The sequence below is a fragment of the Egicoccus sp. AB-alg2 genome (assembly GCF_041821065.1).
GTDB lineage: Bacteria > Actinomycetota > Nitriliruptoria > Nitriliruptorales > Nitriliruptoraceae > Egicoccus.
In genome coordinates this window covers 282,159-339,829 of sequence record NZ_JBGUAX010000005.1, presented here as the reverse complement: position 1 = coordinate 339,829, position 57,671 = coordinate 282,159, and the positions used below count along the sequence as shown (strand labels likewise).

The window sequence follows — 57,671 nt, the reverse complement described above, 5'->3', positions numbered from 1 at the left end:
ACACGGCGCCGGTTGCGCACGAGGCGCCGGGCACGGCCAAGGCGGCCGAGCAGCCGCCAGAGGGCAACCGCGACACGGGCGCCGACGAGACCGGCGCCGACGAGACGACGCCGGGGACGGAGACGCGTGGGCGGGACACCAACGTGCCGGGATGGCTGCGGGTGGTGCTCGCCGGTGTGGTCGTGGCCGCGGTCGTCGGCGTGACCGCGACCATCGGCCGCGACTGAACCTCGACGACGCGGCACGGCGGAGCGTGCAGGAAAGCGGCGGCGAAACGCGCAGGCGCCACGGACCGGGCCGGCCAGGCGATAGCGTCTGCAGGGGCGCGGAGGGCGAGGCATGGAACGCGTGCGGTACTACTGGGACTACCTCGGGTTGGACGACCTGCTGGGGGCGCAACGACTGGCCTCGGCGGAGGACGGCGCCACGCCGGCGCACGACGAGATGCTGTTCATCGTCACCCACCAGGCCTTCGAGCTGTGGTTCAAGCAGATCCTGTGGGAGCTCGAGTCGGTCGTCGACACGCTCGCGGCGGTCCCGGTCGACGAGCGCGACATGGGCCAGGTGCTGCACCGGCTGGAGCGCATCAAGGAGATCCAGCCGCTGCTGGTCCAGCAGTTCGCCGTGCTGGAGACGATGACGCCGCTGGACTTCCTCGACTTCCGCGACCAGCTCATCCCCGCCAGCGGCTTCCAGTCGGTGCAGTTCCGGCTGATCGAGAACCGGCTCGGGCTCGACCCGGCGAAGCGGATGAAGATCCAGGGGGCGCCCTACACCTCGCGGCTGTCGCAGGAACACGCCCAGCGGCTGCTCGCGTCCGAGTCGCAGCCGACCCTCCTCGGCGTCCTGGATGCCTGGTTGGCCCGCACCCCGTTCCTGCACTTCGGCGACTTCGACTTCTGGTCCGCCTACCGGGACGCCGTGACGGCGATGATCGAGCGCGACCGCAAGCTCATCGCCACCAACGCGAGCCTCGACGAGGTGAGTCGGCAGCAGCAGCTCGACGCGTTCGAGACCACGGTGGAGACGTTCGCGACGCTGTTCGAGCGGGAACGGTGGGAGGATCTGCGGGCCCGGGGAAAGCGGCGCCTGTCGCACGAGGCGTTCCTCGCCGCCCTGCTGATCAGCCTGTACCGCGACGAGCCGGCGTTCCACACCCCGCACCGACTGCTGCGGACGCTGGTGGACCTCGACATCGGCTTCAACGCGTTCCGCAACGCCCACGCCCAGCTCGTGCACCGCACCATCGGCGGGCGCATCGGGACCGGCGGCACGTCGGGCCACGAATACCTCGAGGCAGCCGCCCGCCGCCATCGCGTGTTCACGGATCTGTTCGACCTCGCCACGTACTCGGTGCCGCGTGACGAGCTGCCGCGTCTCCCCGCGGAAGTGCGCCAGCAGATGGCGTTCCGCTTCCAGTCGGGTTGAGCGTGGGACGTCACGTCGGCCTGCTGGGAGGCACGTTCGACCCGCCGCACGTGGGGCACCTCGTGGTGGCCGAGTCCGCGCGTGTCGACCTCGGACTCGACCAGGTACGGCTGCTGGTCGCCGGCGACCCGTGGATGAAGCGCACCGTGGGAGAGGCGCACCACCGGGTCGCCATGGCGCAGGCGGCGGTCGTCGACGACGCGCACCTGCACGTCGACGCGCGCGAGACCGAACGCGACGGCCCGACCTACACCGTGGAGACGCTCGAGGCGCTGCACCACGAGGAACCGGACGTCACCTGGCACTTCCTGCTCGGCGCCGACACGACGGCCCGGCTGGACGAGTGGCAACGCATCGAGGACGCCTACCGACTGGCCCGGTTCGTGGCGGTCACCCGTCCGGGTCACGAGGTGCGGCTCGACCCAGTGGCGGCCCAGCACGTGGACGAACTGGAGGTCCCGCGCCTGGAGATCTCGTCGACCGAACTGCGGGCGAGATACGCCGAAGGTCGGGCAACCCGTTACCTCGTGCCCGAAGCAGTCGACCGGTACGTGAGACGACATCAACTGTACGACGCCGTGGGGTGACGAGGTGGGTTGGGGGCAGGGGCAGCGTCCGTCGACGCGGAGGCAGCGGCGTCGGCTGCGGCGGCGGCACGACCGGACGTGGCGCCGCCGGTCGCCGGCGGACCGGGTGCGCGCCGGGCTCGTGGGCCTGACCGTGCTGGTGGCGGCCGCAGTGGCTGTCGGTGCGCTCACCGGTGCGCTCTCGCTGCGGCGACCGTCGTCGCCGGCGACGTCGAAGACCGCGGGCACGCTGTCGGCGGCCGCGACCGACGCCGCCCCGGTGGTGCGGGTCGTCGACGGCAGCGGCCGCCCGCACCTGGCCCGTGACGTGGCCGACCTCGCCCGCCCGGCGGGGTTCGTGGTGGCGGTGGTGGACGAGCCGGCCGATCAGCACCACGAGCGGACCCGCATCCTCGTCCACCTCGACGACCCCGCGTCGCTGGCCGTGGCGGCCGACCTGCGTGACCTCCTCGGCGTCGGCGTGATCGAGAAGGCCACCGCCGGCGCGCCGGACGGACTGGACATCAGCGTCGTGGTCGGCGCCGACCTGTCGGAGGACTGAGCGCGGTCTCGCGTGCGGCTGGCGGCTGTGGTTCCCTGCCGACTGACCCGTCCGTCGACGATACGAGCCTGCCCGTGCCCGCCACCGACGAAGCCGTCGCACTCGCCGTCGCGGCCGCCGACGCGGCCGACGACAAGAAGGCATCCGATCTCACCATCCTCGAGGTCGCCGACCTGCTCGCGCTGGTCGACGTCTTCCTGTTGGTCAGCACCTCCAGCGACCGCCAGCTGAAGGCGGTCGCCGAATCGGTCGAGGAGCGGCTGCGGGTCGAGCACGAACGCAAGCCGCTGCGCCGCGAGGGCACGGCCGAGGGCGGCTGGCTGGTCATCGACTACGGCGACCTGGTCTGCCACCTGTTCTCCACCGAGGAGCGCGAGTTCTACGCGCTGGACAAGCTCTGGGCCGACGTCCCGCGGCGCGACCCGGGCACCGGCGAACGACTCGACGGTGCACCGGCACGGATCAGTGCCGGCAGCCACCTCGGGGACGAGGCGTGAGGCGGCTGGTCCTGGTTCGCCACGGCGAGTCGGTCTGGAACGCCACCGGACGCATCCAGGGACAGCAGTGCGCCGGCCTGTCCGACGATGGCCACGCCCAGTCGCAACACGTCGGTGAGGCGCTCGCCGCCGCACACCCCGATGCGCGGGTGGTGGTGTCCGACCTGCTGCGCTGCCAGCAGACGGCGGCGCCGCTGCTGGAGGTGCTCGCGGTCGACCCGGAGACCGACGCCCGGCTGCGCGAGCGCAGCTTCGGCGCGTGGGAGGGTCTGACCCGCACCGAGGCCGAGGAACGCGACCCGGAGCGGTGGCAGCGGTGGCGCGCCCACGACGACGCCGTGGTGGCGGAGATCGGCGGTGAGACCAACGCGGTGTTCGTCGAGCGGATCGTCCCGGTCCTGCGCGAGCTGATGGACGAGACGCCCGAGGACGGCGTCACGATCGCGGTCACCCACGGCGGGCCGGTCTGGCACGGCACGCACGCGCTGTTGGAGCTGCCGCCGGGGACGTTCGGGACGGTTCACAACGCGTCGGTGACGGAGCTGGTGTCCTGGGACGGCCAGCGGGTGGTCCTCGACCGCTGGAACGAGATCGCCCACCTCCCGCTCGACCTGCGGATCGGGTGGCGACCGGTCGTCAGGGCCTGAGCAGACGCGGCCGCCTGCGCCGACGCCGATGTCGGCGCCGGGTCGCTGTCAGACGCGCCCGCTGGGTGAGCCGCCCGGCACCGGGGCCGGGTGCACGGCATTGTCGATCGCCGCGAACGAGGCCTCGTCCACCGCCCGCGCGATCGCGAGGACTCGGTCCGCATCACGCCGCCGCACCGTCGACAGGACCATGTCGACGTCGCCCTTGTAGCCCTGGCCGCGGAAGACCGTGGCACCGAACCCGGCGGCGTGGACGGCTCGCGCGATGGCATGCCCGCGCTCGAGCGGACGTCCGTCGTCGTCGGTCCGGGTGGCGTCGGCGTAGACCCGCACGGTCGCCATGCCCAGACGCAGCTTGCCGGTCAGCCCGACCCCGATGGCGGTCCCGGCCGCGACGCCGACCACGAAGCCGGCGGCCCGGGCGGGCGTCACGTCGGCGAACACGATGCCGGCGGCGGCCAACCAGGTGCCCGCTTCCAGACCGGCGGTCGCCGCCGCCAGCCAGCGGCGCTGCTGGACGACGAACACGACCTTGAAGACGTTGAGGGACACGTCGGCGACGCGCAGCAGCGCGATGGCCACAGCGGGCCACAGCAGCTGCCACACGCCGGCGACGTCGAGGGAGAAGACGTCGGGCACGGCCAGTTACTCGAGCGAGATGAGGGGAAGACAGGAGGGGCGAGGCGAGGAACGTGCCACGCTAGCTGCTCCCGTCGGCGGTCGTGGGCGACCCTGAAGCGGGCCGACTGCGCGATGTCTGCCCCGACGGATGCAACGGCGTGATTGCCCGCCCGGCTGATCTGGACGAAGACGGTTCCCGCCCGACCACTGCCCACGTCGGGGGCGGAAACCACCGGAATGCGCCGTTCATCAGCCGGATGGGTCGCTGCACCTGTCCCACCGGCCACCGCTGCGACGGCGCCTCGGCGCTCCCCAGTCCGGCGAATACGGCTCGTCACCTACCGAGGACCACCTCGGCCCTGTCCGTTTCGCGTGCATCGGCCCGTTTGCTGTCTCCCCGGCCGCCACGACCGCTGACGGCCGATTCGACACGGAGGGAAACGACGTGGCACAGCAGCCACCGACGTACGGGGCCCGCCCGGGCACCGACGACACGGACACCGTCGACTTGACGCGCCAGGAAGGCCGTCAGGTCGCCGAGGACGCCAAGCAGCAGGCCGGCGAGGTCGCCGGCACGGCCAAGGAGCAAGCGGCGGGCGTCGCCAGCGAAGCCATGGGCCACGCCCGTGACCTGACCCAGGACGCCAAGGACCAGCTGCACCAGCAGGCGCGGCAGCAGACCGAAGCCCTCGGTGGCGCGATGCACTCCCTCGGCGGTCGGTTCGAGGCCCTGGCCCGCGGTGACGTGGAGGAGGCCGGTCCGGTCGGCGACTACGCCCAGCGTCTGGCCGGCCAGGTCGACCAGATCGCGAACCGGGTCGACCAGCTCGGATTCGACGGCGTCGTCGACGAGGTGCAGCGCTATGCGCGCCGCAAGCCGGGCGCCTTCCTGCTGGGGGCTGCGGTCGCGGGCTTCGCCGTGTCCCGCCTGGCCCGCGGCGCCCAGGCCGCACAGAACGGCGGTGACGGTGCCCAGAGCAGCATCGGCGCAGGCTCCGGCGGAGCGGGCGTGTCGAGCATCCCGCCGTCCGGCACGACCTCGACGAGCGACGCGCGCTTCGAGCGCGACGGACTGACGCCGGCGCCGGGCCTCGGGACCCCGCCGGTGACCTCGCCGGCGACCGGCGCACCGCCCGCGCCGCCGCTGCCGCCGACGGGCAGCCCGACCGGCGGTGTCGTGCCGCCGCCAGCCGAGCAGGACGACCCGTTCTCACCGGGAGGGAACGGCCGATGAGCGTCGACCCCCACGGTTCCGAGGCCGTCGACGACCTTCGCGTCGATGCCACGTCGGCACCGCCACCCGGCCCCGACGCCTCCCTCAGCGATCTGATCAGCCGCCTCGGCGACGACGTCACGCTGCTGTTCCGGCAGGAGGTCGAGCTGGCCAAGGTCGAGATCAAACGCGAGGCCAGCTCGGCGGCGAAGGCGGGCGGGATGCTCGGCGCGGCCGGGATCCTCGCCTTCGTGACCCTGCTGCTGCTGGCCTGGGCCGCCGCCTGGGGCCTGGCCGAGGTCATGCCCACCGGCCTGGCCTTCCTCGTCGTCGGGATCGTGTTCGGCGTCGTCGCCGCGGTCCTGTTCGCCACGGGCAAGAAGCGCTTCCAGCAGGTCGACTTCACGCCCCACGCGACCATCGAGAACGTGCAGAAGGACAAGCAGGTCGTCACCGATCGGATGAGCTCATGAGCCAGTACGCCACCACGCCCACCTCGCAGGACCCAGAACAGCTACGGAGCGAGATCGCCCGCACCCGGGCCGACATGGACCGCACGCTCGCGGAGCTCGAGGACCGGGTCAGCCCGTCGCGCATCAAGGAACGGCAGACGGAGAAGGTGCGCGGCCGGTTCCAGCGCGCCAAGGACGCCGTCATGGGTGCGACGCCGGATGCCGAGCAGGTACAGGGCACGGCTTCGGACGTCGCCGGTCGCGCGAGCGGGACGCTCCAGGACGCCGGCGAGGCGATCCAGCAGGCACCGCAGCGCGTCGAGCAGGTGACGCGCGGCAACCCGTTGGCCGCCGGACTCGTCGCCTTCGGGGTCGGCGCCCTGGTCGGCTCGTTGCTACCGCCGAGCCGGGCGGAGCAGGAGCTCGCGAGCGAGCTGCGTGACAACTTCGAGGACCCGGTCCGCCAGCAGGTGCAGGAGGCCGGCCAGGAGATGAAGACGCAGCTGCAAGAGCACGCGCAGCACGCGATGGAGGACACCAAGCAGTCCGCGCAGCAGGCCGTCGAGGAGACGCGCTCGCAGGCGCAGGACGCGGCCCAGCAGGTCCAGGGCCACGCGCAGGAGTCGGCCCAGACCGTGCGCGAGCAGCGCTGACACGAACGATCGAAGGGTCGGGTCCGCCGCTCGAGTGCGGACCCGACCCGTCACCGAGACAGCAGACAGGAGACCGCCGTGGGACTCGCCGACCGCGACACCGGGACGGCAGGACGGGGGCGTACCGACGCCCCGGACCGTGATCGCGTCATCGACGTGCGCGACGCCGACGAGCGCGCCGCGTCGTCGCACGCTGCCGATGCCCGCCGCGACACGGGCGGACGTGACCAGCCTGACGGACGTGACGCCGGCTCGCCGACCGACATCCCGGGGTCCGGGTGGAAGAGCATCGGCAAGCGCGTGGTCACGGAGCTGAAGAACGACCACGTGTCGCTGCTGGCGGCGGGTGTGGCGTTCAAGGGCCTGCTGGCGCTGTTCCCGGCGATCATCGCCGCGATCAGCATCTGGGGGCTGGTGGCCGACCCGGCGCAGATCCAGCAGCAGATGGCGAACCTGACCGGCGCCCTGCCCGCCGACGCCGCCGGCCTCATCGAAGGCCAGATGACCCAGGTGGCAGAGACCGGTTCGGGCGCGTTGTCGTTCGCGCTGGTGGTGTCCATCCTGATCGCGCTGTGGAGCGCGTCCGGAGGTATGGCCGGGCTGATCGAGGGCTGCAACGCCGCCTACGACGAGGTGGACCAACGCAAGTTCCCGATCAAGCGCGGACTGGCGCTGGCGCTCACGCTGGGCGGCATCGTGTTCCTGCTGATCGCCCTGGGCCTCATCGCGGTGCTGCCGGGGGTCGTCGACCAGCTCGGGCTCGGCCAGGCCGGCGAGCTGGCGATCCGTGTCGCGCAGTGGCCCCTGCTGGCGGTGCTGGTGATCGGCGCGCTTGGCGTCATCTACAAGGTCGGTCCCGACCGCGACTCGCCGCAGTTCAAGTGGGCCAGCACCGGCGCGATCGTGGCGACCGTGCTGTGGCTGATCGGGTCGGCGCTGTTCACCCTCTACGTGGAGAACTTCGGCAACTTCGGTGAGACCTACGGCGCCTTCGCCGGCATCATCGTGCTGATGCTGTGGCTGTTCCTGACCGCGTTCGTGGTGCTGCTCGGTGCGGAGATCAACGCCGAGCAGGAGCGCCAGACGCTGCGCGACACCACCGTCGGCGCCGAGGAGCCGATCGGACGTCGCGGCGCCCACGCGGCCGACACGACGCCCGAGGAGTTCGAGGGACGCACCTCGTAGTCGCTGCCGCAAGCAGAACGCCCCGCCGGCGATGCCTGGCGGGGCGTTCTGTGCGAAACCGTCACGGTGGACCGGATGGGATTTGAACCCACGACCCCCTCCATGCCATGGAGGTGCGCTGCCGGACTGCGCTACCGGCCCGTGCGGTGCCCGTCACGCGACTGCGTGGCGTGCGGCGGGGCAATGTACACGGTGTCGCCGGGCCGGTCGAACCGGCGCCCGCGCACGCCGAATCGGTCCACCTCGGGGTCTCGGAAGGCGGGCTGGCGCCGGCGGCTACGCTCGTGGGAGCCCCGGCCACGGGGCTTTTCCGGATGCAACGACCCAGCGAACACAGCAAGGAGACGTCCGTGAGCGACGGGCAGGCGATCCCGACCGGCACCGAGGTCGAGCGCTACGACCCGCTCGCCTTCGAGCCGGCGATCGCACGGCGCTGGCACGACGAGCGCGTCTACTCGCTGCCGCTCGACGCGACCGCGGACGGCGAAGGTTTCTACGCCCTGACGATGTTCCCGTACCCCAGCGGTGACCTGCACATGGGGCACGCGGAGATCTTCTCGATCCACGACGCGCTCGTGCGGCACCTGCGCATGACGGGCCGCACCGTGCTGAACCCGATCGGCTGGGACGCCTTCGGGCTGCCGGCGGAGAACGCCGCCCGCAACCGCGGCGCCGACCCCGCCAAGTGGACCTACGACAACATCGCCGAGCAGCGGGCCACGATCGCGCGTCTGGGCTACTCGTTCGACTGGGACCGGGTGCTGCACACCTGCGACGCGGAGTACTACCGCTGGACCCAGTGGCTGTTCCTGCAGCTGTTCGACGCCGGGCTGGCCTACCGCCGTGCCGCCGCGGTCAACTGGTGCGAGGGCTGCCAGACCGTGCTCGCCAACGAGCAGGTCGTCGACGGTGCCTGCGAGCGTTGCGGCACCGTCGTCGTCCGCAAGCCGCTGACCCAGTGGTTCTTCCGCATCACCGACTACGCGGACGAACTGCTGGACGCGCTGCCGACGCTGGACTGGCCGGAGCGGGTCAAGACCCTGCAGCGCAACTGGATCGGTCGCTCCGAGGGCGCCGAGGTCACCTTCCGCACCGCCGACGCCGACGGCCCGGGGGAGGAGGTCGTCGTCTACACGACCCGGCCCGACACCCTGTACGGCGCCACCTACTTCGTCTTCTCGCCCGAGCACCCGCTGGTCGAGGCGCGCATGGGCGACGACCCCGACTACCGCGCCTTCATGGACGAGGTCTCACGCAAGTCCGAGATCGAGCGCATGGCCTCGTTCGAGGGGACCGCGGAGAAGGGCACCGGACGCCAGAAGCGCGGCCTGCGCCTGAACTTCGACATGGTCAATCCGGCCACGGGCGAGAACGTTCCCGCCTACGCCGCCGACTACGTGCTGATGGACTACGGCACCGGCGCGATCATGGCCGTGCCCGCCCACGACCAGCGCGACTTCGACTTCGCCCGCCAGGAAGACCTCGAGGTGCGTGTCGTCGTCGCGCCCGAGGACGGCACCGACCTCGACGGTGCGCACATGACCGAGGCGTACGCCGGCGACGGCGTGACCGTCAACTCCGGCCCGTACGACGGGCTGGACTGGCGCGAGACCAAGCAGCGCATCACCGCCGACCTCGAGCAGCGCGGCATCGCCAAGGCGACCGTCAACTACCGGCTGCGCGACTGGCTGATCTCCCGGCAGCGCTCCTGGGGCGCACCGATCCCGATCATCCACTGCCCGTCCTGCGGCGAGGTGGCCGTCCCCGACGACCAGCTGCCCGTCCGGCTGCCCGACGACCTCGACTTCCAGGTGGCCGGCTCACCACTGGCGCTGCACCCGACGTGGAAGCACGACGTCACCTGCCCGCAGTGCGGCTCCGAGGAAGCGGTCCGCGACACGGACACGATGGACACGTTCGTGGACTCGTCGTGGTACTTCCTGCGCTACCTCGACCCGCGCAGCGACGACCTCGCCTGGCCCGTGCAGCCGGCCGGCCGGTGGCTGCCGATCGACCAGTACACCGGCGGGGTCGAGCACGCCGTGCTGCACCTGCTCTACGCCCGCTTCGTCGTGAAGGCCATGCGCGACCGTGGGCTGGTCGCCGCCGACGAGCCGTTCCAGGCGCTGCTCAGCCAGGGCCAGGTCATCCTCGGCGGCGCGGCCATGTCCAAGTCGAAGGGCAACCTCGTCGTGCCGGGCGAGGTCTACGAGACCTACGGCGCCGACACGCTGCGCGGCACGATGCTGTTCGCCTCGCCGCCCGAGGACGACATCGACTGGGCCGACGTCTCGCCCGGCGGCATGCACAAGTGGCTCTCGCGCGTGTGGCGCCTCACCCTGGAGCACGTCGCCCGTGAGGAGTCGGGGCTGGCCGAACCCGGCCCGGACGACGCCGTCGCCGCGCTACGCAAGGCGACCGCCGAGGCCATCGTCGGTGCCAGCGAGGACTACGCGGCGCGCAAGTACAACACCGCCATCGCCAAGCTGATGACGCTGACCAACGCCGTGCTCGACGCCACCCGCAACGGCGTGCACGGGCCCGCGACCCGCGACGCGCTCGAGGTGCTGCAGAAGCTGCTGGCGCCGATCTGCCCGTTCATCACCGAGGAGCTGTGGCGGCGGCTCGGCCACGGCGACTCCGTCCACGACCAGTCGTGGCCGCAGGCGGACACCTCGCTGCTCGTCGAGGACGAGGTCACGATCGTCGTCCAGGTCAACGGCAAGGTCCGCGCCCGCGTCACCGTGCCGGCCGACGCCGACCAGTCCGCGACGGAGACCGCCGCCCGCGACGCCGTCGCCGACCAGCTGACCGGCGAGGTGCGCAAGGTGATCGTCGTTCCCGGCAAGCTCGTCAACCTCGTCGTCGCCTAGCCACTCGGGTGGCGGCGGTGTCCCCGCTGCGGGTCGGGTGGTCGCCTGCGCAGGGGGCGTTCCGCCCCTGACACTCGGCTCCACTCGTGAGCATCGCTTCGCTCGCTCACAGCCCCTGCTACGGCGACCACCCGCCCCTCCGCTCCCTCGGCGCTCGCCGCGGGGCGGTGCGGCGCACGGCGGTCGGCCGCCGGGGCTAGGCGGCGGAGGTCGGCGCCGGGCGGATGCGTGCATCCCGACCCGCTATCGCTGCGCGTCAGGATGCACGCATGCGGATCGCGTACCCCCGGCTGCGTACTCCACGCGGTTACGGCACTCGGCAACGGTCGCGCCTGGCTGCCATGCCGAGGCAGCCGCGCGCGACCGTTGCCGGCAGACGCGACCGGACGGATCCGGCAACCAGCCGGCCGCCGCGCCGTCGGGCGGGACGGCGCGCAGGGCCCGACCCCGGAGCGGAGGGTGGGGTGGTCGCCGTAGCAGGGGCTATCTCGGGAGCGCCCCAGGCGCGAACCGAGAGCGAGCGAAGCGCCCCCTGCGGAGGCGACCACCGCACCCGCAGCGGGCGTCACGTCGCAGCCGTAGCAGGCGACCACCGCATGCGCAGCGGGCGTCAGGTTGCAACCGTGGCAGGCGACCACCGCGCCCGCAGCGGGCGGGATCGACCACCGCACCCGCAGCGGGCCGGGATCCACCACCGCGTTTCGGTTACGGCAGTTCGGGGCGGACCTTCTGGGTGAACCAGTCCTGGAAGCGGTCGGTGCGTTCGGGGCCGACCTGCACGACGGCGATGTGGTCGTAGCCGGTCTCCACCGCCTGCTGGAGCTTGTCGACGAGCGGCTTCGGGTCGCTGCCGGTCACGACCAGCTCCTGGATGGCGTCGTCGTCGACCAGTGCGGCCGTGGCGTCGAAGCCGGGGATGTTGGGCAGTTCCGCCATCACCTTCCAGCCGGTGGCGCCGAACGCGAAGTGGTGGGCGGCGTCCAGGGCGGTGTCGAAGTCCTCGTCGTAGGCGACGGGGATCTGGGCGTAGGCGCGGCCCTCGGGCTTCTGCGCCTTGAAGCCCTCGACGACGTCCGGCTCGGGGGAGTCGCACACGATGTCGTCGCCGTGCTCGACGGCGAGCTCGATCGACTGGGGTCCGGAGGCGGCCAGCGCGATCCGGGGCGCCTGCTCGGGCAGCGTGTGCAGCTTGGCGTCCTGCGCGGTCAGGTGCTGGCCGTGGTAGGTCACCCACTCGCCGGTCCACAGCTCGCGGATGATCTCGACCGCCTCGGCGAACATTTCGTGGCGGACGTCGACGGGCGGCCAGCCCCGGCCGACGATGTGCTCGGAGAGGTTCTCGCCGGCACCGAGCCCCAGCGTGAACCGGCCGTCGGCCAGGATCTGCACGGTGGCGGCCGCCTGCGCGATGATCGCGGGGTGGTAGCGCAGGAACGGGCAGGTCACGAGGGTGACCATCTCGAGCCGTTCGGTGGCCGTCGCGACGGCCCCCAGCGCGGTCCAGGCGAACGGGCTGTCCGTGTGGCGGCTGAGCCACGGGTGGAAGTGGTCGGACATGCCGAGGAAGTCGACACCGCCGGCCCGTTCGGCGGCGACGGCCTGTTCGACCATCTCCTTGGGGCCGTTGAGTTCGGAGAAGAGGGTGAAGCCGTAGTTCGCCACCGGAGGCGTCCTTTCCGCGGGGCGTCGATGGGCGTTCGGGGCGTGCGGGTGGCTCGTGCATCAGTCGGGCGTGAGTCACCGAGGGTGCGGGTCCGACGGCGAGCCTGGACGCCGACTTCCGTCCGGTCGGTCGCGGCCGCGCCGGTAGCTTTCGTGTGACGACCCATGTGCCGCGCGTGTGCGTCGAGGTGGTCGCGGATCGGACGAGGAGGCGACGTCGAGGTGGCAGCGCGGTTCACACGGGCCAACGGTCTGACGTTCGCCTACGTCGAGGCGGGGCCGCCGGACGGCCCCCTGGCGCTGTGCCTGCACGGCTTCCCGGACACGCCGGCGACTTGGCGCCACCTGCTGCCGCGACTGGCCGAGGCGGGCTTCCACGCGGTGGCGCCGTGGGCGCGGGGCTATCCACCGACCGGGGTGCCCGACCGGGTACGGGTCGAGCCCGACACGCTGGCCGCCGACGTCAACGCCCTGCACCGGGCGCTCGGGGGCGGCCGCGACGCGGTGCTGATCGGACACGACTGGGGCGCCATCGCCGGCATGCGGGCCGCGGCGGCCGCGCCCGAACGGTGGCGCCGGCTGGTGACGCTGGCGGTCCCACCGGAGCGGGTGCTGCTGGGGGCCGCCGGTGACGGCCCGCAGGTGGTGCGCTCGCGCTACGCGCTCGCGGCGCTGCTGCCGGGGGCCGAGCACCGCATGGCCTCAGCGGACGCCGCCGGGTTCGTGCGGTTGTGGCGACGCTGGTCGCCGGACTACGTGCCGACCGAGGACGACCTGGCGCCGTTGCGGGCGGTCCTGCGCAGCCCCGGCGCCCCACGGGCGGTGCTCGCGTACTACCGCGGGTTCGTCCCGGCGGTGCTGTCCGGCCGGGCCCTCTCACACCGGGTCCCCCTGCCGCCACAGCCGCACCTGATGCTGCACGGCCGTGACGACGGCTGCATCGGCGTGGTCTGGGCCGAGCGCAGCATCGGACGGCTGCCGCACCCCGCCTCGCGCGTGGTGATCCTCGACGGCGTCGGCCACTTCCTGCACCTCGAGCGGCCCGACGACGTCGGCGACCTCGTCCTCGACCACGTCGTCGCCCCGGGCACGCCGCCCTCGACCGCGACGGCCCAGCCCTCGACCCCGTGACCTGCGGTGCGCGGTGCCGAGGGACCGTTAGGCTGCCGCGCCCGGCGAGGGAGTGGGCGGTGGGACGCGGTGTCGCGGTGGTGACCGACTCGACCTGCGACCTGCCGGCGGACCTCGTCGAGCGCCTCGGCATCCGGGTCGTGCCGCTGTCGGTGACGTTCGGCGACGAGACGCTCATCTCCGGCGTCACCATCTCCAACGAGGCCTTCTACGACCGCCTCGCCGCGACGTCGCGGCTGCCGACCACGTCGCAGCCCGCACCGGCCTGGTTCGAGGAGGCCTACGCCGACTGCGTGGACGACGGCCACGACGCCGTCGTGTCCCTACACGTGTCCGCCGCGCTGTCGGGCACCGTCGACCTGGCCCGGCACCGCGCCGGCCGGGCCGGCCTGCCCGTCGAAGTGGTCGACACGCAACTGGTCGGTGGCGCGCTGGGTCTCGCGGCCCTTCGTGCCCACCGTGTCGCCGAGGCCGGCGGCACGGTTGCCGAGGTGGTGGAGGTCGCCGAGGCCGTGCGCGACCGGTCGCTGAGCCTGCTCGTGGTGGACGATCTGTCCCACCTCAAGCGCGGCGGTCGCCTCACCGGCGCGCAGGCCGCCGTCGGCAGCGTGCTGCGGGTGAAGCCGGTCCTGCAGGTCGTCGAGGGGCGCGTCGAGGTACGCGAACGCACCCGGACCTGGCAGCGGGCGTTGGACCGGGTCGCGGAGATGGCGGTGGAGCACGCTGCGGGCCGCGAGGTGGACGTGGTGGTCGCCCACGCCGTCGCCGCCGAGCGGGCCGCGTCACTGTGGTCACGGCTCGAAGGGCGGCTGGAGGTCGGCGAGCGGCTGGAGACGCACATGGGCCCCATCGTCGGCGCCCACGTGGGTCCGGGGGCCGTCGGGATCGCCGTGGTGCCGCGCGCCGACGCCTGAAGCGGCTGGTGGACGATGACGACCTCCGTGCCGTCGAGGCGATCCGCTACGACGCCGGGCCCTGGACCTGGCAGGTCGGTGTCGCGGTTGCGGAGTTCCGGCGTGACGACCCGCTCGAGGACGAGTTGCGGCAGGGCGTCGAAGCGGCACTGGCGGCGGTTCCGGGCGTCACCGAGGTCGCCGAGGAGGACCGGTAGGTCTGGATCGTCCAGGGAAAGGCCGACGGCCGTGACCTGGTTCGCTCGGTCGGCACGGTCGTCGACGGGCTCGCGGAACGGGCCGAACGCTTCCTCGAGGAGCTCCAGCCGCCCGTCGCCCGCGACGCCGTCGGCGACGTCGTCCACAAGCGGCAGGGAACGCGATCGGGGACCGGCGCCGAGGCCCGGCAGGCTGTCGCCATGGACGACGCCGACCCGATCCCGCTGCGCCAACGGGCGCTGACCTGGCTCCAGGCGACCCCGGCCGAAGCGGCCGGTGTGGCGCTGCTGCTCCTCGGCGCGCTGGTGGCCACCGGCCTGTTCGTGGTCCAGGCCGCGCAGCGCCCGGGCGCGACACCAGGCGACGCGGCAGGCCTGATCGGTGACGTCCACGACGGCGCCGAGGTGGACGGTGCGGCACCGGACCCGCACGAGCACCACCACGCTCACCCACGGGACGCCGGCGGCGTCGCCGGCGATCCGGGTCTGTCGGAACCGCCGGCCGCGGGGTCGGCCGAGGCAGGGGTCGGGGCCGACGGAACCGGCGGCACGTCGGCACCCGCGAGCCTCGTGGTCCACGTCACCGGTGCCGTGTCGACACCAGGGGTCGTGACCCTCGATGGCGGAGCGCGGGTGGCGGACGCGATCGCCGCAGCGGGCGGTGCCACCGACGACGCCCGGCTCGACCACCTCAACCTCGCGCGTCTGCTGGAGGATGGCGAGCACGTCCACCTGCCGCGTGAGGGCGAGGATCCACCGCCCCCGACGGGCGGCGCGCCGGGATCGGGCGGCGACGCGGCGGCGGGGGCGGCGGGGGGCGGTGACGCACCGATCGACCTCAACCGTGCCGGCGAGGAGGAGCTCCAGCGGCTGCCCGGCATCGGTCCGAGCAAGTCGGCCGCGATCGTCCGGCACCGCGAGGAGCACGGCCCGTTCCAGGTGCCCGGCGACCTGCGCGAGGTCCCCGGGATCGGCGAGAAGACCTTCCAGCAGCTGGCCGACCTGGTCACGGTGTCGTGACCGCCGACGACGGGGGGTGGGATCGCCCGCCGCTCGGGTCGGTGCTCGGGCCGCTGCCGCTGTGGGCGGCGGCCGTGGTGGCCGGTTCCGGGGCGGGATCGCTCGCGGCGGACCGCCTCGAACGGCCGCTGCTGACCGCCGTCGTCGTCGCGTCGGTCGCCGTGGTGGCGGTCGCCGTCGGTGTGGCGAGGTGCCGAAGCCCCGCGTCGGCGTCCCGTCTGGCGCCCGCGGCACCGGTGGTGGGGGCGTGGCTGCTGCTGGCCGCGACCGCGGTCGGGGCGGCCGGCATCCTGGCGCGCGACGCGACGACCGGCTGGGGGCTGCTCCCGCACGTCGCCGACCATGGCGGTGCGGTCACGGTCGCCGGCACGGTCGTGCGCGAGCCGCGTCCGATTGCGACCGGCTGGCACGCGGTCGTGCGGATCGAGGCGGTCGACGGCCAGGCCACACGCGAGCGGGCGGCGACCACGCTGGAGGTCGACGACCCGCCGCCGTTGGGGCAACGGTTCACGGCCTCGGCGACCGCGCGACCGCTGCCCGACGGCGGCTACGGGCGCTGGCTCGCGCAACAGCACGTCACGGTCGCGCTCGACCTGCGCAACTGGACCGACGCCGGCCAGCCCGGCGGGCCCGCACGTGCGAGCGAGCACGTGCGCGACCGCGTCCGCCAGGCCGCTCGTGCCCGCAACCCGCCCCCGGTCGGCGGGCTGCTGGCCGGCCTGGCCACCGGCGACACCCGCACGTTGCCGGAGGCCGAGCGCACGGCGATGCAGGCGACCTCGCTGACGCACCTGACGGCCGTGTCGGGCACGCACGTCGCGCTGGTCACCGCGGGCGTGTACGGCCTGTGCCTGGTATTGCGGCTGCCGGCCGCGGCACGCCGGGGCGTGTTGGCGGGCACGCTGGTGTGGTTCGCGTTCCTGACCCGCTTCGAGCCCTCGGTCCTGCGCGCGGGAACGATGGCCGGTGTGGTGCTGCTGGCCGGCGCGCGCGGCCACGCCCGCGACGCGCGGCATGCGCTGGCTGCGGCCGTGCTGCTGCTCGTCCTGCTCGACCCGCGCCTGGCCGGGTCGCTCGGCCTGCTGCTGTCGGCCACCGCGACCGCCGGCGTGCTGGTGATCGCCCCGGCGGTGCGGCCGCGCCTGCACCGCCTGCCGGCGCGTGTCGCCGACGTCCTGGCGGTGACGCTCGGCGCGCAGATCGCCGTCGTCCCGCTACTGCTGGCGAGCTTCGGGGAGGTGCCGCTCGCGTCGGTGCCGGCGAACCTCGTCGCCGTGCCGGCAGCCGCGGTGGCTGCCTCGATCGGGTTCGTGGCGGCCGTGGTCGCGGCCGTCCACCTCGAGGCCGGCACCTGGCTGTTCGCCCTCGCCGGCTGGCCGGCCCGGATCGTGCTCCTGGCGGCCCACGGGTTCGCCGGGCGCGGTGGGGTCGCCGACGTGGGCCGGCCGGTGACCGTCGCCGCGCTGGTCCTCGCCTGTCTCGCGCTGCTGGCTCCGGCTCGCCGCCCGCCGGCACGCCTGGCCGCCGCGACGGCCGCGGTGCTGGTGCTGGCCTCGTTCGCCCCGCTGGCCGTCGGGGCCCGTTCGCCTTCGGGGCTGACGGTCACGGCGATCGACGTCGGGCAGGGCGACGCGTTCCTGGTGGAGTCACCGCAGGCCCGCGTGCTGGTCGACGCGGGCGAGGACGACCGGGCGGCACGATGGCTGCGCGCCAACGGCCGTCGGCGCCTGGACCTGCTGGTCGTGACCCACCCACACGCCGACCACGTCGGCGGCGGGCCCGAGGTGCTGCGCTCGGTGCAGGTCGGCGCCGTGTGGTTGCGGACCTTCGGCACGGAGTCGCCCATCCTCGACGACCTGTTCGAGGTGGCCGCCGACCGCGACGTGCCCGTCCGCGGTCCCGTGACCGGCGACCGGGTGGTGGTCGGCGACCTCGACGTCGAGGTGCTGGGTCCGGACGCGGGCCGCCCCTACCGCTGGTCGCCCAGTGAGTTGAACGACGGCTCCATCGTGATCCGTGTGACCTGGCACGACCGGCGCGTGCTCTTCGCCGGCGACGCGGAGCTGGCCGCCCAGGCCGACCTGCTCGCCCGTGCCGCGGACGACCCGCGCCCGGACCCGCTCGCCGCGGAGCTGATGGCGGTCCCGCACCACGGTGCCGCGACCACGGACCCGGCGTTCCTGGCCGCGGTCGCCCCGCAGGTGGCCGTCATCGGCGTCGGCGCCGACAACACCTACGGCCATCCGGCACCGAGCACGCTGCGGGTGCTCGACGACCTGGGCACCGAGGTGCATCGCACCGATCTGCACGGCACGGTCCGCGTCGGCGTCCCGGCCCCGCGGCGGGCGGTGCGGGAGGCGGACGGGGCGGGTCACCGGCCGTCGATAGGCTCCCCGCATGACTCCCGTGCTGCTCCTCGTCGGCGACGACGACCTGCTGTTGCACCGCGAGCTCGAACGTGCCCTCGCCGACCTGCGCGCGCAGGATCCGGAGCTCACGGTCGAGACGTGCGACGTGCAGGAGACCGACCACCTGCCGGAACTGCGCACCGCCTCGTTGTTCGGCGGGCGCACCTGCGTCGTGGTGCGCGGGGCGGAGAACCTGTCGGGCGACCTGAAGGCCGAGGTGGAGGCCTACGTCGCGTCCCCGACCGACGAGGCGGTGCTGGTCGTCGTCGCCCGCGGCGTCGGCAAGATCCAGAAGATCGCCAAGCTCGCCAAGGAGCACGGGCAGCGGATCGACGTGAAGACCCCGCCGGACTGGGACGACCGGGGCTGGCAGCGTCTGGCCGGCGAGGAGTTCCGCCGGCTGAAGCGCAAGGCGGACGCCACCGCGATCGCCGCGCTGCTGGCCCACGCCGGCAACGACCCGGGCACGATCGCGTCCAAGGTCGGCTCGGTGTGCGCCACCCACGCCGGTGTGGCCACCCTGACCGCCGAGCACGTCGAGTCGGCCGTCGAGGGACACGGGCGCCGGTCCGGCTTCGCCATCGCCGACGCCGTGGCCGAACGCGACCCGGCCGGCGCACTGGTCGCGGTCCGCGGTTCGCTGGAGGCCGGCGAGGCGCCGCTGGCCATCCTCGGCGCGCTGACCTTCCGCATGCGCCAGCTCCTGCTGGTCCGAAGCGGCGCGGCGCCGAAGGAGGCCGGCGTGTCGCCTGGCCAGCACCGCCGCCTGCAGGGCCTCGCCGCAGCCTTCAACCCGGGCGAGCTGGCCTGGTGCCACGACCGCCTGGCACAGCTCGACGTCGACCTCAAGGGCGCCGACCTCCCCGACCACCTCCTCCTCGAACTGGCCATCCTCGAGGTGGCCACCCCCCGAGAAGTAGGCCGCCCCTGGAACCCCCTCGCCCCCACCTGAACCCACCCCCCGACGAGCGAAGCGCACCGGCCCATCGAGCCCCGGGAGGACCGAGCGGAGAGTGGGTGGGCGGCCGCAGCAGGGGCTGACGACGCGCGCAGCGAACCGCACCTCGGGCCAATTGTGGAGTCTTGGGAGCGGAGGGCGTGGGGGTCGCCGTAGCAGGGGCTGACGACGAGCGAAGCGACGTCGGCGAGTGGAGCGTGTGTCGGGGCGGAACGCCCCCTGCGCAGGCGGCCCGCACGCCCGCAGCGGACGGCCCCCGCGCCAACGGCCGAGCGGCTGCGCCCCGGGGCGGAACGCCCCCTGCGCAGGTGGGCCGCCCACCCGGAGCGGGCCGCCCACAGGGCGAGCGGGTCAGGCGCCGCGCTCGATGGCGTCGCGGATGGTCCGCACCGCCACGGCGATGGCGTCGAGGCTCTCCTGCCCGTCGGCCTGCTTGACCACGGTCCGGATGCGTTCGAGGGCGCTGGGCCGCTCCACCAGGAACTGCTGCACGGCCTCGGACTCGGGGTCGTCCGGGAACCGTTCGAGGGCGGTGAGCGTGGCCTCGCGGCGCAGACGGCGCATGTCGTTGGCGAGCCCGCCGCGCTGGCGGCGTGCCCACGGCGTGTGCACCGCGGCCCGTTCCAGCGCCTGTTCGATGCGGTCGACGTGCAGCGTCTCGCCCAGCCGGAGGAACGCGTCGGCCACGTCCGACGGGTTGCGCTTGCCGGCCGCGCGCGAGAGCACGTAGGCGACGTCGGGGATCATGGCGAGGTCGCCGGCACAGGCCAGGAAGCGGGCGAGTTCCGGGTCGACGAGGTCGTCGACGAGCCAGCGGGCGTGGGCCACGCGCGCCCGCCGTTGTGACGGCGTGCCGAGGTCGAGCATGTTGTCGAGCAGTTCGTCGGCGACCGGACGGTCGCGTTCCAGCAGCGACGTCGGCGTGCGCAGCAGCGGGTCGAGCAGCACGGTCGAGGCGACGCGGGCGACCAACCGGTCGACGATCTGTTCGAGTTCGAGCGCCCGTTGCGGGTCGTGCAGCGACTGCGCCTGCTCGAGCAGGTCCCACCAGTGGGCGGCGCGCACCACCTCGCGGGCGACGAAGTACGCCAGCACGACCTCGGTGAGCGGCACGCCGGCCTGGTCGGAGAGCGACGTGGGGAACGTGACGCCCATGCGGTCGACGATGTCGTTGGCCGCCATCGTGGCGATCAGTTCGCGGCGCAGCCGGTGGCGGGGCAGCAGGTCGGCGAACCGCTCGGACACGGCGTCGGGGAAGTAGTCGGCCAGCAGCGGCTGCAGCAGGTCCTCGTCGGGCACGGCGGAGGCCAGCAGCGCCTCCTTGATCTCGCGCTTCGCCCAGGCCAGCAGCGTCGCGAGCTCGGGTCGGACCAGCCCGGCGCGCGACTCGCCCCGTGCGGTCAGCTCCTCGGTGTCGGGGAGGATCTGCACCTCGCGGTCGAACTCGGTGTTGGCCTCCAGCCGCCGCATGAACTGCTCGTAGGCGTCGAGGCTGTCGGGGCTGCGGGCCAGCTCCTGGGACAGCGCGGCGGTCTGCCGGTCGACGTCGCGCATGACGTCGGCGACGACGTCGTCGGCCAGATCGGCGAGCAGCTTGTCGCGCTCGTCCTGACCGAGGCGACCCTCCTCGACGGCCAGCGTCAGCAGGATCTTGAGGTTCACCTCGTGGTCCGAGGTCGACACACCGGCGGCGTTGTCGATCGCGTCCTGGTTGATCCGGCCGCCGTGGCGGGCGTACTCGATGCGGCCCCGCTGGGTGATGGCGAGGTTGGCTCCCTCGGCGAACACGCGGGCCCGCAGGCCGGTGGCGTCGATGCGGACCTCGTCGTTGGTGCGGTCGCCGACCTGGTCGTGCCGCTCGGACGAGGCCTTGACGTAGGTGCCGATCCCGCCGGCGAACAGCAGGTCGACGGGCGCGCCGAGGATGGCGCGGATCAGTTCGGGCGGCGTCAGCTCCTCGGCGTCGACCCGCAGCGCCTCGCGGACCTCTTCCGACAGTGGGATCGACCGGACGGTGCGCGGGTGGATCCCGCCACCGGGCGACAGCTTGTCGCGGTCGTAGTCGTCCCAGCTGCTGCCCGGTAGCTCGAACAGCCGCCGGCGCTCCTCGAAGGCGACTTCCGGGTCGGGGTCGGGGTCGAGGAAGACGTGGCGGTGGTCGAAGGCGGCCACCAGCTTGACGGTCCGCGAGCGCAGCAGGCCGTTGCCGAACACGTCACCCGACATGTCACCGATGCCGACCACCGTGATCGGTTCGGTCTGCACGTCCATACCGAGCTCACGGAAGTGGCGCTGCACGGCCACCCACGCGCCGCGGGCGGTCACGCCCAGGGCCTTGTGGTCGTAGCCGTTGGAGCCGCCGGAGGCGAAGGCGTCGTCGAGCCAGAACCCGTAGCGGCGTGAGAGCAGGTTCGCGGTGTCCGAGAACGTCGCGGTGCCGCGGTCGGCGGCGACGACGAGGTAGTGGTCGTCGCCGTCGCGTCGCACGACGTCGGCCGGCGGGACCACCTCGTCGCCCTCGAGGTCGTCGGTGACGTCGAGGAGGCCGCGCACGAAGGTGACGTACTGACGGCGGACCTCGTCCCGGCGCGCGTCGGGGTCCTGCGGCTCGCGCATGAGCACGAACCCGCCCTTCGCGCCGGTGGGCACGATCAGCGCGTTCTTCAGGATCTGCGCCTTGACGAGGTCGAGCACCTCGGTGCGCACGTCGTCCTTGCGGTCCGACCAGCGCAGCCCCCCGCGGGCGACGCGGCCGCCGCGCAGGTGCACGCCCTCGACGCGGGGGGAGTGGACGAAGATCTCGCGGTAGGGGACCGGCGCCGGCATGCCCGGCACCCGGGTCGGGTCCATCTTGAAGGCGAAGTACGGCTCGCGCGAACCGTCGGCGCGGGCGTCCTCACGGAACGCGTTGGTGCGCAGGGTGGCGTCGATGAGGTCGAGGAAGCCGCGCAGGATGCGGTCGTGATCGAGTCGGTCGAGCCGGTCGCAGGCCTCGATGACCCGCTGCCGCGACGCCTCGAGCTCCTGTTCGCCGGCGTTGCGGTGCGGGTCGAAACGGGTGTGGAAGTGGTCGACGAGTGCCCGGGCCACCTCCGGATGGGCGACCAGCGCGTCGTTCTGGTACTCGGGCGTGTAGGCCGTGCCGACCTGGCGTCGGTAGCGGCGGTAGGCCCGCAGCAGCGACACGTCGCGCCACGGCATCTGGGCGCACAGCACCAGCCGGTTGAGCGAGTCCACCTGGAAGTGACCACGCCAGGCCGCCAGGACGGCGTCGGCCAGCCGCGGTCCGTCGGCGACCACGTCGAGGTCGTCGGTGCGCACGCCGAAGTCGTGCAGCTGGACCTTGGGCTCGTCGCCGTGGCGTTCGAGCGCGTGCGGGACCTCCTCGGTGACGATCAGCCCGAGGCTCTCCAGGATGGGCAGGAAGCCGGACAGCTCCAGCGGGGGTCCGAGCTTGGCGGCCTTCAGGCGCAGCAGCGAGTCGTCGCCGGCCTGCAGGCGCACCAGCAGGCCGTGCTCGCTGCGCAGCACCTCGTCGAGCAGCACCACGTCTTGCACGGCCACGTCGGTGTCGACGGTGTCGCGGTAGGCCCGCGGCAGCCGGGTGCCGACCGTGCTGGTCAGTCGCTGTGCCTCGCCCTCGTCGAGGAGGGTGCGCAGCTTCACGGTCAACTCGTCCAGCCACGAGCGGGCCAGCTTGCGGACGTCGTTCTGAAGGCTGGCGAGCGAGACCTCGGGGACCTCGCCGTCGAGTTGCAGCAGGAAGCGGGCGAGCGCCTCGTTGCGGTCGCCGAGGGACACCTCCACGTCGATCTTGGCGGTGCCGTAGGTGCGTGTCAGCAGCACCTGCAGCCGCTCGCGCAACTGCGGCGAGTACACGTCGCGTGGCACCGCCACCAGGACTGACACGGTGCGCGTGTGGTGGTCGACGCGCGCGAGGGTCCGGATCTCGCGGTGCTCCTCGGCGTGCAGCAGCCCGACCAGCGTGCGGTGCAGCGTTTCCGTCGAGGACTGGAACAGCTCGTCCTTGGGCAGGGCCTGGAACAGCGAGAGCAGCATCACCTCGTCGTGCGAGCCGGCCACCACGTCCTCGGTCTCGAGGATCCGGCGCAGCTTGTCGCGCAGCACGGGGGTGCTGCGGGCCGGCTCGGTGTAGCCCTTGCGGGTGAACAGCCCGAGGATGCGGAACTCGCCGACGACGCGGCCGTCCTCGTCCACGCGCGAGAGCCCGAAGTACTCCATGCGCACGCGTCGCTGCACGGTCGACAGCCGGTTGGTGCGGGTGACGGTCAGCAGGTGCGGGCGTTCGAGGTGCTCGCGCTCGTGAGCGGGCAGCGTGTCGATCGGCACGGGCTCGCTGAACCGCGACGACGACTCGTCACGCAGCAGGCCGAGCCCGCTGCCGGGCACGACGGCGGCGACGCGACGGCCGTCCTCCTCGCCGAGGTCGTACTCGCGGATGCCCAGCAACACGAGGTTCTCGTCCAGCAGCCAGTCCAGCAGCGCGGCGACCTCGGCCTGCTCGTCCTCGGGTGCGTGGGACCAGCGGCCGTTCTGCAGCGCCTGCGCCACCTCGCGGATGCGGGCGCACATCGCGTCGAAGTCACCCGTGGCGATCATCACGTCGTCGACGAGCCGTCGCAGCTGCTGGCACAGCTCCGCGGCGGCCGACTCGGAGATGCGTTCGCCGAGCTCGAGGTGCAGCAGCGACTCGCGGTGCTCGGCGGTGCGGGCGGGCACGATCCGGGCGACGCGGCCGTCCTCGTCGCGTTCGACCCCGACGATCGGGTGCAGCGACCGCACGACCCGGTAGCCCTGGCGTTCGAGTTCGTCGGTCACCGTCGACAGCAGGAACGGCCGGTCCTCCGACGCCACCTCGACGACCGACGTCAGCGCCGGCCGGCCGTCCAGGCCGGTCGGCGGGACCCGCAGCGAGATGTTGATCTCGCCGTCGCTGCGCCGGTCGATCGCCTCGAACGCCTCGAGGATCCGCCGTGCTGCCGCCGGCGCGTCGGCGCCCCGCAACATCGTGGGCGGAACCCGTCGCAGCGCCGCCCGGGCGAACTCCGCGAGCACCTCGGGCCGGTCGTGCGGCAGGTCCGCCAGCGCCGTGAGCACACGTTCGTGGCTCGCGGTGCTCGTCGGATCCGGGGGTTGCTCGTCGCGTACAGAAGTCGCGTCCGCCACGTCTGCCTCGAGGTCGCTGGCTGCCTACCGCCGATGCTAGGACCCCGCAGACCCCATCCGGTGGACCGAGCGGACGGGCCGTGCGCGGTGTGGCCCCGGGCTGGACGTAGGGTTGCCCGGTCTGCTGTGCCGCCGGCTCGACGAGGCAGGGAAGTGGCGCGGATCACGCTCGACCCCGACGACGTCAACCAGGACCGCGAGGTGACGCTCACGGACGGTCGTGTCGTGGCCCTGGCCGACGCCGACGGCCGCACCCTGCGCGAGATCGCCCGGCAGCTCTACACCCATCGTTCGAGCTATGAGGCGGCCTTCGCGCCGGACGACGAGACGGTGCTCGAGCGCCTGCGCGCCGGGGAGGTCGCGCTCGACGACGTCGCGCCGCTGCACCAGCGCGTACGCGCCCTGCTGCAGCACCGACGCTCGGACGGCGGGCGGTCCGCGTCGCACCTCGATCTGGCGGTGCTGCTGCAGCGGCGCATCTGGACGTCCGCGTCCGGGGTCAGCCGGCCGCTGGAGGAGCTGACCCCCACCCACCGGCGCAACCTGCTCGGCTGGCTGGAGCGCAACAGCGACGCGCTGGCCGAGCGGTTCCAGCAGGCCGAGCTCACCGCGCAGCAGCGCACGGCGGTCGAGCCGCGCATCCCGTGGGTCCTCGGCACGCCGCTGTACCAGCGCCTGGAGGAGCTGATCGCCGCCGAGACCACCATCGAGCAGGCCCGCGACGAGGCCCGCCAGGTGATGCGCAAGGTCCGGTTCACCAACGAGGGGGAGTGGCCGGACCGCTGATCGGCGGCGCCGAGGGCCGGCAACGCGTCAACGGCCCCCTCCCTCCCGTCTCGTGCGCCGGACGGCCGACGCGTGTCCGGCCGGCTGCGACCGGGGCCCCGCGGACAGGACGGCCCGTCGGCGTGCGGTCGTAGCCTCGGAGCGACGTCGGGGAGCCGGCATGGAGCGACCGCACCCCTCGAGGTACCTGCAGGCCTTCCGTTGGTACCGCCGCTCGCGGCTGTGGGTCGTCCCGAGCGTGGGCGCCGCCGCGGCGTTGGTGCTCGCCGCGGTCACGCTGACCGTGGACAACGTCGTCATCACCAACGGGGCGCCGTTCCCGTTCTTCAACGGTCAGCCCGACACGGCCCGGACGATCCTGTCGCTGATCGCCACGTCCATCGCCACGCTGACGGCGTTGGTGCTCACGGTCGTGGCCGTCGTCATCCAGCTGGCCACCCAGGCGCTCTCGCCGCGGGCCGTGCGGACCTTCCTGCAGGACGCGCACAGCCACCTGACCCTGGGCACGTTCGTCACGACGTTCACCTACGCGCTGGTCATCCTCCAGCAGTTCGCGCTCACCTACGACGACTTCGAGGCCAACAGCGTCACCAGCGTCTCGGTCAGCGTCGCGTTCGTGCTCGCGGTCCTCAGCCTCGGCATGTTCATCTCGTACGTCGACCACATCCTGCACGAGGCCCGGGTGACGTCGATCATCAACCGCATCGGCGACGAGACCCGCCAGGAGATCCTGCAGGGTTATCGCGACGCGACGGAGGCGCCGGCGGCCGTCCACGCCGAGGTCCCGGACCGCGACGCCGACGACGTGGTCCTGGCGCCGCACAACGGCGTCGTGCTGGAGATCGACGTCGGGAAGCTGCTGGAGACGGCCGAGCGCAGCGACGTGCTGGTCGTCATGGTCCCCGCCGTGGGGGACTTCATCCCCACGGACGGGCGCCTGTTCGAGGTGTACGGCGACCACCGGGTCGACCGCGATCGGCTACTGGACACCGTGGTGATCGACGCCGAGCGCTCCATCACCCAGGACGTGCCGTTCGGGTTCCGGCTGCTGATCGACATCGCCGCGCGCTCGCTGTCACCCAGCGTCAACGATCCCACCACGGCCACCCAGGTGGTCGACGAGCTCCACGACCTGCTGCGGCTGTTGGGTTCACGCTCCTTCCCGACCGGGTGGCACGCCGACACGGGCGGCACCCCTCGCCTGTGCGTACCGCAGCCGACCTGGGACCTCTACGTCGCGCTCGCCTTCGAGGAGATCCGACACGACGCGCGCGACTCGCTGCAGGTCGTCCGCCGACTCCAGGCCGCGCTCGAGGACCTGCTCGCGTACCTGCCCGAGGACCGCCATCCGCCGCTGCGACGCCAGCGCCGGCTGCTCGACGAGACCGTCGCGGGCTCGTTCGCGTTGGAGGCCGAACAGCAGGCGGCCCGACACGCCGACCGGCAGGGGATCGGGTCGGGTGGTGGCTTCTCATCCGACGGCGAGGACGTGGCGGGCGGGGACGGTCAGCGCGTCGCCACACCCGCTGTTGAGGCCACCGAGCCGGTGGTCGCGCCGTCGCCCGCAGACACGGAAAAGGCGCCCCCGTAGGGGCGCCTTCTGTGCTGTCGCGGCCGCGAGGGCGGCGCGTCAGATGTTCTGGAGGCGCTTGGCCATACCGGACTTGCGGTTGGCGGCGTTGTTGCGGTGGATGACGCCCTTGCTGGCGGCCTTGTCCAGCGCACGCGAGGCGTCGGCGAACGCCGCCTCGGCCGCGGGCTTGTCGCCGGCCTCGACGGCGGTCTGGAACTTCTTGGTGAAGGTCTTCAGCCGCGAACGGACCGCCTTGTTGCGCTGGTGGCGCGCCTCGTTCTGGCGGTTGCGCTTGATCTGGGACTTGATGTTGGCCATGGCGGAGGGCTCGTCTCGTTCTCGTGCGGGTCGGCGCAGCCGCGCGCTCGGTGGTTCGCGCTCGCCTTCGAAGGTTTGACGTGGCGGACGTGCGAACCGGCGCAGCAGGACCACGACCGGTGCGGGCCGAGCGGGCAAGGTACCAGCGCCGCCCGGGGTCGGGCAACCGGGCCCGCTCACGGCTCCGGCGGATCCTCGATCATGCGGTGCCGCGGGCAGCGCCGTTCGGCGGCCGTGTCGGCGGTGTGCTCGAACGGGCAGCCCCACACGCTGCGACGCCAGGCGCCGGCGACCAACCAGTAGATCGTCAGCAGCCACACGACGGTGATGAGGAAGGCGAGGACGAGGCCGCCACTGCTGACGGCCAACTCGCCCGTGAGCGCCACCCACGCCAGGCGCACGAACTGGAATGCGGTGATGCCGGCCAGGCCGACGGCCAGGCCGAGCCACAGCCCGTCACGCCAGCCGCCGGCCGGGCGCGGCCCGCGGCTGCGTGGGTCGCCGGGGCGTGGGGCGGCGGTCGGTCGTCCCTCCACGCCTCACCCCGCCTTCGTCGCACGCGCCGGACCCGCGCCCACGGTAGCGCGCGCCGCCGGGGCGGCCGCCCTGCGCGCGTCCCGGCGGGCCGGCGCCGGGCCGGCCGCCGGAGTTGCTGCCCACCGGGCCACCGCGTCGCAGATCACACCGCGGTGGCGGCCTCCTCGAGGACCCGGGCGACGGCGGCCGCGGCGGCCGGCACGTCGTCGAGCTCGCGTTCGATGGCGCCCTCGGGCGTCAGGAACAGGAACACCACGCGACGCACCGGCTCGCCGACGGCGCGCTCGACCGCCAGCGCGTAGGCGCCGCCCTGCCACCGGTAGCGCTCGAGCCGTTGGTCGAGGTCGCGGGCGCTGCTGGCGGTCTTGTGGTCGACCACGACCAGGCCCCCGTCGGCGTCGCGGTAGAGCAGGTCGAGGTAACCCTCCAGGGTCGTGTCACCGACCGTGGTGGCGACGTAGGTCTCGCGCCAGCGTGGCCGCTGGGCGGCCTCGCGGATCGAAGCGCTGCCGAGTGCGGCGCGGGCGAGGGCGACCACGTCGTCGAGGCGGTCCTCCACGCCCTCGGCCGCGACCTGTGCCCGGGCGGCCGCCTCCAGACCCGCGCCGGTGGCCAGGTCGACGGTCTGCAGTACGGCGTGCACGGCGCGACCGACGGCCGTGCCGTAGCGGCCCTTGTTCCAGGCCGGCAGGTCGAGGTCTCGGGGGCCCTTCTGCAGCCCGGCCTCCACCTCGTCGCCGGCCGGTACCGCGAGCGCCTCGACGCCCGAGGCGCCGACGCTGCGCGGGCGGCTGCTGGCCTTCAGGGAGGCGTCGCGCTGCGCCCGCCAGGTGGCGAGGTCGGGGACCGGCGTGACGGCACCGTCACCTGCTGCCGGTGGGGGCAGATGGCGCAGCGACGGCGGCTGCGTGAGCGCGACGGCGGTGGGGGCACCCGCAGTCGCCTCGGCGAGCAGTTGCGCGTTGCTGGCGCTGGGACGGTCCTTCGGTGGCTTCGCGGGCCGGTGCAACGACACCACGAGGTGGTCCTGGGCGCGGGTGCAGGCGACGTACAGCAGCCGCAGCCGCTCGTGGTAGCTGAGCTGCTCGTCGATCGGCTTGAACGCCTCGTACTCCTCGGTGGCCACGTCGGAGCCGACCTTGAGGGCGACCGGTCCGTGCGGCGGCCAGGCGACCCCGACCCGGTCGCGGCGCGTCTGCGGGCGGGTGGTGGTGCCGCTGAGGATCGTGATGGGGAACTGCAGCCCCTTGGAGGCGTGGATCGTCATGAGCCGGACGGCGTCCTCGTCGGTCTCCGGCAGGACGGTCTCCGACACACGGGCGGACTCGGAGGCCTGCAGCCGGGCCCAGGCGAGGTACTGGCGCAGCGTGCCGCCCTCGGTCTCCGACCACGCGCGGGCCTGGTCGATGACGAACCGCAGCCGTCGCCACAGGTCCTGAGGGTGGCCGAGCACGTGCCCGAGCTCGAACAGGCGTCGCTCGCGGGCGAGCCGGTCGAGCAGTTCGCTGGGGGTCGCCCACACCGCCTCGTCGGCCAGTCGGCGCAGCAGCGTGAGGGCCACGGCGACCGGGTGGTCCGGTGGGGCGTCGTCGGGCAGACGGCGGCCGAGGTCGAGCCGGCCGCCATGCTGGCGGGTCCAGGTCACCAGGTCGTCGTCGCCGCAGCCGAACAGCGGCGAGCGCAGCGCCGCGACCAGCGACAGCTGGTCGGTCGGATCGCCCAGGGCCCGCAGGGCGGTCAGCAGGTCACGGATCTCGCGCGTGGCGTAGACCAGCGAGCTGGCCTCGGCGCGGTAGGGGATCCGGCGCCGCTCGAGCGCGCGTTCCAGCGCGGACAGCGACGTGCGGGCCGGCAGCAGGATCGTGACGTCCCCGGGTCGGGCGTCCCGCCACGATTCGCCGTCGCGCACCTGCCACGGGCTGGACGGGTCGAGCGCCCGCAGCACCGTGTCGGCCACGTCGTCGGCCTCGCGTTCGCGCAGGTCCTCGGCCTGCGGATCGTCGGGGTGTGGCTCCATCCCCAGCAGCCCGACGCCCGGGCCGCGCGGCGCGTCGTGGCGTCCCGGCGCCGCATCCAGCGGCTGGTACTCGGGCTGGGCACCAGGCTGGGGGCGGATGAGCTCGCCGAAGACGTGGTTGACCCACCCCAGCAAGCCGGGGGCCGACCGGAAGTTCGTCGTGAGGCGCACGGGCTCGTCGCCGGCGAACCGCTCGCGGGCGGCGAGGAACAGGCCGATGTCGGCCCGGCGGAAGCGATAGATGGACTGCTTGGGGTCGCCGACGAAGAACAGCCGTCCGGGTTCGGCCTCCAGCTCCTGCCACGGTCGCTCGCCGGCGTCCGCCTGCGCGCTGGCGAGCAGGACCGCCAGCTCGATCTGGATCGGGTCCGTGTCCTGGAACTCGTCGAGCAGCAGCACGCGATAGCGATCGCGCAGCGCGGCGCGCACCTGGTCGTCCGGGTCCCGGCGCAGCAGGTCACGTGCAAGCACCAGCAGGTCGTGGAATTCCAGCCGGCCGCTGCGCCGCCGGTCGGCGGCCGCCTCCAGGGTCTGCGTGCGCACGAGCAGGGACAGCCGGCGCAGCACGTCCACGGCCACGGTCCCGGACAACCGCGCCGCCTCCTCGACGGCCGCTTGGAGCCGGTCCTTGGTGCCGGCGAGATCGGGCCAGTTCGCCTTCTGTCCGAACCGGAAGCCCTTCACCCGGCGCAGCAGGTCGAGCGCCGCGCCCTCGTCGGTGGCGGTGGACAGCTGTTCGACCAGTGGTGCCAGTTGGTCGCACAGCCAGAGGTGGAACTTGTCCTTGCCGGGGGCGGTGCAGTCGCCGCGCTCGTCGAGGACCGCCTGCAGGCCGGCGAGGACCGGGCCGACGTCGACGCGCGGCGGTTCCTGCGGCTCCCACGGGAAGCGGTCCGGGTCGGCGACCAGGTCCCAGTCGCGGCCGAACGCCAGTGCCATCGCGCGCAGGTCCTGCAGCCGGATCCCGCAGGCGTCGGAGAGCAGGATGGTGCGCTCGAGCGCGGGATCGTCCAGCAGCGCGTCGCGGAAGCGCCGCCAGCGCTCCTCGAACTCGATGCCGGAGGCGACTTCGTCGAGCACCTCGACGTTGGGGGGCAGCTGCGCCTCGATCGGATGCTCGGTCAGCAGCCGCTGGGCGAAGGCGTGCAGCGTGCCGATGGCCGCGGCATCGACCTGGTCGGCGGCCTCCCGGAATCGGGTGGCACGGGCCGGGTCGTCGTCGCGGGCGTGGCGCTCGCACGCCTGTCGGATGCGGTCGCGCAGTTCGGTCGCGGCCTTCTCCGTGAAGGTGATCGCGGCAATCCGGGCCAGCTCCACCCCGTCGTCGACCAGGGCGACGACCCGGTCGACCAGCGCGGTGGTCTTGCCCGAGCCGGCGCCGGCCTCCACGAACAGGGTGCGCCGCAGCCCGTCGCCGATCTCGCCGCGGATCAGCCGGCGGGCGGCGGTGTCGGGCAGCTCGGGCGTGGCGGTGGTGCTCATGCCGGCTCCTCGGCGGTGTCGGTCGCCGGCTCCTCGGCGGTGTCAGCGGCCGGGGCGTCGTCGGGGACGGCGCCGGGCTCCGCGAGCCGGACGTAGGTCCGCAGCCGTTCGTGCTGCCGCAGTCGTTCCCAGTCGCGGTAGGCGTCGGCGAGTCCGAGACCGTCGTGGTCGCAGTGCTCACAGCTGGGCCAGGGGCTGGAGGTGGGCCGCTCGATGCGGGCGGGGAAGTGGCCGGCCTGGATGCCGTCGAGCGCCACGCGCAGTACGTGACGGAACCGGTCCACGACCGCGTCGGTCAGCGGGTAGCCGATGCGCTTCCAGCCGCCCTTGTGCGACGTGAACCAGTAGTCCGCCCGCACGGTGACGTCGGGCCCGTACGCGGCCCGGGCCGCCAGGCCGTACGTCGGCAGCTGCAGCTTGCGCCCGTCGGCGTCGGGCGCCTGCTCCGACAGGGTGGAGAAGCTGCGCGGGCTGCCGTGCTTGTAGTCGGTGACGACCAGCCCGCCGCGGACGTCGCGGTCCAGCCGGTCGATCTTGCCACGCAACCGGACGGTGCGCCCGTCACCGAGGTCGACCTCCAGCGAGGCCTGCGTGCCGATGCCGAAGGCGTGCTCGGCGCCGACCGCCGTGGCGCCCAGTTCCGCGCGCCGCTCGTCGTCGCGCGCGGGGAAGGCCGCCAGCTCCGCCAGGAGCCGTTCGCGCTCGCGTGCCCACAGCCGCGGATGGCCGGTCAACCCGCCGTCCTCGTAGGCCTGGCAGCGCCGCCGGGCGGCGGCGGCCAGCCGGTCGCGGGCGGCGTCGCTCCAGGGCTGGTCGTGCGCCGGTACCCCGTGCTGCAGCTCGCCGAGCAGCCACTCCTCGAGCACCTCGTGGACGAGGTTGCCCTTCTGCATCGGGGTGATCGTGAGCTCTTCCTCGGGCTCCTCCAGCGGGTTCACCCGCAGCACCTGTCGCAGCAGGTAGGCGTGCGGGCAGCCGACGTACAGCTCGAGCGCGGTCGGCGACACGATCCCGCCGGCCGGGTCGGGCAGCAGGTCGCGCACCATGCCGAGGTCGCCGTCGAAGCGGGTGAAGTCGTCGCTGGCCCGGGCCAGCACCAGCTCGGCGCCGGCACGCAACGCCGGATCCCCGGCCACCAGCGGGTGCCGTTCCGGGGTGACGCCGTCGCGGCGCCCGTCGGCGAGCTGCCGCAGCCGGTGCTCGGTCGCGGTGGCCGGGAAGGCGGCGTGGCCGACGCGGGCGGCGAACGACGGCACGTGCACGAACCAGTCCGGCGCACCCGGTCCTGGCGGCGGCAGCTGCCGGCGGCCTTCGGGGTCCAGGACCTCCACCGTGTCCAGCAGCCACCGTGAAGGCACCAGCTCCGCGCTGCGGCGCAGGTCGCCGCGCGGGGCGACCAGGATGCGACGCCGCGCGGCATGGGCCAGCGCCACCAGCAGGTGGCGGTGCTCGACGTCGACGTGCTCGGTGCGGCGCGGCAGTTCGTCGTCGGTACGGGCACGCTCGCGGTCCGGCAGCAGCGAGTCCTCGCGCGGCCGCGTCGGGGTGACGCCCTCGGCCAGCCCCAACACGACCACCACGTCGAGGTCGACGCCCAGCGCGGAGGTCAGCGGCCCGACCAGCACCCCTTCCCCGAACCGGCCCGAGCGGCCGAGGTCGGTCTCCAGCTCCAGTTCCAGGGTCCGCCGAAACGTGTCCGGGTCGGCATCACCGTCCGCGACGCCGTCCAGCGCGCCCAGCCGGTCGATGGCGGCGGCGACGGCCTCGGCGGCGGCACGCTCGGTCTCCGGCCAGCGCTGCCAGGCGTCCTCGCCGCCGAGGAAGCGGTCCAGCAACCCGTGGGCCCAGTCGCGCAGCGCCGCCCAGCCCTCGGCGCCGCGGCCGGCCTCGACGGCGTCGGCGAACTCCTCGACGAAGGCGCGCAACGACTCCGCGTCCGCGGCCTCGCGGCGCAGGCGTTCGACGAGCCAGTCGCGCTGGTCGTCCGGATCGGCCTCGACCAGGTCGGCGTCCTTGCGCCGGCTGCGTGCGAGGTGGTCGAGGTGGTCGCGCCACTGCGCGCGGCCGCGGACCACGCCGGCCTCGCGGCTGACCCGCTCCCACCAGGCGACCGGGACCCGGCGGCCGTCGCGCCGGCGGACCGGCGCCCCGGCCAGCACCGCGAACACGTCCTCGCGGCGCCAGCCACGTGCGGGCAGGTCGAGGACGTCGAGGAGCCAGCGCCCCAGCAGCCGGTCCGTCAGCGGCCGGACCGCCCGGCCGAAGGACGGGATGCCGGCCGCCTCCAGGTGCTCGGCCACGAGCCGGGCATACGGGCGGTCGGACGGGTAGAGCACCGCGATGCGCTCGAGGGGGATCCCGTCGCGGCTGGCGTCGACGACCGACGCGACGGCGATGCGTGCCTCCTCGTCGGCGTCGGAGACGCTGACCACCCGGGTGCCGACCGGCCTGCGGACGGCGCCGGCGTCGTCGGGCGGCTCCAGTCCCAGCAGCCGCAGGGCGCGGTCGACGTCGCGGTCCGCACCGCGAGCGCCGGTGCGGCCGGCCAGCACCTCGACGTCCGTCACCTGGCCGAGGGCCCGCAGCAGGCGCGCCGCCGCGGGGCCCAGGCGCTGCGGCAGGTGGACGAGCACACGGCCGAGTTCGGCGACGATGCCGCCCCCCGCCTCCACGGCGGCGGTCGCGGCGGCCAGTAGCGCCGGCTCGTCGTACCAGTCGTCGGCCAGGCGGTCCTGCACGGCGCGATGGACCCGCACCACGTCGGCAGCGCGCCGCGAGCTGGCGGCCAGCCGGTCCAGCGCGGCGGGGGAGCAGTCGGACAGCTCACGGTGCGCGCGCACCAGCGACGCCTCGGTCGCGGGGTGCTGGGCCACCGCCTCGAACAGCCCCGGCTCCTTGGACAGCACCCCGCGCACGGCGGCGGCCACGATCGGGGTGGAGACCGGCCGTCGGCCGGCGAGGGCCAGCGACGGGGCACCGAGTAGCTCGGCCAGCCGGTACACGGTCAGCAGGGTCAGCCCGGCGACACCGACGCCGCGGTCGCTGACGGCACCGAGCCCACCGGTCGCCAGCCGTCGGCGGATCGCGACACCGACCGAGTTGGTCGGTACGACGACGGTGACCGGCGCGAGCGGGTCGTCGGCCTTCGCGGCCCGCACCAGCTCACGCAGGCGGTCCTCGGCGGCCGGGCCGTAGGCGGTCGTGTGCAGTGAGATCCCCATGGGTTCGCACGCTACTGGTCGGCTGTGACACGCTTGCGGCAACGGCGACGGCGGGAGGGGCGCACGTGCGGTTGGCGAGCGACGCGCGCATCGGCGTGATCGGGGCCGGCCCGTCCGGGCTGGCGGCCGTCAAGGCGCTGCTCGACGAAGGCTTCACCGACGTCGTGGTCTGGGACCGCGGCAGCCGGGTCGGCGGCAACTGGGTCTTCGACGCCGACTCGGGACACTCGTCGGTGTTCGAGACCACCCACATCATCTCGTCGAAGGACTTCTCGCAGTACCACGACTTCCCGATGCCCGACGCCTACCCCGACTATCCCGGACACGCGCAGCTGGCGGCCTACTTCCAGGCCTACGCCGACCACTTCGGCCTCGAGCGGTTCGTGCGCTTCCGCACGCTCGTCGAACGCTGCGAGCCCCGCGCCGACGGTGGCTGGCAGGTCGCCCTGCGCGACGAGGCGACCGGTCAGACCTCCCACGACGAGGTGGCCTACCTGGTGGTCGCCAACGGCCACCACTGGCAGCCGCGCTGGCCCGACTACCCGGGGCGGTTCACCGGCACCTACCTCCACAGCCACGACTTCAAGCGCGCCGAGCCGTTCGCCGGCCAGCGGGTGCTGGTGATCGGCGGCGGCAACTCCGCCTGCGACGTCGCCGTGGAGACCTCGCGGGTCTCCGCGCACACCGACATCTCCATGCGCCGCGGGTACTGGATCGTGCCGAAGTTCCTGTTCGGCCGACCCACCGACCACATCCACCACACGACCATCCAGCGCTTCGGCTGGGTGCCGCTGCGGCTGCGGCAGAAGGCGTTCGAGCTGCTGCTGAAGGTGCTCGTCGGGCCCAACGAGCGCTATGGCATGCCGGTGCCCGACCACCCCATCTTCGCCACCCACCCGACGCTGAACTCCGAACTGCACTACTTCCTGCGCCACGGCGAGGTGACCGCCCGTCCCGACGTCGCCCGCTTCGAGGGCCGGACCGTGCACTTCGTCGACGGCACCAGCGCCGACTACGACGCCGTGGTGGCGTGCACGGGCTTCCGGATCGCCCACCCCTTCTTCGACCCCGGCCTGCTCGACTACTCGCGCGGGCCGGTGCCGCTGTACCTGAAGATGCTGCCGGCCGACGTGGCCGACGTCGCCTTCGTCGGACTCTTCCAGCCGTTCGGCTGCATCTGGCCGGCCGCGGAGCTGCAGGCCAAGATCCTCGCCCGCGGCCTCGCCGGCCGCTGGCAGCCGCCCAAGGACCTGCGCCGGGCGATCGCGCAGGAGCTGCGCCATCCCGACGTGCCGCAGATCGACACCCCGCGTCACACCGTGACCGTGGACGAGCCGCGCTTCCGTCGGCGCCTGCTGGCCCACCTGCCCGACGACTTCGTGCGCCGCGAGCCGGTGGCGCCGGTGGCGGCGGGCCGCGAGTAGCGTCACCGCCTGAAGACGCGTTCCGCGACCCGCGGACGGCGAGACGCGAACGGCGTCACGCGGACACGAGGGGCGGCCATGACACTGCGCTGGGGGATCCTGGGCACCGGCGACATCGCCCGGGCCATGGCGGCGGCCGTCCGCGCCCGCGGCGGCGAGGTGACCGCGGTCGCCTCGGCCGACCTCGCCCGGGCACGCGCCTTCGCCGACGAGCACGGCGTCCTCAACGTCTACGGGCGCCATCACGACCTGCTCGCCCGGCCCGAGGACGTCGACGTCGTCTACGTCGCGACCACCAACGACCGCCACCACCTCGACGCCCATGCCTGCATCGAGGCGGGCGTGCCCGCGCTGGTGGAGAAGCCGTTCACGCTCGACCTCGAACGAGCCGAGGAGGTCGCGGCGGCGGCCCGCACGGCCGGCGTGTTCGTGATGGAGGCGATGTGGATGCGCTTCCAGCCCGCCTTCGAGGAGGCGGAGCGGCGGATCGCCGCCGGCCAGGTCGGCGAGCCGCTGCTGGTGCAGGCCGACTTCGGCATCGCCGCGGTGCCCGACCGCGACCGGCGCTGGTTCGCCCGCGAGCTGGGCGGCGGCGCGCTCCTCGACGTCGGGATCTACCCGTTGACGCTGGTCACCTCGCTGCTGGGCACCCCGACCCAGGCGTTCGCGCTGGGCGAACTGGCGGACACCGGCGTGGACGCCAGCGTCAGCGTCGCGATGCGGCACGGCGAGGGCCGGCTCTCGTCGTGGTCGTGCTCGTTCGTCGCCGACACGGGCATCGAGGCGACGATCGCCGGCAGCGAGGGCAGCCTGCGCATCCACGGCCCGTTCCACCACGCGGGCCGGCTCAGCCTGCGCCGGCGCGATACCGTCGTCGAGGAACACGACCTGCACGGGGCCCAGGCCGGCTACGAGCACGAGGTCGACGAGGTGGTGCGTTGCCTCGAGGCCGGCCGCACGGAGAGCGAGCGCATGCCGTTGGCGCTGACGCTCACCACGATGCGTTGGCTCGACGAGCTGCGCCGGCAGGTCGGCGTCGTCTACCCCCACGAGGACTGAACCGCGCGTGTCGTTTCCCCGCCGTGCCCGCCCCGGCGTGCTGCTCTTGTCCGTCCTGGTCGCAGTGGTCGTTGTGGCCGCACTGCTCGTCGGTGCCGCCGGCCCGGCCGTGGCCACGACCTCCTCGCCGCTACCGAGCCACGTCCACGACGAGGCGCTGCCCGGTCCGATCGACGCGCCGGCGCCGCGCGAGTACCAGCGCGAGTGCCACCCGGAGCCGCAGCCCGGGGTCGAGGCGTTCCGGGACCTGGTCCTGGACGCCTACCGGGGCCGCGACGGGGGCATCGTGCGGGCCTGCGACGTGGGTGGCCGCAGCGAGCACAAGGAGGGGCGCGGCTGGGACTGGATGCTCGACGCGTCCGACCCCGCCGACGCGGCCGCGGCGGCCGAGGTGCTGGACTGGCTGCTGGCCACCGACGAGGACGGCAACGCGCACGCGATGGCCCGCCGGCTCGGGGTCATGTACGTGATCTGGGACGGCGAGATCTGGTCGGCGGCGCGCGCGGGCGAGGGCTGGCGGCCCTACCACGGCGCGAGCCCGCACACCGACCACGTGCACTTCAGCTTCTCGTGGGCCGGCGCCCGGCAGGAGACCTCGTTCTGGCAGCCGCTCGCGGAGGAGGACGTGCGTCTCGCCGGCGCCGCCGACGAGGGTCCGGGATGGCGGACCGCGGCCGTGGTGGTCGCCACGTTGGGCGTCGTGGCCGCCACGCATCGGCGCCGCCGCGACGAGGCCGCGCCGGAGGTTGCGGCCACCCGTCGGGCGCAGCGCCCCTGAGCCGCGCAGCGTCCTGAGCGCGCCGCCGTTCACACCGCTTCGTCAGCTGCACGTCGTCGTCAGCGCCCGTGACCGCGCGAGCGCCCGTCGGGGTCGTCGCCGTCGCGGCGCCTGACCCGTCGCGGCGCCGGCCGGTGATGGCGGCGCTGCCACTCCAGCAGCCCCAGCGCGGCGGCCACCGTCGCCGCCAGTGTCAGGGCGGCCGGGACGAGCACGCCTTCCTCGGCGGTGGGACCGGTGGCCAGTTCGGCGAACTGGCAGGCCTCGCCGCGGCCGGCGCCGGGGCGGTCGTCGCCGATCGGGCCGGCCTCGCCCGGACCTTCGCCGTCGTCCACGACGTGGACGGTCAGCACCAGGTCCCCGCCGCGCTCACCGGGCTGGCAGGCCGCGGCGACCGCGATCCCGGTTGCCGCCCGGTCCAGCAGGACGTCGCGGTCGCCGGCGCTGGCCAGCCAGCCGGCGACCGCCTCGCCGCTGCGGGTACCGGTGCCGAGCCGCACGTGCAGTTCCCGCGCAGTGACCGCGTCGCCGCCGTAGACGTCGGCCAGGTCGTGCTCGGGGGTCGCCTCGCGCAGCCGTGCCTCGTTGGCGGTGCGCACGTGCTCGTCCTCGAGCAGGCTCAGCAGCGGCATGCTGTTCGCGCGCCGCTCGGCGTTCACGAAGGCGACCACGTCCTCGGCGATGCGGGCCTCGAGACCCGGGTCGACCGGCGTCTGGGTCGCCTCCGCCGCCCGGGGGCCTCGCTCGACCACTTCCAGGTCCACGGCGTCGGCCTGCTCGACACCGCCGAGCACGACCCATGCCACCGCACCCGCCAGGAGGGCGAGTGCGAGAAGGGCGAAGGCGAGGCGGTCGGCGCGCGAGGAACCGGCGGACCGCCGGTCCGCGGGGGACGTTTTCATCGTGTCCGTTACGGGTTCGGGTGAGTTCGTGTGCGTCGATCCCGAGCGTCGGCAGCATCCGTCGCGAACGGTGCCCGGCGCCGCTGCCGAACGGACGAGCCGCGTGGGTGGGGCCTGGCCGGACCCCGGCTGCCCGGCCGGGCCGGGTGTGCGCCGCGCGCAACTAGCGTCCCCCGCCGCGAAGTCGGGGGGCCGCCAGGACGCGCCCGCTCGAGCCGGGCGGCCGCCAGGGCGCGCCCGCCGACCGACACCCGAGGGAGAGCCGTGTCCGGTGAGGTGATTGGGTTCGCGTTGCTGCTGGTGGGCCTGCTGCTGGTCGTCAGCAAGCTCGTCCGCGTCAAGTCACGTGTCGCGCAGAAGCTGTTCCTGCCGAGCTCCATCATCGGCGGTGGCATCGCGCTGCTGCTCGGTCCCGACCTGCTCGGCAACCTCGCGGCCGCCGTCGGCTATGACGGCTTCGCCGAGGCCGGCCTGTTCGGCGAGGACGTGCTGGAGGTGTGGGGCGAGCTACCGGGGCTGCTGATCAGCATCGTGTTCGCGACGCTGTTCCTCGGCGAGCGCATCCCGCGCCCACGCGAGGCGGGCCGACTGGCCGGACCGCAGCTGTCGCTCGGCATCACCATGGCCAGCGGGCAGTACGTGGTCGGCCTGCTGCTCGGCCTGCTCGTCCTGGCGCCCGTCTTCGGGCTGCCGGCCATGGCGGGGGCGCTGATCGAGGTCGGCTTCGAGGGTGGTCACGGCACCGCGGCCGGGCTCGGCTCGACGTTCGAGGACCTCGGCTTCGCGGAGGGCACCGACCTCGCGCTCGGGCTCGCGACCGTCGGCGTCGTGTCGGGCGTGGTGCTCGGCATCGCGCTCATCAACTGGGCGGTGCGGTCCGGCCGGACCTCGCTGCTGCAGGAGGACGCCGAGGCATCGCTGGCACAGCAGCGCGGGCTGTTCGAGCGCGAGGACCGGCGGGCCGCCGCGACGCTGACGGTGCGACCGGCCTCGATCGAGCCGCTGGCGATCCACTTCGGCATCGTCGCGCTGGCCGTGCTGATCGGCCAGGCGATCCTGTCCGGCCTGCAGGCACTCGAGCAGGCGCTCTGGGTCGACACGGTCGAGCTGTTCGAGTACGTGCCGCTGTTCCCGCTGGCGATGATCGGTGGTGTGCTCGTCCAGCTCGGCATCGACCGCTGGGACCGCCACCAGGTCGTCGACCGGCTGATGATGGTGCGCATCCAGGGACTCGCCCTCGACGTGCTGATCGTCACCGCGCTGGCGACGCTGTCGCTGCAGGTCCTGGCCGACAACCTGGTGCCGTTCCTGCTGCTCGCCGGCCTCGGGGTGGCCTGGAACGTCGGCGTGTTCCTGCTGCTCGCGCGGCGGATCATCCCCGAGTTCTGGTTCGAGCGCGGCATCGGGGACCTGGGTCAGTCGCTGGGCGTGACCGCCACCGGCCTGATCCTCATGCGGGTCGCCGACCCCGACAACAAGACGCCCGCCTACGAAGCGTTCGGCTACAAGCAGCTCGGCTTCGAGCCGTTCTTCGGCGGCGGGCTGATCACGGCCGCGTCCGTGCCCCTGATCGCGCAGTTCGGGGCCGTGCCGATGCTGGTCGTGATGAGCGTGCTGCTGGTGCTCAGCGCCGGGGTCGGCGTGTTCCACTTCGGACGCAAGGAACCGGACCGCGAGGTGCTCGCCCGGGCCGAGAGTCCCTGACACGACCGTGGCCTCCGGACCGCGAGGTGCCCGACCGCGGCGAGAGCCCCGGACACGACAGCGGCCCCGGTGCCTCGAGGACACCGGGGCCGCCGCTTCGCGTCAGGCGCTTCTTCGAGTACCTGGCGCCCGTCCGGTCACCGGCTCCGAGGAACCAGCCACCGTCCGGTTCGCGGTCGGGGCCTCGCCGTCCCGAGGGACTGCGACACCTGCCTCCCGCTGCACCGACCGCTGCGGCGGCGGTGCGGCCCGGCGACCAGGCGCAGTGGTCGTCGAGCTGACGTCGCGGCCTCCTCGTCGCCCGCCTTCTGCCAGCCGGCCTCGCGGCCGGGCGGCCTCCGGCGTCGCCGTCGGTGCCTCGTCGTCGTCGGCACCCGACCCTGGCGGGCCGCGTACCCACCACGAGGTCCTGCACCGGCTCTCGTGGCGTCCGATCGGGGAGTTCCGCAGTGCCGTTCCCGACCGGCGAGGGGAACCGTACGCAGGGGCGGCGGACGGCGTCCAGGGGTTCGCCGCAAGTCACACCCAAGACACAGGCTGTCCACGGCTTGTCCCCAGGTTGTCCCCGGAACCTGTGCGGCAGCGCGCACGACCGGCGCGTACAGGCGCGCTGTGGACACCGTGTGGACGCGGTGTGGACGGCGTCCCGACGCGTCGGCAGCCGGGTGGGACCGCCGCCTCGGATGCGGCGACCGGTCGCGGTACGGTGCCGTTCGTGAGCATTCGGCGCACGGGCGCCGGGTACCTCGAGCACGTGGAGGCCAGGCATGAGCAGCGGCGAGGGTCCCGACGAGTTCGCCACCCGGCGCGTGCCACGACCCGATGCCCCGCCACCCGCCGACGCCACCCGCCGTGTCGATCGGCCCGACCAGCCGCCGCCGGACGCCACCCAGCGCATCGACCCGGCCGACCTCGACAACGAGCGCACCCGGGCCCTGGGCGACGAGGCGACGGGGCAGCGGCCGGCGCTGTCCTACGAGCAGCCCTGGTACGGCGACCAGCCGGCGACCGGTGCCGCCGACACCATGACCGCCGAGGACGAGGCCCTGGCCGCCGAGGAGGCCGAGCGCCAGGCCGCCGAGGAGAAGAAGGAGCGTCGCCGACGCGACCTGATGATCGGGCTGGTCGGCGCCGTGCTCGGGTTCGCGCTCGCGTTCGTCATCGTCGCGCTGGCGACCGGCGGCGACGACACCGAGCAGGCCGCCGAGGACGAGCGCGTCCTGGCCCTGGAGTCCGACGTCGCCGAACGCGACGCCCGGATCGAGGAGCTCGAGGCGCAGCTGGCCGAGGCCGAGGCGGCCGCCGGTGACCGCGACGAGGACGTCGCCCGCCAGCAGGAGGCGCTGGACGAGCGGTCCGCGGCGCTGGAGGACCGTGCCGCGCGGCTGGACCAGCGCGGCGAGCAGCTCGACGAGCGTGAGCTGGCGCTGAACGAGCGTGAGCAGGAGCTCGACCAGCGCGAGCGGGAGCTCGACCAGCAGCCGCCGGCGGACGAGCCCGCCGACCAGCCGGCCGACGGCGACGGCGCCGGGGATGGCGGCGGTGATGGCGGCGGTGGCGTCGACCTGCCGCAGATCGACGACGAGGCGGTCGACAACTTCGTCGAGCGCGTGCTCGACCGCATCCGCGACCTGTTCGGCGGCAACTGACCCCGCCACCCGTCATCGGGCCCGGCATCCGCGGTTTCCGTCGCGGGCGACGGGAAGCCCTTGTGCCGGGCGCGTCCCGGCCGGCGACGCGGGACGGTTTCCGCCGCGGGCGACGGAAAACCTCGTGGCGGCCGCGTCCCGGCCGGCGAGGCGGGACGGTTTCCGTCGCGGGCGACGGGAACCCCTCGTGGGTCAGAGCCAGCGGCGCAGGCGGCCCTCGGCGAGGGCGAGGCGGGCGGCGCCGTGGCCGCAGGCGCCGTGGACCGCGCCGCCGGGGAAGGTCGCGGCCGAGCCGAGGTACAGCCCCCGCACGGGGGTGCGGTAGGGCGACAGGCTCGGGACCGGCCGGAACACCAGCTGGTCGATCGCGTACGACCCGCCGCCGACGTCGCCACCCGGCAGGTTGTCGTTGCGCGACTCGAGGTCCTTCGGGCCCAGCACGTGGCGGGCCAGGACACGGTCGCCGAAGCCGGGCGCGAACCGTTCGACCTGGGCGGTGATCCGGTCGGCGAACGCATCGACGCCGTCCGCGTCGAAGCGGTGCGACTGCGGCACCCGCGTGTAGGCCCAGGCGGTGTGCTTGCCCTCGGGGGCACGGGTGGGGTCGGCCAGCGACTGCTGGCCCAGCAGCAGGAACGGCCGCTCCGGCAGCTCGTCGTCGCGGACGGTGCGCTGCGCGTCGACCAGGTCGGCGAGGTGCCCGCCGACGTGGACGGTGCCGGCCGTGCGCGGCTCGTCGGCGCTCCAGGGGATCGGCCCGTCCAGCGCCCAGTCCACCTTCACGGTGGCGGGTCCGTAGCGGTAGCGCTGCAGCCGGGCGCGGTACTCGCTGCCGAGCGCGTCACCGGCCAGCGCCATCAGCCCGGCCGGCAGCACGTCGGCGACGACCACGTTGGCCCGCAGCCGCTCGCCGCCCACCAGCTCGACGCCGGCCGTGCGGCGGCCCGCGGTGACGACCCGGGCCACGCGGCTGTTCACACGCAGGGTGCCGCCGAGGTGCTGGAAGTAGCCGGCGAGCGCGTCGGCCAGGGCCTGCGCCCCGCCACGCGGCGACGGCCAGCCGACCGCGTGCCCGAGCAGCTGCAGGTACGTGCCGGTGATGGCACTGCCGGCGTCGTCGGCGGCGACGTCGCCGTGCAGGCACGAGCCGGCGAGCCACGCCTGCGCCCGTTCCCCGCCGAACAGCTCGGTGGAGAAGGCCCGCGCCGAGGCGAGGATCACGCGGGCGAACTCGAGCGTGCCCTGGATGCCGTGGCGGGCGAGCAGTCCCGCGGGGCCCACGATCGGGAACCATCCGCCGATCAGCGTGCGTCGCAGCTGCGGGAAGACGTCCAGCAGCGGGCCGGCGAACGCCTCCCAGGCCGCGCCGTCCCCGGGGTGCTGGGCGTCCAGCGAGGCGGCGGTGCGCTCGAGCGAGCGGTGCAGCGCGACGGCGCTGCCGTCGGGGAACGGGTGCGCCATCGCGACCGGCGGCTGGATCCAGTCGAGCCCGAAGTCGGCCAGCGGCCAGCGCGCGAACACCGGCGAGGCGGCCGCGGCGGGATAGACGCTGGAGAACGTGTCGTGCCGGAAGCCGGGAAGCGTCAGTTCCTCGGTGCGCACGGCCCCGCCCGGCGCGTCGGCCGCCTCGCACAGCACGACGTCGCGGCCGGCCTCGGCCAGGGTGATCGCGGCGGCCAGGCCGTTGGGCCCGGCACCGATGACGATGGCGTCGTGGCGTGTCACCGGTGGACCCCCTGGGTGGCCTCGACGGCGTCGGCGAGCTGGTGCAGCACCGACTCTTCGGGTTCGCCCATGCCCCAGAAGGCGTGCTGGCTGTAGCGGCCGATGCCGGCGTAGAGCCGGTCGAGGTGCCAGTCGAGCGGGTCCCAGTTGCCGGCCGCGCGGACCCACGCGTTGCCGTCCGCGACGAAGACCAGCAGCCGGTTGCGTGCCCGGCCCAGGAAGTGGCCGGCATGGGTCGTCAGCTCGATCAGCGCGACCGGGCGGGCCCCGTCGGGGAGCGGCAACGGATCGTAGGGGGCGTAGCGGCCGAACGACTCGTTGAGCTGCGCCGTGTACGCGTCCAGCGCGTCGCCGGCGGTCAGGACCTCGGTGACCGTGACGTAGGCGCGCAGCAGCATCGGCAGCGGACCGACCGGTTCCCCGATCACCTCGATCTCGAACGTCTGCCCGTCGAGGCTGCCCGAACGCACGGGCGTGAACCGCCCCAACGCCGAACCGTAGTCGGGCCAGGTCTCCGGCCGGCCCAGCAGCGCCAGCGCCCGGTCCGCCGCCGGCTCGTCGCCGAGCTTGACGGCCGGGTAGGTGTGCCAGGTCTGGTCGGCCGGCGGCGCGGTGGGCGGGGTGATCCCCCCCAGCTTGGCGTGGTCCAGCCGCAGTTCGGGCAGGTAGGCCTCGCGGTCGGCCACCTCGGGGAAGGCGATGCCGTAGGCGCGCCGCTCGGGGTCGTCCCAGGAGTCGAGGAACCCGTCGCCGAACAGGCGGGCGGCGCCCTCGCGCAACTGGACCTGGTTGAGCGTGCCGCGGGGGCTGTCGTGGTCGTCGATGAACCGTTCGCGCCCGAAGGCGCGGTGGAAGGCCGAGACGTCGCCGGCGTGCAGGCGGCGGGCACCCGTGCGGTGCCAACGGGTGGTCAGGATCCCGAACGCCAGCCGCAGGTCGGCGGTGGTGCGCTGCACGGGATCGCGGCGGTAGTAGGCGGCGTTGAGGAAGTCGGTGATCCAGCCGGCCGCGCTCGGGCCGGCGATGGAGGTGCCGCTCATGCCGGCGAAGCGGGCCGAGGGCAGACGTCGAAGTCCCCGGACCGCCAGGGCGCCGCCGGCGGCGGCCAGGGCGAGCTTGCCGAAGGACGGGTTGGACGACGACGACATCGTGCGACCTCGATCGTGGGGCGGCGCGGCTCGGTCCACGCTAGGCCCCCGCGGGCGGACACCGAGAAGGTTGCCCGGCCGCCCGGCCGGTGTCGAAGGGCGGCGGTGCCGGCGATGCCGACGGTGCCGGCCAGCGCGGCTCACTCCCGGCCCGGCCCGCCTCGACGCACGACGAATCGAGGGCCGGTGGCGGGACGACCACCGGCCCTCGACGGACCCCGAGGAACGAAGGGTGCGCGTCTACCGGGAAGGACAGCGCACGTAGGGGTCCTCGTCGGACAGCCAACTCTCGCCGAGGAACGCGTAGGTGTTCCAGTAGGCGAAGCGGGCCTCGAACAGCGTGGTCATGAAGGTGCAGGTGTCGGCGTCCTTCGTGCGGGTCGGCTCGCCCGCCACGCCGAGCCGTGCGAGCAGTTCCTCGACGACACCACGGTCCGGGTCGGCGCTCAGCAGCCCCCAACCCGCCGTCAGCCACGGCGCCGGATCCAGGATCGGGGTGCCGACGGCGTCGAGCGGGCTGCCGAATGCCAACGGGTCCCACTCCTCCAGGGCGGGGTAGGCGGCGGCTTCCTCCAGCGCCCGGCGCACCTGCCAGTTGTTCAGGCGGAGCCCGTCGCCCGCGACCAGCAACCGCTCGTCGCCCGTGATGCCGCCGACGTGCCCGGCGGCCCGCCGTGCGGCGAGGATCCCGAGGGAGGCCACGCCAGCACCGGTCGGCGTAGCGAAGCTCGTGCCGGCCACCTCCCGCCGGCCGGACTGGCAGTCCATGCAGTAGGGCAGGTCCTGCACGAAGGCACCGAGGAAGTCGGAGGCCGTGCCCGAGAGGTGCTGGCGGCCGCGGGTGTCGTGCTCCTGGAAGCCGGCCACGCCGATCGACCACCACGGCCCCCCCGTCGAGTCGATCGGGGACAGCGCGGGGCTGTTGTCGACCGCGCCGAAGTGCAGCTTGCCGTTGCCGACGACGCCGGTGTGGCTGAACGACAGGTGCTCGGGCAGCGGCGGGCTGCCGATCGGTCCGTAGCTGGTGGTGACCACGTCGACGGCGGGGTGGGTGAAGGCCCATTCCTCGCTGGCGTCGGTGATGCCCTCCACGAGCACGACCACGGCCTCGGGGTTGGCCTCGAGCACGGCCGCGGCCACGCCGACGCCGTGGGCGGACTTCTCCGGACCCGGCCGCAGCGGTGTCCGGGTGCTGGTGTCGAAGGAGATGCCGATGACGTTGGTGCCGGCGAACCAGTACGGCACGCCGGGCTGCACGGCGTCCCACTGCGCCGTGTCGGCGGCGAGGTCGGCGGCCACGTCCCCGGTCCGCGTCAGGTGCAGCACCTGGTCGTCGCCGATGCCGAACTCCGCCAGCACGTCGGGGGTCACTCCCGTCGGCGGGGCGTCGGACGGGTAGGGGCCGTCACCGCCGGCGTGGAAGAACTCGTGGTAGGGGTTGGTGCCGGAGTCGATCGCCGCCACGACCACCCGCGGCGCGCTGACGTCCTCGGCCGGGTCGTTCCCCGGCGTGCCGGGGCCACCGGGCGCGTGGGGTGGTGGGCCGCCAGCGTGGCCCGGACGGTGGTGCGCCGCGGCAGGCTGCGCCACGACGACGGCCAGCGCCACGGCGGTGGCCAGGACGGACAGGTGACGGCGGCGCACCTCGGACGACCTCCCAGTCGCGGCCGCCCCGCGCGCGGGTGCGGCGGGCGGTCCGGGAAAGGAGTTCGCCGTCGCGGTCGTCCGCTCCTGCCGCGGTGTGACCGGCTCCGTAGAGTCACGCCCCACGATCCGCCTACGCCCGACTCCCGAAAGGCTCGCTCGTGTCCGGCACCGACTTCGGAAGCGCGCCCGACGGCCGTCCCACACACCGTTTCCGCCTGGTCGACGGTGATCTCGAGGTGGACGTCACGGACTTCGGTGCGACCGTCGTGGCCGTGCGCGTGCCGGACCGCGACGGGCGCGTGGCCGACGTCGTGCTCGGTCACGACCACGTGTCGGCGTACGCCGACGCGGCCAACCCCTACCTCGGCGCGACGGTCGGTCGCGTCGCCAACCGCATCGGGGGCGCGGCCTTCACGCTGGACGGCCGCACCCACCGGCTGGCGGCCAACGACGGCGACAACCACCTGCACGGCGGCGGGGCGCGCGCCTTCAGCCGGGTGGTCTGGGAGCTTCTCGAGGTCGGCGACGACCGGGTGACGCTGGTGCACGTCTCGCCGGACGGCGAGGAGGGCTATCCAGGCGGCGTCGAGGTGACCGCCGCCTACCACGTCGTCGGGGACCGCCTGGAGATCGAGTACCGCGCCCGCGCCGACGCCCGCACCCCCGTCAGCCTGACCAACCACGCCTACGTCAACCTGGCCGGCGAGCCCGCCGGGGACGTCCTCGACCACCGCGCGCAGGTCTTCGCGCACCGCTACACCCCGGTCGGTGCGGGCCAGATCCCCACCGGCGAGATCGCCGAGGTCGCCGGCACCCCGCTGGACCTGCGGCAGCCGACCCGGATCGGCGACCGGCTCCCGGCACTGGCCGACGATCCCGGGGGCGGCATCGACCACAACTTCGTCGTGGACGGCGAGCCCGGACGACAGCGCCCGGCCGCCCGCGTCGAGGACCCGGCCAGCGGGCGCACCCTCGAGGTACACACCGACCAGCCGGGCGTGCAGTTCTACACCGGCAACATGCTCGACGGCTCGATCGTCGGGCGCGCCGGGACGCCGTACCGCCGCCACGCCGCGTTCTGCCTCGAACCGCAGGGCTTCCCCGACGCCGTCAACCAGCCGGCCTTCCCGTCGGTGATCCTGGACCCGGGCGCGGAGTACGTGCACCGCACCCACTACCGGTTCGGCGTGTCCTGAAGCGGGAGGAGGCGCGCGGGGCGGGGGCAGGCGACGCCGTCGTCGCGGCGCGTGACCGGCTCGACCGGCGGCGGGCCGGTGTCCACGGTGGGGGCGGCGCCGGCGGGGGCGGGCCCGGCCGGCATCCCGAAGACCTGCGTGGCCCACATGCGGCCGTCGTTGCGGCACACGATGCCGACACCCATGGCGGTGAACCCGGGTCGCAGGATGTTCTCGCGGTGGCCGGCGGACTCCATCCAGTCGACGTGCACCTCCATCGTGTCGCGCTGGCCCATGGCGATGTTCTCGCCCGTGCCCGGGAAGCGGGGGTGGGCCAGGAAGCCGTCGGGGGAGTGCTCGTAGGTGTCCTCGATCATCCGCAGCGACCAGGTCCCGGCGCGCTCGGCCAGGTCCGGGTGCCACAGCAGCGGGCGCAGTCCGCGGGCGATTCGTTCGTCGTTGACGCGCTCGAAGACGTCCTCGGCCAGTGCCTGGTTCTCGGCCGGTCCGGTCCAACCGAGCCGTCGCGACTCCGCAGCCAGCGTGACGGGATCCGGCGGGTCCACGACCGGTGCCGGGATCGACTCGGCCACGAACCACAGCCCGAGCACGACCACGACCGGGACGACCGCCCGCCAGCCACGCGGCAGCCGCCACCGGGGCCGTCGCCGCGGTTGCCGCCCGCCGCGACCCGATCCGGTGCGCGGGACCTCGGCGTGCTGCGGACGCAGCCGCTCGATGCGCACCGCCCAGTCGTCCTGCTCCGCCATGCCGCCACCTCCGCCGCAGCCATCGGCATGCCGAACGCCCGGCTTGATCGTCCGTCCGCCTAGGGTTCGTGCCGTCACGAGGGAGGCGCGACATGCGGACGCGTGCGGCGGTGCTGCTGGCCGACGATCGTCAGCGCCCCTACGCCGACAGCCGGCCGCTGGAGGTGCTGGAGCTCGACCTCGCCCCGCCCGGGCCCGGCGAGCTGCTCGTGCGGGTCCACGCCGCCGGTCTGTGCCACTCGGACCTCTCCGTCGTCGACGGCAACCGGCCGCGCCCGACCCCGATGGTGCTGGGTCACGAGGCCGCCGGCGAGGTCGTGGAGGTCGGCGTCGGCGTCGCCGACATCGAGGTGGGTGACCACGTCGTGCTGGTCTTCGTCCCACGCTGCGGCACCTGTGCGGCGTGCGCGGCCGGCCAGCCGGCGCTGTGCGAGCCGGCCGCCGCGGCCAACGCCGCCGGCGAGCTGCTGCGCGGCGGGCGCCGCTGGGGCCACCTCGACGGCCGGGTCGTCCACCACCACCTCGGCGTGTCCGCCTTCGCCGAGCACGTGGTCGTCGACCGCGGCTCGGCGGTGGTCGTGCCCGACGACGTCCCGCACGCCACCGCGGCGCTGTTCGGCTGCGCGCTGCTGACGGGTGCCGGGGCGGTGCTGTCCTCGGCGCGGGTGCGCCCGGGCGAGTCGGTGGCCGTGTTCGGCCTGGGCGGCGTCGGGCTGGCGGCGGTGCTGGGGGCGGTCGTCGCCGGCGCCAACCCGATCGTGGCGATCGACCCGGTGGCGGACAAGCAGCGCCTGGCCCGCGAGCTCGGCGCCACGCACGCCGTCGGCGTCGAGGACGTCGTCGAGGTGGTGCGTGACCTGGTGCCCGGCGGGGTGCGGCACGCGTTCGAGGCGGTCGGCTCCGCGCGGGTGCTGGCCGACGCCTGGCAGGTCACCCGCCGCGGCGGCACCACGGTCGCGATCGGGCTGCCGCATCCGAGCCAGCAACTCACCATCCCGGCGGTGCAGCTGGTCGGCGAGGCCCGCACGCTGATGGGCAGCTACCTCGGCGGGGCCGTCCCGCAGCGCGACATCCCGGCCCTGATCGAGCTGTGGCGGGCCGGCCGGCTCCCGGTCGAGCGCATGCACAGCGCCTCGCTGGAGCTGGGAGCGATCAACGAGGCGCTGGACACGCTGGCCGAGGGGCGGACGGTCCGCCAGATCCTGCATCCCGCCGGCGTGCCCGCCTGACCGGGCTCCCGCCCCGATGCGTGCATCCTGGCACGCACGGACCGCGGGTGCGGATGACGCATCCGCGCCGCCGCGCATCCGCGCCGCCGCGCCGCCGCGCATCCGCGCCGCCGCGCATCCGCGCCGCCGCGCCGCCGCGCGTCAGGCGCTGCGGCCGGTGGGCGCCGTGCGTCGGTGCGGGTCGGGGGCCGTGGCCGGCAGCGACGCGAGGCGGACGTTGGCGTGGTCGCGGACGTCGAGGTCGACCGGGTCGGCCACCTCCTCGCCCCCGGCGTCCAGCAGCAGCCGGACCCGCGGCTCGTCGAGCCGCGCGTACGGCACCGCGGTGACCACGCCGCGCCAGCCCGCCCAGCGGCTGCCCGGCCGTACCTCGACCCAGCTGCCGACGGGGTAGCTCGGGACCAGGCGCCGCAGCCAGCCGACGATCTCCGCGTTGAGGTGCGGGCCGGCCATCTCGGTCAGCGTCGCGGTGACCCGGTCGGGTGGCAGCGCGGCGCGGTAGGGGCGGTCCGAGGCGAGCGCGCTGTAGACGTCCGCGACGGCGCCGATCTCCGCGATCAGCAGCATCCGGCCGGCGCCGATGCGTTCGTGCACGGTGCGGGCCCCGACCGTGTTGTCGCCGACCAGGCCGCGCGGGTAGCCGCCTCCGCCCTGCTTCTCGTGGTGCTGGTAGGCGACGTGGGCGGGCAGCAGGCTGCGGAACGGCATGCGGCGCAGCAGTTCGAAGCCGAGGTAGGGGTGCTGCTGGATGGCGGCGAACTCCTCGCCGGTCAGCGGCCCGGGCTTGTCCAGGATCGTCTGGTCGACGTAGGTCTTGCCGATGTCGTGCATGAGGCAGCCCAGCGCCAGCTCGCGCAGCCGGTCCCGCGGCATCCCCAGCCGCCGGCCCAGCAGCACGCCGATGACCGCGACGTCGACCGAGTGCTCGAACGTGTAGCTGCTGTGGGTCTTCAGCGACGCCAGCCCGGCGGCGCTGTCGTGCTCGAGCACCTCGGCGATGAGGTACTCGACGTCGGCGTACAGGTCGGCCAGTGCCCGGGTGCCGCCGCCGTCCAGCGCGATCGGCTCCTCGCCGAGGCGGTCCACCATGCCGTCCACGCCGCCCGGGCCGGCACCGCGTTCCTGGGCTACCAGCGCGATGCTGGTGAAGGTGGTCGCGACGTGCCCGGTGATCGTGGCGCGGACCTGCTCGGTCACGATGTCGACCGGCACGACGTCGTCGGCGAGCCCGTCCCGCACGTACACCGACAGCAGCCCTCGCGCGCGCAAGGCGTCGACGTAGCGGGACGACAGCACCGTCCCGGCGGTCAGCAGGGGACGGCCGACGTCGTCGTAGACGGTCTTGGCGAGGACGGCACCGGGGGTGAGCCCCTCCAAGGACTGGCGGTACATGGGCCTCCCCGGCACGGCTGGAAGCGGTCCCCACGCAGCACGGCCGGGCGACGGGGAACCCCGCGTGCCCATCGGCCGCACGGGGCGAGAACTGAAGGGGACGGGCGGCCGACGGCTGGGGCCGCGCCGCTGCGGCCGTCGCCGCGCCGATTACGGTCGAGGCCCGACGTGCGGAGGAGTCGAGGAGGCGATGGCCGAGCCGGGGCACGTGTTCGTCGTGCGGGGCGACCTGACGCAGCTGGCCTGCGACGCCGTGCTGGTGCCCACGACGACCGACCTGTCGGTGACCGGCGCGTGGCGGTCGCTGGTCGACGAGGTGCCCGACCCGCCGTCGTCCTGGCCGAACGAGCCCCTGTTGCTTCCGGCGCGCGACGACGACGGACGGGGACAGCCCCGTGTGTGGCTGGCCGCGACCGCCGGGCTGCACCCGCCCGACGCGTCCGCCACCGACGTCGCCGCCACGCTGGAGACGCTGCTGGACCGGGTCGAGGCGTTCCTCGCCGACGCCGCCGAGGTGCTCGAGCGCGAGCAGGTCGGCCGGCCGCGGCCGCTGGTCGCGCTGCCCGTGGTCGGCACCGGGGAGCACGGGCTGGGGACCCGGCCGGGCGCGGTGGTCAGCGCGCTGCTGCGCCGGCTGGATCTGGCCGTCGCGGAACGCGGCATCGACGTGGTCGTGGTGGCGTACTCGGCCACCATCGAGGCGCTGTGCCGCCACTGGCGGCGACGGCTGTGGAGCCGCCGGTGGGACGGCGAGACCGGCTACGCCGAGGCGGTGTTCCGCCGCTGGCGTCGCGGGCGGGTGCTGGACGGCAAGGTGGTCGACACGCCCGCCGCCGACGACCTGCGGGCACTGCGGGACCGCGCCGCCCAGGGCCGGCTGGTGCCGTTCTTCGGCTCCGGGGTCAGCCGCGCCGCCGGCCAGCCCAACTGGGCCGAGCTGCTCCAGGAGCTGTCCCCGCCCGCGGCGGTGGACCTGTTCGACCGCCTCGTCGGTCAGGACCTCAGTCACATGGCGGACCCGTTCGCCCGGGCCCAGGTGATCGCGAACCTCGACCCCGGCGGGACCGGGGCGCTGCGCGAGCGGCTCGACCAGCGGCTGGCGGTCGAACGCCTGTCGCTGCTGCACGTCGAGCTGGCCAACCTCGGCGCCCGCGACGCGATCACCACCAACTACGACCGCGGCTACGAGCGGGCCTGCGAGGCCAGCGGCGTCGAGGTGACGATCGTGCCCCGCCCGGGCGGGACGCGGCGGCTGGTCAAGTTGCACGGCAGCCTCAGCGAGGAGGGCGGCGAGCCGCTGCTGACCCGCAACCAGCTGCTGGATTTCGACGTCGAACGCGGCGCGCTCGCCGGGGTGCTGCAGATGCTGCTGCTGACCAACCATCTGCTGTTCGTCGGCTACAGCATGAGCGACCCGTCGCTGCACGCCGCCGTGCACGCCGTGCGCCGAGCGCTGGAGCAGGAGCGCCAGGGCGTCGACGCGCCGGTCATGGCCACCTCGCTGCAGGTGGACCCGAGCCCGGCGCTGGCCGCGCTGTGGGACCACACCATCGACGTGCTGTGGCCGTGTCCGGAGACGTACGCCGACGACGCGGCCCGGGTCCGGCAGAAGGAGATCCTGCTGGACCTGCTCGCCGACACCGCCAGCCAGGCGACCGTGCCGCTGCTGGCCATGGACGCGCAGGCGGCGGAACTCGACCTCACCGCCGACGAACGCGAGCTGCGGGCGGCGCTGTGCGTGCTGGCCGACGCCTACCGACGGGACGAGCCGCGTTCGGCCCTGTGGGACCCGGTCGCCCGGCTGCTGGACCGCTTCGGCGGCTAGGCGAGCGCGCGCGGGCCACGGCGCCGGCACCGGTAGCGTCGCGCGCCACCGAGACGAGGAGGCAGCGTGGGCGGAGCGTTCGACGGACGGGTCGTGCTGGTCACCGGCGGGTCCCGCGGGATCGGGCGGGCGGTGTGCCAGCAATTCGCCGAGGCCGGCGCCCGCGTCGTCGTGCACTACCGCGCCGGGCGCGAGGCCGCGGAGGAGACGCTGGCGTCCCTGGACGGCGACGGGCACGTCGCGCTGGCGGCCGACGTCGCCGACCCCGCCCAGGCCGCGCGGCTGGTGGCCGACACGGTGGGGCGCTGCGGTCGCCTCGACGTGCTGGTCAACAACGCCGGCATCTTCGAGGAGCACCGGATCGCCGACGTCGACTACGACGCCTGGCAGACCGCCTGGCAGCGCACCATCTCCACCAACCTGCTCGGGCCCGCCAACCTGATCCACCAGGCCGTGCCGCACCTGATCGCCGCCGGCGACGGCCGGATCGTGAACGTCTCCTCGCGCGGCGCGTTCCGCGGCGAGCCCGACCATCCCGCCTACGGGGCGTCGAAGGCGGGGCTCAACAGCCTCGGCCAGTCGCTGGCCCAGGCCCTGGCGCCCCACGGCGTGTACGTCACCACGGTCGCCCCCGGCTTCGTGGAGACCGACATGACCACCGAGCACCTGACCGGCCCCGGCGGCGACGCCATCCGGGCCCAGTCGCCGCTGGGCCGCGCCGCCGAGCCGGACGAGATCGCCCGCCTCGTGGTCTTCCTGGCCACGCCCGGCACCGAGTACGCGACCGGCACGATCGTCGACGCCAACGGCGCGTCCTACCTGCGGACCTGACCGGGCGCCGACACGCCGGCCGGGTCAGGGCGCAGCGGGTCGACGTCGACCAGGCGCAGCAGCGCGACGGTCTCGGCCAGCGGCAGGCCGATCACGTTGGTGTCGGAGCCCTCGATGCGCTCGACCAGCACGGCCCCGGCGCCCTGCAGCCCGTAGGCGCCGGCCTTGTCGAACGGCTCACCGGTGTCGAGGTACCAGGCGATCTCCGCGTCCGTCAGGGAGCGGAACACGACCGTCGTGCGGACCGCGTCGACGTGCACGAGCGTGTTGCGCCGCACCGCCACGCCGGTGACGACCTCGTGAGCACGTCCCGACAGCGCCCGCAGCATCGCGGCGGCGGCGTCGCGGTCGGCGGGCTTGCCCAGGGTCGCGCCGTCGAGGACCACCTCGGTGTCGGCGGCCACGACGACCTCATGGGGGCCGGCCCGGGTCGCCATCGCCTTGAGTGCCGCCAGGCGTCGGACCAGTTCGTCGGGCGTCTCGCCGTCGCGTGGGGTCTCGTCGACGTCCTGCGGCCGCGGTTCGGGCGTCAGGCCGAGCCGGGCCAGGAGCGCGGCCCGGCGCGGGCTGGCCGAGGCGAGCACGAGGCGGGGGAGCGGCGGCCCGGCGGCGGGGGCCGGGGCGTCAGCCACCGGACACCACCTCGGCCGCGGCCGCCGGCAGCGGCGCACCGTGGTGGCGCGAGTCGAGCCAGCCGTAGGGCAGCACCGGCCGCTTCGGACGGTCGGTGTGACCACGAGGCTGACGGCGGACCGCCTCGTCGAAGGGGACCGTGCGGTCGAGGCCGGCCAGCAGCTCGCGCAGCTGCTCGAGCGACGTGACCTGGTTGAGGGCGCGCCGCAGCTCGCCACCGACCGGAAAGCCCTGCAGGTACCAGCCGGTGTGCTTGCGCAGCTCCCGGATCCCGACGTGGTCCCCGAGCGCCTCGACCAGCAACTCGGCGTGCTCGACGACCAGCTCGCAGACCTCGCCCAGCGTCGGCGGGGTCGGGATCGGCTGGCCGGCGAAGGCCGCCTGCAGGTCGCGGAACAGCCACGGCCGGCCGAGGCAGCCGCGCCCGACCACCACGCCGGCGCAGCCGGTCTCCGCCACCATCCGCAGCGCGTCGGCCGCCTCCCAGATGTCGCCGTTGCCCAGCACCGGCACCTCGGGCACCGCCTCGACCAGGCGGGCGATCGACGACCAGTCCGCCGGCGGGCCGTAGCGCTCCTCCGCGGTGCGGCCGTGCAGCGTGACGGCGGCCACGCCCAGGTCGGCCGCGATCCGGCCCGCCTCGAGGTAGGTGAGGTGGTCGGCGTCGATGCCCTTGCGGATCTTGACCGTGACGGGGACGTCACCGGCGGCCTGCACGGTGGCCGCGACGATCGCGGCGTACAGGTCGGTGCGCCACGGCAGGGCCGAGCCGCCGCCGTGCCGGGTCACCTTCGGAGCCGGACAGCCGAAATTGAGATCGAGGTGTTCGACCGGGGCGAAGCCGCCCTGACCGTCCGGCGCGCCCGTGGTGACCAGCAACTCGGTGGCGGCCGCCGCGTCGTGCAGGTCGATCGTGTACAGCTGGATGGAACGTGGGGTCTCGCCCGGCGCGAACGACGCCTTCCACTGCGAGGTGTGGTTGCCCTCGACCAGCCCGCGCGCGCCGACCATCTCCGACACGTACAGCCCGCCGCCGTGGCGCCGACACAGGGTGCGGAACGGCGCGTTGGTGACCCCGGCCATGGGCGCGAGCACGACCGGCGGCCACACCTCGAGGTCGCCGAGGTGCAGCGGGTCGGCCACCCGCGACGCGGTGGTCGTGTCGGCGGGCACGCGGGCAGGGGCGAGGGTGGTGGGCATGGCGCGCAACGGTACCGGCGGCTCCGGTGCGGGCCGGCCGTCGGCGGCTGTCCAGGAACCGCTCGGTATCGTGCGCGGCGCCCCCGCCACCGTGTCAGGAGCCGCGTCCGGTGCCGTCCTACGCCCGCTTCGTCGCGCTCGGTGACTCGTTCACGGAGGGGCTGCACGACGAGCTCGGGCCCGACGGCCGCCATCTCGGCTGGGCCGACCGGGTCGCCGAGGCGCTCGCGCGCGACGGGGCGGCGCGGGCCGCGGACGCAGGTGATGGCGACGGGCCGGCCCTGCAGTACGCCAACCTCGCGGTCCGTGGCCGGCTGCTCGACGAGGTGGTGGAGGAGCAGGTGCCGCTGGCGCTGGACCTGCAGCCGGACCTGGTCTCGTTCCACGGAGGCGGCAACGACGTGCTGCGCCCGAAGGTGGCGATCGAGGACCTCGTGCGCCGCTACGAGCACGCGGTGCACCGTCTGCGGGCCACCGGCGCCGAGGTGGTGCTGTTCACCGTGCTCGAGCGCACGGGCGGCACCGGCCGGCTCGCGGACGCGCTGGCGCGCCGGTTCGCGATCTTCAACGCCGGCGTGCGTCGCACCGCCCGCCGCACGGGTGCCCGGCTGGCCGACGTCGGCAGCCAGCCGGCCCTGCAGGACCGGCGCATGTGGCACGAGGACCGGCTCCACCTCGACGCCGAGGGCCACCGGCGGGTCGCCGCGGCGGTGTTGGAGGCCCTGGAGGTCGGCTCCGACGAGCTGCGTGGCGGACCGGTCGGGTGGTGGCGCGAACCGCTGCCGGGGGGCGTGCCGGTCTCGCGCCGGGAGACGCTGGCGGGGGACGTGCGTTGGGTCCGCCGTCATCTGCTGCCGTGGGTCGGCCGCCGGGTCCGCGGCGTCTCCAGCGGCGACACCGTCGCCTGCAAGCGCCCGGCGCTGATGGAGCTCCGACCGGAGGCGTGAGGCGTGCCGGCGTGAGGCGCCCAGGCGTGAGGCGCGGAGGCGTGAGGCGCGGCGCGTCCGGAGGCGTGAGGGTGGCCGCGCGACCACTCGGACGGCGGTGCCACCGGTCTCGGTGGCGCAAGCTGGGACGAGTCGTCCGGAGGAGCGCGAACGTGCCACGACCCCTTGCACAGCTGGTGGCGGCCACCGTCGTCGCACTGGTGACCACCCCGCCCGGGCAGGCACTGCTGCGCCGGGTCATCACGCGGCGGCTGGCGCGGTGAATCCTGCCCGCCGGCCGCAGGTCAGCCGGCGGGGAACGGCTCCCAGCCGTCACCGCGGTGCACGGGTGCGAACGCGTCCGGGTGGAGGATCTCCGCCAGGATCTCGGTCGATTCCGCCAGCCGTGGGCCGGGCCGGTTGAAGTACCGGTTGCCGTCGGTGAGCGCGACGCGGCCCTCGCGCACGGCCCGCAGCTCCGCCCAGCCCGGCAGGTCGTGCAGCACGGCGGCCTCGGCGCGGGTGCGCTCGAGGTCGAAGCCGCACGGCAGCACGACGATTGCGTCCGGGTCGGCGGCGACGACGTCGTCCCACGCGAGCCACGGGGAGTGGCGCCCGGCGACCCCGAACAGCTCCTCCCCGCCGGCCGCCGCCAGCAGCTGCGGCATCCAGTTGCCGGCGGCCATCAGCGGGTTGATCCACTCCAGCGTGACGACCCGCCACGTCGGCAGCCCGGCGGCGCGGTCGGCGACGGCCCGGATGCGGGCGGTCATGTCGGCGACCAGTCGCTCGCCGCGGTCCGGGACGTGCAGGGCGCGGGCGACCCGTCGTACGTCGCTCAACACGTCCTCGAGCGTGTTGGGTTCCAGCGCGACCACCTCGGCGTGCCCGTCGAGGTGGTCGTCGACGGCCTGCTGCACCTCGTCGGCGCTGACGGCGCAGACCTCGCACTGCGACTGGGTCAGCACGACTGTCGGGGCGAGTTCCACCAGCACGTCGGCGTGGACCCGGTAGACCGACAGCGCCTGCTCCAGGATGGCGCGGACCTGCCGGTCGATCTGCGCCGAGGTACCGGCCATCGGCGCCTTCGGCTCGGTGACGACCGGCAGCGCCCGGACGTCGGCGGGGTGGTCGCACTCGTGGGAGCGCCCGACCAGCCGGTCACCGCATCCCAGCGCGTGCACGATCTCCGTGGTCGACGGCAGCAACGACACGACACGGTCCACGACGAGGTCCCTTCGGCGCTCAGCCGGCGACGTCGGGACCGGCCGCGGTCAGCGCGATGCGCAGCAGCACACGGCGCTCGGACTCCATGGCGCGGCGGTAGTCGTCCCAGTCCGGGTGCTCGCCGGCGACCGAGCGGTAGTAGTCGATCAGCGGCTTCATCGCGTCGGGCAGCCGCACGATCGACGTGTCGCCGTCGATGCGGATCCAGGGACCGAAGAACCTGTCGGTGAACACACACAGTGAGGCGCGCGGGTCCCGTTCCAGGTTCTTGACCTTGATGGCGGTCTCCCGGGTCGACACGACGGCGTGACCGGCGGCG

The 57,671-nt window shown here is 74.1% G+C and carries 45 protein-coding genes, 1 tRNA gene and 1 pseudogene (2 of these 47 cut by a window edge); 29 read left to right on the top strand and 18 right to left on the bottom strand.

Features of this window, described 5'->3' with window-relative positions; translation table 11 throughout:
- From ACERM0_RS11455 to ACERM0_RS11430, 6 genes are all read left to right on the top strand, one after another.
- Nucleotides 1-227: the 3' portion of a hypothetical protein gene (locus ACERM0_RS11455; protein ID WP_373678729.1), read on the top strand. Its footprint begins 166 nt before the window's first position; 227 of the gene's 393 nt are visible here — the last part of the coding sequence; the start codon falls outside the window, past its left edge; its stop codon occupies nucleotides 225-227.
- A gap of 112 nt (nucleotides 228-339) precedes the next feature.
- A complete protein-coding gene (locus tag ACERM0_RS11450) occupies nucleotides 340-1,428 on the top strand; it encodes a tryptophan 2,3-dioxygenase family protein (RefSeq protein ID WP_373678728.1) in 1,089 nt (362 codons plus the stop codon).
- Between the two features lie 2 nt (nucleotides 1,429-1,430).
- Nucleotides 1,431-2,015 (top strand): nicotinate-nucleotide adenylyltransferase, encoded by a 585-nt coding sequence (nadD, locus tag ACERM0_RS11445; protein ID WP_373678727.1) that lies wholly within the window; start codon nucleotides 1,431-1,433, stop codon nucleotides 2,013-2,015.
- A gap of 106 nt (nucleotides 2,016-2,121) precedes the next feature.
- On the top strand, nucleotides 2,122-2,556 hold the full coding sequence (locus ACERM0_RS11440) for a LytR C-terminal domain-containing protein (RefSeq protein ID WP_373678726.1): 435 nt from the start codon (nucleotides 2,122-2,124) through the stop codon (nucleotides 2,554-2,556).
- 74 nt (nucleotides 2,557-2,630) lie between these two features.
- Complete coding sequence (rsfS, locus tag ACERM0_RS11435) at nucleotides 2,631-3,053, top strand: ribosome silencing factor (protein ID WP_373678725.1); 423 nt, start codon at nucleotides 2,631-2,633, stop codon at nucleotides 3,051-3,053.
- The gene (locus ACERM0_RS11430; protein WP_373678724.1) at nucleotides 3,050-3,700 is read left to right on the top strand and encodes a histidine phosphatase family protein; all 651 of its coding nucleotides are present in this window, start codon (nucleotides 3,050-3,052) and stop codon (nucleotides 3,698-3,700) included. The genes rsfS and ACERM0_RS11430 overlap by 4 nt, the downstream gene beginning before the upstream one ends.
- 48 nt (nucleotides 3,701-3,748) lie before the next feature.
- Here ACERM0_RS11430 and ACERM0_RS11425 read toward each other — a convergent pair whose 3' ends face one another.
- Nucleotides 3,749-4,339 (bottom strand): DUF2179 domain-containing protein, encoded by a 591-nt coding sequence (locus ACERM0_RS11425; protein ID WP_373678723.1) that lies wholly within the window; start codon nucleotides 4,337-4,339, stop codon nucleotides 3,749-3,751.
- Between the two features lie 427 nt (nucleotides 4,340-4,766).
- On the opposite strand from ACERM0_RS11425, the gene ACERM0_RS11420 reads away from it, so the two are divergent.
- From ACERM0_RS11420 to ACERM0_RS11405, 4 genes are all read left to right on the top strand, one after another.
- Nucleotides 4,767-5,555: a hypothetical protein gene (locus ACERM0_RS11420; protein ID WP_373678722.1), complete on the top strand. Its 789-nt coding sequence runs from the start codon at nucleotides 4,767-4,769 to the stop codon at nucleotides 5,553-5,555.
- Nucleotides 5,552-6,007: a phage holin family protein gene (locus tag ACERM0_RS11415; RefSeq protein WP_373678721.1), complete on the top strand. Its 456-nt coding sequence runs from the start codon at nucleotides 5,552-5,554 to the stop codon at nucleotides 6,005-6,007. Before ACERM0_RS11420 ends, ACERM0_RS11415 begins: the two co-directional genes overlap by 4 nt.
- Entirely contained in the window at nucleotides 6,004-6,639 is a 636-nt protein-coding gene (locus ACERM0_RS11410) for a DUF3618 domain-containing protein (protein ID WP_373678720.1), read from the top strand. Before ACERM0_RS11415 ends, ACERM0_RS11410 begins: the two co-directional genes overlap by 4 nt.
- A 78-nt stretch (nucleotides 6,640-6,717) precedes the next feature.
- Nucleotides 6,718-7,824, top strand: coding sequence for a YihY/virulence factor BrkB family protein (locus tag ACERM0_RS11405; protein WP_373678719.1), 1,107 nt, complete (start codon nucleotides 6,718-6,720; stop codon nucleotides 7,822-7,824).
- Nucleotides 7,825-7,891: 67 nt separating this feature from the next.
- Here ACERM0_RS11405 and ACERM0_RS11400 read toward each other — a convergent pair.
- Nucleotides 7,892-7,965: transfer RNA gene (locus ACERM0_RS11400), tRNA-Ala, on the bottom strand.
- 209 nt (nucleotides 7,966-8,174) lie between these two features.
- Here ACERM0_RS11400 and leuS point away from each other — a divergent pair.
- Complete coding sequence (leuS, locus tag ACERM0_RS11395) at nucleotides 8,175-10,697, top strand: leucine--tRNA ligase (RefSeq protein ID WP_373678718.1); 2,523 nt, start codon at nucleotides 8,175-8,177, stop codon at nucleotides 10,695-10,697.
- A 705-nt stretch (nucleotides 10,698-11,402) separates the two neighbouring features.
- Here leuS and ACERM0_RS11390 read toward each other — a convergent pair.
- On the bottom strand, nucleotides 11,403-12,359 hold the full coding sequence (locus ACERM0_RS11390) for a TIGR03557 family F420-dependent LLM class oxidoreductase (protein WP_373678717.1): 957 nt from the start codon (nucleotides 12,357-12,359) through the stop codon (nucleotides 11,403-11,405).
- Between the two features lie 222 nt (nucleotides 12,360-12,581).
- Between ACERM0_RS11390 and ACERM0_RS11385 the strand changes: the two genes are divergently transcribed.
- The 6 genes and pseudogenes from ACERM0_RS11385 to holA all read left to right on the top strand — a co-directional run bounded on the left by ACERM0_RS11385 (nucleotide 12,582) and on the right by holA (nucleotide 18,981).
- Nucleotides 12,582-13,490, top strand: coding sequence for an alpha/beta fold hydrolase (locus ACERM0_RS11385; protein ID WP_373678716.1), 909 nt, complete (start codon nucleotides 12,582-12,584; stop codon nucleotides 13,488-13,490).
- 59 nt (nucleotides 13,491-13,549) lie between these two features.
- Nucleotides 13,550-14,404 (top strand): DegV family protein, encoded by an 855-nt coding sequence (locus tag ACERM0_RS11380; protein ID WP_373678715.1) that lies wholly within the window; start codon nucleotides 13,550-13,552, stop codon nucleotides 14,402-14,404.
- A gap of 8 nt (nucleotides 14,405-14,412) precedes the next feature.
- Entirely contained in the window at nucleotides 14,413-14,601 is a 189-nt protein-coding gene (locus ACERM0_RS11375; protein WP_373678714.1) for a hypothetical protein, read from the top strand.
- A gap of 201 nt (nucleotides 14,602-14,802) precedes the next feature.
- Nucleotides 14,803-15,621 carry a ComEA family DNA-binding protein gene (locus ACERM0_RS11370; RefSeq protein ID WP_373678713.1) on the top strand — a complete coding sequence of 273 codons (819 nt, stop codon included), beginning with the start codon at nucleotides 14,803-14,805 and terminating at the stop codon, nucleotides 15,619-15,621.
- Nucleotides 15,618-17,687 (top strand): annotated as a pseudogene (locus ACERM0_RS11365) (ComEC/Rec2 family competence protein); the annotation flags it as partial. The gene ACERM0_RS11370 and the pseudogene ACERM0_RS11365, both read left to right, overlap by 4 nt.
- Nucleotides 17,688-18,018: 331 nt before the next feature.
- Entirely contained in the window at nucleotides 18,019-18,981 is a 963-nt protein-coding gene (gene holA / locus ACERM0_RS11360) for a DNA polymerase III subunit delta (protein WP_373678712.1), read from the top strand.
- Between the two features lie 357 nt (nucleotides 18,982-19,338).
- Here holA and ACERM0_RS11355 read toward each other — a convergent pair whose 3' ends face one another.
- Nucleotides 19,339-24,105 carry an NAD-glutamate dehydrogenase gene (locus ACERM0_RS11355; protein ID WP_373678711.1) on the bottom strand — a complete coding sequence of 1,589 codons (4,767 nt, stop codon included), beginning with the start codon at nucleotides 24,103-24,105 and terminating at the stop codon, nucleotides 19,339-19,341.
- Nucleotides 24,106-24,327: 222 nt separating this feature from the next.
- On the opposite strand from ACERM0_RS11355, the gene ACERM0_RS11350 reads away from it, so the two are divergent.
- Both ACERM0_RS11350 and ACERM0_RS11345 read left to right on the top strand, forming a co-directional pair.
- Entirely contained in the window at nucleotides 24,328-24,960 is a 633-nt protein-coding gene (locus ACERM0_RS11350; RefSeq protein ID WP_373678710.1) for a hypothetical protein, read from the top strand.
- A 160-nt stretch (nucleotides 24,961-25,120) separates the two neighbouring features.
- Nucleotides 25,121-26,551: a DUF2254 domain-containing protein gene (locus tag ACERM0_RS11345; protein WP_373678709.1), complete on the top strand. Its 1,431-nt coding sequence runs from the start codon at nucleotides 25,121-25,123 to the stop codon at nucleotides 26,549-26,551.
- A gap of 39 nt (nucleotides 26,552-26,590) precedes the next feature.
- Here the strand turns inward: ACERM0_RS11345 and rpsT are convergent, their stop codons facing one another.
- The 4 genes from rpsT to ACERM0_RS11325 form a co-directional block, all read right to left on the bottom strand.
- The gene (gene rpsT / locus ACERM0_RS11340) at nucleotides 26,591-26,851 is read right to left on the bottom strand and encodes a 30S ribosomal protein S20 (RefSeq protein WP_373678708.1); all 261 of its coding nucleotides are present in this window, start codon (nucleotides 26,849-26,851) and stop codon (nucleotides 26,591-26,593) included.
- A 176-nt stretch (nucleotides 26,852-27,027) separates the two neighbouring features.
- On the bottom strand, nucleotides 27,028-27,387 hold the full coding sequence (locus ACERM0_RS11335; RefSeq protein WP_373678707.1) for a hypothetical protein: 360 nt from the start codon (nucleotides 27,385-27,387) through the stop codon (nucleotides 27,028-27,030).
- A 143-nt stretch (nucleotides 27,388-27,530) separates the two neighbouring features.
- The gene (locus tag ACERM0_RS11330) at nucleotides 27,531-30,887 is read right to left on the bottom strand and encodes a UvrD-helicase domain-containing protein (RefSeq protein WP_373678706.1); all 3,357 of its coding nucleotides are present in this window, start codon (nucleotides 30,885-30,887) and stop codon (nucleotides 27,531-27,533) included.
- Nucleotides 30,884-34,108 (bottom strand): PD-(D/E)XK nuclease family protein, encoded by a 3,225-nt coding sequence (locus ACERM0_RS11325; protein WP_373678705.1) that lies wholly within the window; start codon nucleotides 34,106-34,108, stop codon nucleotides 30,884-30,886. Before ACERM0_RS11325 ends, ACERM0_RS11330 begins: the two co-directional genes overlap by 4 nt.
- A gap of 65 nt (nucleotides 34,109-34,173) precedes the next feature.
- Between ACERM0_RS11325 and ACERM0_RS11320 the strand changes: the two genes are divergently transcribed.
- From ACERM0_RS11320 to ACERM0_RS11310, 3 genes are all read left to right on the top strand, one after another.
- The gene (locus tag ACERM0_RS11320) at nucleotides 34,174-35,532 is read left to right on the top strand and encodes a flavin-containing monooxygenase (RefSeq protein ID WP_373678704.1); all 1,359 of its coding nucleotides are present in this window, start codon (nucleotides 34,174-34,176) and stop codon (nucleotides 35,530-35,532) included.
- Between the two features lie 78 nt (nucleotides 35,533-35,610).
- Nucleotides 35,611-36,591 (top strand): Gfo/Idh/MocA family protein, encoded by a 981-nt coding sequence (locus ACERM0_RS11315; protein WP_373678703.1) that lies wholly within the window; start codon nucleotides 35,611-35,613, stop codon nucleotides 36,589-36,591.
- Between the two features lie 7 nt (nucleotides 36,592-36,598).
- Nucleotides 36,599-37,369 (top strand): hypothetical protein, encoded by a 771-nt coding sequence (locus tag ACERM0_RS11310; protein WP_373678702.1) that lies wholly within the window; start codon nucleotides 36,599-36,601, stop codon nucleotides 37,367-37,369.
- Between the two features lie 59 nt (nucleotides 37,370-37,428).
- Here ACERM0_RS11310 and ACERM0_RS11305 read toward each other — a convergent pair whose 3' ends face one another.
- Nucleotides 37,429-38,271: a hypothetical protein gene (locus ACERM0_RS11305; protein ID WP_373678701.1), complete on the bottom strand. Its 843-nt coding sequence runs from the start codon at nucleotides 38,269-38,271 to the stop codon at nucleotides 37,429-37,431.
- Nucleotides 38,272-38,535: 264 nt separating this feature from the next.
- On the opposite strand from ACERM0_RS11305, the gene ACERM0_RS11300 reads away from it, so the two are divergent.
- Both ACERM0_RS11300 and ACERM0_RS11295 read left to right on the top strand, forming a co-directional pair.
- On the top strand, nucleotides 38,536-39,975 hold the full coding sequence (locus ACERM0_RS11300; protein WP_373678700.1) for a sodium/glutamate symporter: 1,440 nt from the start codon (nucleotides 38,536-38,538) through the stop codon (nucleotides 39,973-39,975).
- A gap of 767 nt (nucleotides 39,976-40,742) precedes the next feature.
- Nucleotides 40,743-41,624 (top strand): hypothetical protein, encoded by an 882-nt coding sequence (locus ACERM0_RS11295; RefSeq protein ID WP_373678699.1) that lies wholly within the window; start codon nucleotides 40,743-40,745, stop codon nucleotides 41,622-41,624.
- 192 nt (nucleotides 41,625-41,816) lie between these two features.
- On the opposite strand, the gene ACERM0_RS11290 is transcribed toward ACERM0_RS11295, so the two are convergent.
- The 3 genes from ACERM0_RS11290 to ACERM0_RS11280 all read right to left on the bottom strand — a co-directional run bounded on the left by ACERM0_RS11290 (nucleotide 41,817) and on the right by ACERM0_RS11280 (nucleotide 46,141).
- Entirely contained in the window at nucleotides 41,817-43,349 is a 1,533-nt protein-coding gene (locus ACERM0_RS11290) for a phytoene desaturase family protein (protein ID WP_373678698.1), read from the bottom strand.
- The gene (locus ACERM0_RS11285) at nucleotides 43,346-44,497 is read right to left on the bottom strand and encodes a hypothetical protein (RefSeq protein WP_373678697.1); all 1,152 of its coding nucleotides are present in this window, start codon (nucleotides 44,495-44,497) and stop codon (nucleotides 43,346-43,348) included. Before ACERM0_RS11285 ends, ACERM0_RS11290 begins: the two co-directional genes overlap by 4 nt.
- 240 nt (nucleotides 44,498-44,737) lie before the next feature.
- The gene (locus ACERM0_RS11280; RefSeq protein ID WP_373678696.1) at nucleotides 44,738-46,141 is read right to left on the bottom strand and encodes a hypothetical protein; all 1,404 of its coding nucleotides are present in this window, start codon (nucleotides 46,139-46,141) and stop codon (nucleotides 44,738-44,740) included.
- A gap of 161 nt (nucleotides 46,142-46,302) precedes the next feature.
- Here ACERM0_RS11280 and ACERM0_RS11275 point away from each other — a divergent pair, with 161 nt between their 5' ends.
- A complete protein-coding gene (locus ACERM0_RS11275; RefSeq protein WP_373678695.1) occupies nucleotides 46,303-47,340 on the top strand; it encodes an aldose epimerase family protein in 1,038 nt (345 codons plus the stop codon).
- Here ACERM0_RS11275 and ACERM0_RS11270 read toward each other — a convergent pair.
- Nucleotides 47,319-48,089, bottom strand: coding sequence for a CAP domain-containing protein (locus ACERM0_RS11270; protein WP_373678694.1), 771 nt, complete (start codon nucleotides 48,087-48,089; stop codon nucleotides 47,319-47,321). The genes ACERM0_RS11275 and ACERM0_RS11270 overlap by 22 nt on opposite strands.
- A gap of 92 nt (nucleotides 48,090-48,181) precedes the next feature.
- Between ACERM0_RS11270 and ACERM0_RS11265 the strand changes: the two genes are divergently transcribed.
- Complete coding sequence (locus ACERM0_RS11265) at nucleotides 48,182-49,318, top strand: alcohol dehydrogenase catalytic domain-containing protein (RefSeq protein WP_373678693.1); 1,137 nt, start codon at nucleotides 48,182-48,184, stop codon at nucleotides 49,316-49,318.
- A gap of 141 nt (nucleotides 49,319-49,459) precedes the next feature.
- On the opposite strand, the gene ACERM0_RS11260 is transcribed toward ACERM0_RS11265, so the two are convergent.
- Complete coding sequence (locus ACERM0_RS11260; RefSeq protein ID WP_373678692.1) at nucleotides 49,460-50,710, bottom strand: HD-GYP domain-containing protein; 1,251 nt, start codon at nucleotides 50,708-50,710, stop codon at nucleotides 49,460-49,462.
- A 190-nt stretch (nucleotides 50,711-50,900) separates the two neighbouring features.
- On the opposite strand from ACERM0_RS11260, the gene ACERM0_RS11255 reads away from it, so the two are divergent.
- Nucleotides 50,901-52,535, top strand: a complete 1,635-nt coding sequence (locus ACERM0_RS11255) for an SIR2 family protein (RefSeq protein ID WP_373678691.1) — start codon at nucleotides 50,901-50,903, stop codon at nucleotides 52,533-52,535.
- Between the two features lie 66 nt (nucleotides 52,536-52,601).
- Nucleotides 52,602-53,366: an SDR family NAD(P)-dependent oxidoreductase gene (locus ACERM0_RS11250; RefSeq protein WP_373678690.1), complete on the top strand. Its 765-nt coding sequence runs from the start codon at nucleotides 52,602-52,604 to the stop codon at nucleotides 53,364-53,366.
- Here the strand turns inward: ACERM0_RS11250 and ACERM0_RS11245 are convergent.
- Both ACERM0_RS11245 and dusB read right to left on the bottom strand, forming a co-directional pair.
- Nucleotides 53,351-53,998 (bottom strand): nucleoside triphosphate pyrophosphatase, encoded by a 648-nt coding sequence (locus ACERM0_RS11245; RefSeq protein ID WP_373678689.1) that lies wholly within the window; start codon nucleotides 53,996-53,998, stop codon nucleotides 53,351-53,353. The genes ACERM0_RS11250 and ACERM0_RS11245 overlap by 16 nt on opposite strands.
- A complete protein-coding gene (dusB, locus tag ACERM0_RS11240; protein WP_373678688.1) occupies nucleotides 53,991-55,199 on the bottom strand; it encodes a tRNA dihydrouridine synthase DusB in 1,209 nt (402 codons plus the stop codon). The genes ACERM0_RS11245 and dusB overlap by 8 nt, the downstream gene beginning before the upstream one ends.
- Nucleotides 55,200-55,309: 110 nt before the next feature.
- On the opposite strand from dusB, the gene ACERM0_RS11235 reads away from it, so the two are divergent.
- Nucleotides 55,310-56,146 carry an SGNH/GDSL hydrolase family protein gene (locus ACERM0_RS11235; protein WP_373678687.1) on the top strand — a complete coding sequence of 279 codons (837 nt, stop codon included), beginning with the start codon at nucleotides 55,310-55,312 and terminating at the stop codon, nucleotides 56,144-56,146.
- A gap of 284 nt (nucleotides 56,147-56,430) precedes the next feature.
- Here the strand turns inward: ACERM0_RS11235 and ACERM0_RS11230 are convergent, their stop codons facing one another.
- On the bottom strand, nucleotides 56,431-57,351 hold the full coding sequence (locus tag ACERM0_RS11230; protein ID WP_373678686.1) for a cobalamin-binding protein: 921 nt from the start codon (nucleotides 57,349-57,351) through the stop codon (nucleotides 56,431-56,433).
- A gap of 19 nt (nucleotides 57,352-57,370) precedes the next feature.
- Nucleotides 57,371-57,671 carry the 3' portion of a PPOX class F420-dependent oxidoreductase gene (locus ACERM0_RS11225; protein ID WP_373678685.1) on the bottom strand. 110 nt of this gene lie beyond the right edge of the window, so the window shows 301 of its 411 coding nt (coding positions 111-411); the start codon falls outside the window, past its right edge; it ends in the stop codon at nucleotides 57,371-57,373.

Coding starts and splice junctions, on each gene's coding strand:
- ACERM0_RS11270 (WP_373678694.1), bottom strand. CDS start 48,089: ATGGCGGAGCAGGACGACTGGGCGGTGCGCATCGAGCGGCTGCGTCCG.
- dusB (WP_373678688.1), bottom strand. CDS start 55,199: ATGCCCACCACCCTCGCCCCTGCCCGCGTGCCCGCCGACACGACCACC.
- ACERM0_RS11255 (WP_373678691.1), top strand. CDS start 50,901: ATGGCCGAGCCGGGGCACGTGTTCGTCGTGCGGGGCGACCTGACGCAG.
- ACERM0_RS11325 (WP_373678705.1), bottom strand. CDS start 34,108: ATGGGGATCTCACTGCACACGACCGCCTACGGCCCGGCCGCCGAGGAC.
- ACERM0_RS11305 (WP_373678701.1), bottom strand. CDS start 38,271: ATGAAAACGTCCCCCGCGGACCGGCGGTCCGCCGGTTCCTCGCGCGCC.
- ACERM0_RS11315 (WP_373678703.1), top strand. CDS start 35,611: ATGACACTGCGCTGGGGGATCCTGGGCACCGGCGACATCGCCCGGGCC.
- ACERM0_RS11370 (WP_373678713.1), top strand. CDS start 14,803: ATGGACGACGCCGACCCGATCCCGCTGCGCCAACGGGCGCTGACCTGG.
- ACERM0_RS11345 (WP_373678709.1), top strand. CDS start 25,121: ATGGAGCGACCGCACCCCTCGAGGTACCTGCAGGCCTTCCGTTGGTAC.
- ACERM0_RS11295 (WP_373678699.1), top strand. CDS start 40,743: ATGAGCAGCGGCGAGGGTCCCGACGAGTTCGCCACCCGGCGCGTGCCA.
- ACERM0_RS11330 (WP_373678706.1), bottom strand. CDS start 30,887: ATGAGCACCACCGCCACGCCCGAGCTGCCCGACACCGCCGCCCGCCGG.
- rpsT (WP_373678708.1), bottom strand. CDS start 26,851: ATGGCCAACATCAAGTCCCAGATCAAGCGCAACCGCCAGAACGAGGCG.
- ACERM0_RS11450 (WP_373678728.1), top strand. CDS start 340: ATGGAACGCGTGCGGTACTACTGGGACTACCTCGGGTTGGACGACCTG.
- ACERM0_RS11285 (WP_373678697.1), bottom strand. CDS start 44,497: ATGTCGTCGTCGTCCAACCCGTCCTTCGGCAAGCTCGCCCTGGCCGCC.
- ACERM0_RS11260 (WP_373678692.1), bottom strand. CDS start 50,710: ATGTACCGCCAGTCCTTGGAGGGGCTCACCCCCGGTGCCGTCCTCGCC.
- holA (WP_373678712.1), top strand. CDS start 18,019: ATGACTCCCGTGCTGCTCCTCGTCGGCGACGACGACCTGCTGTTGCAC.
- ACERM0_RS11265 (WP_373678693.1), top strand. CDS start 48,182: ATGCGGACGCGTGCGGCGGTGCTGCTGGCCGACGATCGTCAGCGCCCC.
- ACERM0_RS11415 (WP_373678721.1), top strand. CDS start 5,552: ATGAGCGTCGACCCCCACGGTTCCGAGGCCGTCGACGACCTTCGCGTC.
- ACERM0_RS11410 (WP_373678720.1), top strand. CDS start 6,004: ATGAGCCAGTACGCCACCACGCCCACCTCGCAGGACCCAGAACAGCTA.